At 61.2% G+C, this 55331-nt stretch carries 61 protein-coding genes and 1 pseudogene (1 of these 62 running past the window's edge); 18 read left to right on the top strand and 44 right to left on the bottom strand.

From position 1 onward, the window contains the following. Window positions 1-435, top strand: the end of a protein-coding gene (gene mutS / locus AC1U7K_RS18875) for a DNA mismatch repair protein MutS (RefSeq protein ID WP_480253392.1). It extends 2184 nt beyond the left edge of the window; the window shows 435 of its 2619 coding nt (coding positions 2185-2619); its start codon lies beyond the left edge, outside the window; the stop codon is at window positions 433-435. A 72-nt stretch (window positions 436-507) separates the two neighbouring features. Here the strand turns inward: mutS and AC1U7K_RS18870 are convergent, their stop codons facing one another. From AC1U7K_RS18870 to AC1U7K_RS18800, 15 genes are all read right to left on the bottom strand, one after another. After that, a complete protein-coding gene (locus tag AC1U7K_RS18870; RefSeq protein WP_480253391.1) occupies window positions 508-1176 on the bottom strand; it encodes a hypothetical protein in 669 nt (222 codons plus the stop codon). Between the two features lie 52 nt (window positions 1177-1228). Continuing rightward, window positions 1229-1738: a hypothetical protein gene (locus tag AC1U7K_RS18865; protein WP_480253390.1), complete on the bottom strand. Its 510-nt coding sequence runs from the start codon at window positions 1736-1738 to the stop codon at window positions 1229-1231. 285 nt (window positions 1739-2023) lie between these two features. Then, window positions 2024-3277 (bottom strand): M16 family metallopeptidase, encoded by a 1254-nt coding sequence (locus AC1U7K_RS18860; RefSeq protein ID WP_480253389.1) that lies wholly within the window; start codon window positions 3275-3277, stop codon window positions 2024-2026. Between the two features lies 1 nt (window position 3278). Beyond that, a complete protein-coding gene (pnp, locus tag AC1U7K_RS18855) occupies window positions 3279-5378 on the bottom strand; it encodes a polyribonucleotide nucleotidyltransferase (protein ID WP_480253388.1) in 2100 nt (699 codons plus the stop codon). 159 nt (window positions 5379-5537) lie between these two features. Beyond that, window positions 5538-5807: a 30S ribosomal protein S15 gene (gene rpsO / locus AC1U7K_RS18850; RefSeq protein ID WP_480253387.1), complete on the bottom strand. Its 270-nt coding sequence runs from the start codon at window positions 5805-5807 to the stop codon at window positions 5538-5540. Window positions 5808-5821: 14 nt separating this feature from the next. Further along, window positions 5822-6799 (bottom strand): tRNA pseudouridine(55) synthase TruB, encoded by a 978-nt coding sequence (gene truB / locus AC1U7K_RS18845; protein ID WP_480253386.1) that lies wholly within the window; start codon window positions 6797-6799, stop codon window positions 5822-5824. Further along, window positions 6799-7194 (bottom strand): 30S ribosome-binding factor RbfA, encoded by a 396-nt coding sequence (rbfA, locus tag AC1U7K_RS18840; protein ID WP_480253385.1) that lies wholly within the window; start codon window positions 7192-7194, stop codon window positions 6799-6801. The genes truB and rbfA overlap by 1 nt, the downstream gene beginning before the upstream one ends. A 10-nt stretch (window positions 7195-7204) precedes the next feature. Then, window positions 7205-7486, bottom strand: coding sequence for a DUF503 domain-containing protein (locus AC1U7K_RS18835; protein WP_480253384.1), 282 nt, complete (start codon window positions 7484-7486; stop codon window positions 7205-7207). 24 nt (window positions 7487-7510) lie between these two features. Continuing rightward, window positions 7511-10129 (bottom strand): translation initiation factor IF-2, encoded by a 2619-nt coding sequence (infB, locus tag AC1U7K_RS18830; protein ID WP_480253383.1) that lies wholly within the window; start codon window positions 10127-10129, stop codon window positions 7511-7513. Window positions 10130-10174: 45 nt separating this feature from the next. Then, the gene (nusA, locus tag AC1U7K_RS18825; RefSeq protein ID WP_480253382.1) at window positions 10175-11314 is read right to left on the bottom strand and encodes a transcription termination factor NusA; all 1140 of its coding nucleotides are present in this window, start codon (window positions 11312-11314) and stop codon (window positions 10175-10177) included. Between the two features lie 48 nt (window positions 11315-11362). Next, window positions 11363-11827 carry a ribosome maturation factor RimP gene (locus tag AC1U7K_RS18820; protein WP_480253381.1) on the bottom strand — a complete coding sequence of 155 codons (465 nt, stop codon included), beginning with the start codon at window positions 11825-11827 and terminating at the stop codon, window positions 11363-11365. A 132-nt stretch (window positions 11828-11959) separates the two neighbouring features. Continuing rightward, entirely contained in the window at window positions 11960-12799 is an 840-nt protein-coding gene (locus AC1U7K_RS18815; RefSeq protein WP_480253380.1) for a D-amino acid aminotransferase, read from the bottom strand. Next, window positions 12792-13127, bottom strand: coding sequence for a protease inhibitor I42 family protein (locus AC1U7K_RS18810; protein ID WP_480253379.1), 336 nt, complete (start codon window positions 13125-13127; stop codon window positions 12792-12794). The genes AC1U7K_RS18815 and AC1U7K_RS18810 overlap by 8 nt, the downstream gene beginning before the upstream one ends. A gap of 48 nt (window positions 13128-13175) precedes the next feature. Continuing rightward, window positions 13176-13493 (bottom strand): Rieske (2Fe-2S) protein, encoded by a 318-nt coding sequence (locus AC1U7K_RS18805; protein ID WP_480253378.1) that lies wholly within the window; start codon window positions 13491-13493, stop codon window positions 13176-13178. A 20-nt stretch (window positions 13494-13513) separates the two neighbouring features. After that, window positions 13514-13996, bottom strand: a complete 483-nt coding sequence (locus AC1U7K_RS18800; protein ID WP_480253377.1) for a DUF192 domain-containing protein — start codon at window positions 13994-13996, stop codon at window positions 13514-13516. A 192-nt stretch (window positions 13997-14188) separates the two neighbouring features. Between AC1U7K_RS18800 and AC1U7K_RS18795 the strand changes: the two genes are divergently transcribed. Continuing rightward, the gene (locus AC1U7K_RS18795) at window positions 14189-14536 is read left to right on the top strand and encodes a 4Fe-4S dicluster domain-containing protein (RefSeq protein ID WP_480253376.1); all 348 of its coding nucleotides are present in this window, start codon (window positions 14189-14191) and stop codon (window positions 14534-14536) included. Window positions 14537-14687: 151 nt separating this feature from the next. Beyond that, entirely contained in the window at window positions 14688-15023 is a 336-nt protein-coding gene (locus AC1U7K_RS18790; RefSeq protein WP_480253375.1) for a hypothetical protein, read from the top strand. A 71-nt stretch (window positions 15024-15094) separates the two neighbouring features. Here AC1U7K_RS18790 and AC1U7K_RS18785 read toward each other — a convergent pair whose 3' ends face one another. The 3 genes from AC1U7K_RS18785 to AC1U7K_RS18775 form a co-directional block, all read right to left on the bottom strand. Then, the gene (locus tag AC1U7K_RS18785) at window positions 15095-15571 is read right to left on the bottom strand and encodes a hypothetical protein (RefSeq protein ID WP_480253374.1); all 477 of its coding nucleotides are present in this window, start codon (window positions 15569-15571) and stop codon (window positions 15095-15097) included. Window positions 15572-15761: 190 nt separating this feature from the next. Continuing rightward, window positions 15762-17264, bottom strand: a complete 1503-nt coding sequence (locus AC1U7K_RS18780) for a fused MFS/spermidine synthase (RefSeq protein WP_480253373.1) — start codon at window positions 17262-17264, stop codon at window positions 15762-15764. Between the two features lie 122 nt (window positions 17265-17386). Continuing rightward, the gene (locus AC1U7K_RS18775; RefSeq protein WP_480253372.1) at window positions 17387-17797 is read right to left on the bottom strand and encodes a CBS domain-containing protein; all 411 of its coding nucleotides are present in this window, start codon (window positions 17795-17797) and stop codon (window positions 17387-17389) included. A gap of 186 nt (window positions 17798-17983) precedes the next feature. Between AC1U7K_RS18775 and AC1U7K_RS18770 the strand changes: the two genes are divergently transcribed. Then, complete coding sequence (locus AC1U7K_RS18770; RefSeq protein WP_480253371.1) at window positions 17984-19297, top strand: UDP-glucose dehydrogenase family protein; 1314 nt, start codon at window positions 17984-17986, stop codon at window positions 19295-19297. Window positions 19298-19303: 6 nt separating this feature from the next. Here the strand turns inward: AC1U7K_RS18770 and AC1U7K_RS18765 are convergent, their stop codons facing one another. From AC1U7K_RS18765 to AC1U7K_RS18735, 7 genes are all read right to left on the bottom strand, one after another. Further along, a complete protein-coding gene (locus AC1U7K_RS18765; RefSeq protein ID WP_480253370.1) occupies window positions 19304-20020 on the bottom strand; it encodes a HEAT repeat domain-containing protein in 717 nt (238 codons plus the stop codon). Window positions 20021-20034: 14 nt separating this feature from the next. Further along, complete coding sequence (locus AC1U7K_RS18760; RefSeq protein ID WP_480253369.1) at window positions 20035-20802, bottom strand: HEAT repeat domain-containing protein; 768 nt, start codon at window positions 20800-20802, stop codon at window positions 20035-20037. After that, window positions 20795-21895, bottom strand: coding sequence for a HEAT repeat domain-containing protein (locus tag AC1U7K_RS18755; protein ID WP_480253368.1), 1101 nt, complete (start codon window positions 21893-21895; stop codon window positions 20795-20797). Before AC1U7K_RS18755 ends, AC1U7K_RS18760 begins: the two co-directional genes overlap by 8 nt. Before the next feature lie 76 nt (window positions 21896-21971). After that, window positions 21972-23057, bottom strand: a complete 1086-nt coding sequence (locus AC1U7K_RS18750) for a HEAT repeat domain-containing protein (protein WP_480253367.1) — start codon at window positions 23055-23057, stop codon at window positions 21972-21974. 382 nt (window positions 23058-23439) lie between these two features. Then, window positions 23440-24804, bottom strand: a complete 1365-nt coding sequence (locus AC1U7K_RS18745) for a HEAT repeat domain-containing protein (RefSeq protein ID WP_480253366.1) — start codon at window positions 24802-24804, stop codon at window positions 23440-23442. A 10-nt stretch (window positions 24805-24814) separates the two neighbouring features. After that, window positions 24815-25270, bottom strand: a complete 456-nt coding sequence (locus AC1U7K_RS18740; RefSeq protein ID WP_480253365.1) for a hypothetical protein — start codon at window positions 25268-25270, stop codon at window positions 24815-24817. Window positions 25271-25274: 4 nt separating this feature from the next. Further along, on the bottom strand, window positions 25275-26312 hold the full coding sequence (locus tag AC1U7K_RS18735; RefSeq protein WP_480253364.1) for an alkaline phosphatase family protein: 1038 nt from the start codon (window positions 26310-26312) through the stop codon (window positions 25275-25277). A 149-nt stretch (window positions 26313-26461) separates the two neighbouring features. On the opposite strand from AC1U7K_RS18735, the gene AC1U7K_RS18730 reads away from it, so the two are divergent. Beyond that, window positions 26462-27733 carry a hypothetical protein gene (locus tag AC1U7K_RS18730; protein WP_480253363.1) on the top strand — a complete coding sequence of 424 codons (1272 nt, stop codon included), beginning with the start codon at window positions 26462-26464 and terminating at the stop codon, window positions 27731-27733. 35 nt (window positions 27734-27768) lie between these two features. Here the strand turns inward: AC1U7K_RS18730 and polA are convergent, their stop codons facing one another. Both polA and AC1U7K_RS18720 read right to left on the bottom strand, forming a co-directional pair. Continuing rightward, window positions 27769-30435 carry a DNA polymerase I gene (gene polA / locus AC1U7K_RS18725; protein ID WP_480253362.1) on the bottom strand — a complete coding sequence of 889 codons (2667 nt, stop codon included), beginning with the start codon at window positions 30433-30435 and terminating at the stop codon, window positions 27769-27771. Window positions 30436-30448: 13 nt separating this feature from the next. Further along, window positions 30449-30862: a PGPGW domain-containing protein gene (locus tag AC1U7K_RS18720; protein ID WP_480253361.1), complete on the bottom strand. Its 414-nt coding sequence runs from the start codon at window positions 30860-30862 to the stop codon at window positions 30449-30451. 47 nt (window positions 30863-30909) lie between these two features. Here AC1U7K_RS18720 and hutH point away from each other — a divergent pair, with 47 nt between their 5' ends. The 4 genes from hutH to AC1U7K_RS18700 are packed head-to-tail and all read left to right on the top strand — an operon-like array spanning window position 30910 to window position 34943. After that, entirely contained in the window at window positions 30910-32445 is a 1536-nt protein-coding gene (gene hutH / locus AC1U7K_RS18715) for a histidine ammonia-lyase (RefSeq protein ID WP_480253360.1), read from the top strand. 34 nt (window positions 32446-32479) lie between these two features. Then, complete coding sequence (locus AC1U7K_RS18710; protein ID WP_480253359.1) at window positions 32480-32830, top strand: hypothetical protein; 351 nt, start codon at window positions 32480-32482, stop codon at window positions 32828-32830. Window position 32831: 1 nt separating this feature from the next. Then, window positions 32832-34481 carry a urocanate hydratase gene (gene hutU, locus AC1U7K_RS18705; protein WP_480253358.1) on the top strand — a complete coding sequence of 550 codons (1650 nt, stop codon included), beginning with the start codon at window positions 32832-32834 and terminating at the stop codon, window positions 34479-34481. A gap of 42 nt (window positions 34482-34523) precedes the next feature. Beyond that, entirely contained in the window at window positions 34524-34943 is a 420-nt protein-coding gene (locus tag AC1U7K_RS18700) for a hypothetical protein (RefSeq protein ID WP_480253357.1), read from the top strand. Between the two features lie 3 nt (window positions 34944-34946). Here AC1U7K_RS18700 and AC1U7K_RS18695 read toward each other — a convergent pair whose 3' ends face one another. The 8 genes from AC1U7K_RS18695 to AC1U7K_RS18660 form a co-directional block, all read right to left on the bottom strand. After that, window positions 34947-35603 carry an endonuclease III domain-containing protein gene (locus AC1U7K_RS18695; protein ID WP_480253356.1) on the bottom strand — a complete coding sequence of 219 codons (657 nt, stop codon included), beginning with the start codon at window positions 35601-35603 and terminating at the stop codon, window positions 34947-34949. Between the two features lie 45 nt (window positions 35604-35648). Beyond that, entirely contained in the window at window positions 35649-35843 is a 195-nt protein-coding gene (rpsU, locus tag AC1U7K_RS18690) for a 30S ribosomal protein S21 (protein ID WP_480253355.1), read from the bottom strand. 52 nt (window positions 35844-35895) lie between these two features. Beyond that, complete coding sequence (gene ftcD, locus AC1U7K_RS18685) at window positions 35896-37440, bottom strand: glutamate formimidoyltransferase (protein WP_480253354.1); 1545 nt, start codon at window positions 37438-37440, stop codon at window positions 35896-35898. Window positions 37441-37442: 2 nt separating this feature from the next. Continuing rightward, window positions 37443-38717, bottom strand: a complete 1275-nt coding sequence (gene hutI / locus AC1U7K_RS18680; protein WP_480253353.1) for an imidazolonepropionase — start codon at window positions 38715-38717, stop codon at window positions 37443-37445. A gap of 80 nt (window positions 38718-38797) precedes the next feature. Beyond that, window positions 38798-39136 (bottom strand): hypothetical protein, encoded by a 339-nt coding sequence (locus AC1U7K_RS18675; protein WP_480253352.1) that lies wholly within the window; start codon window positions 39134-39136, stop codon window positions 38798-38800. Between the two features lie 53 nt (window positions 39137-39189). Further along, complete coding sequence (locus tag AC1U7K_RS18670; RefSeq protein WP_480253351.1) at window positions 39190-39384, bottom strand: hypothetical protein; 195 nt, start codon at window positions 39382-39384, stop codon at window positions 39190-39192. Between the two features lie 369 nt (window positions 39385-39753). After that, entirely contained in the window at window positions 39754-39999 is a 246-nt protein-coding gene (locus AC1U7K_RS18665; protein ID WP_480253350.1) for a sulfurtransferase TusA family protein, read from the bottom strand. Between the two features lie 37 nt (window positions 40000-40036). Beyond that, complete coding sequence (locus AC1U7K_RS18660; RefSeq protein WP_480253349.1) at window positions 40037-40567, bottom strand: DsrE/DsrF/DrsH-like family protein; 531 nt, start codon at window positions 40565-40567, stop codon at window positions 40037-40039. Between the two features lie 126 nt (window positions 40568-40693). On the opposite strand from AC1U7K_RS18660, the gene AC1U7K_RS18655 reads away from it, so the two are divergent. After that, entirely contained in the window at window positions 40694-40864 is a 171-nt protein-coding gene (locus tag AC1U7K_RS18655; RefSeq protein WP_480253348.1) for a hypothetical protein, read from the top strand. Window positions 40865-40916: 52 nt separating this feature from the next. Here AC1U7K_RS18655 and AC1U7K_RS18650 read toward each other — a convergent pair whose 3' ends face one another. After that, window positions 40917-42926: a monovalent cation:proton antiporter family protein gene (locus tag AC1U7K_RS18650; protein WP_480253347.1), complete on the bottom strand. Its 2010-nt coding sequence runs from the start codon at window positions 42924-42926 to the stop codon at window positions 40917-40919. A 104-nt stretch (window positions 42927-43030) separates the two neighbouring features. Between AC1U7K_RS18650 and AC1U7K_RS18645 the strand changes: the two genes are divergently transcribed. Continuing rightward, window positions 43031-43735, top strand: a complete 705-nt coding sequence (locus AC1U7K_RS18645) for an HAD family hydrolase (RefSeq protein WP_480253346.1) — start codon at window positions 43031-43033, stop codon at window positions 43733-43735. Here the strand turns inward: AC1U7K_RS18645 and AC1U7K_RS18640 are convergent. Together AC1U7K_RS18640 and AC1U7K_RS18635 are read right to left on the bottom strand one after the other, a co-directional pair. After that, on the bottom strand, window positions 43732-45357 hold the full coding sequence (locus AC1U7K_RS18640; protein WP_480253345.1) for a hypothetical protein: 1626 nt from the start codon (window positions 45355-45357) through the stop codon (window positions 43732-43734). The genes AC1U7K_RS18645 and AC1U7K_RS18640 overlap by 4 nt on opposite strands. A gap of 139 nt (window positions 45358-45496) precedes the next feature. Continuing rightward, the gene (locus AC1U7K_RS18635; RefSeq protein WP_480253344.1) at window positions 45497-45910 is read right to left on the bottom strand and encodes a VOC family protein; all 414 of its coding nucleotides are present in this window, start codon (window positions 45908-45910) and stop codon (window positions 45497-45499) included. Between the two features lie 117 nt (window positions 45911-46027). On the opposite strand from AC1U7K_RS18635, the gene AC1U7K_RS18630 reads away from it, so the two are divergent. Together AC1U7K_RS18630 and AC1U7K_RS18625 are read left to right on the top strand one after the other, a co-directional pair. Further along, the gene (locus tag AC1U7K_RS18630) at window positions 46028-46852 is read left to right on the top strand and encodes a formylglycine-generating enzyme family protein (protein ID WP_480253343.1); all 825 of its coding nucleotides are present in this window, start codon (window positions 46028-46030) and stop codon (window positions 46850-46852) included. 45 nt (window positions 46853-46897) lie between these two features. Next, complete coding sequence (locus AC1U7K_RS18625; RefSeq protein ID WP_480253342.1) at window positions 46898-47764, top strand: uroporphyrinogen-III synthase; 867 nt, start codon at window positions 46898-46900, stop codon at window positions 47762-47764. Window positions 47765-47794: 30 nt separating this feature from the next. Here the strand turns inward: AC1U7K_RS18625 and AC1U7K_RS18620 are convergent, their stop codons facing one another. Beyond that, the gene (locus tag AC1U7K_RS18620) at window positions 47795-47965 is read right to left on the bottom strand and encodes a hypothetical protein (protein ID WP_480253341.1); all 171 of its coding nucleotides are present in this window, start codon (window positions 47963-47965) and stop codon (window positions 47795-47797) included. 223 nt (window positions 47966-48188) lie between these two features. On the opposite strand from AC1U7K_RS18620, the gene AC1U7K_RS18615 reads away from it, so the two are divergent. Both AC1U7K_RS18615 and AC1U7K_RS18610 read left to right on the top strand, forming a co-directional pair. Next, on the top strand, window positions 48189-48575 hold the full coding sequence (locus AC1U7K_RS18615; protein WP_480253340.1) for a TraR/DksA family transcriptional regulator: 387 nt from the start codon (window positions 48189-48191) through the stop codon (window positions 48573-48575). Beyond that, window positions 48575-49081: a PA2169 family four-helix-bundle protein gene (locus tag AC1U7K_RS18610; RefSeq protein ID WP_480253339.1), complete on the top strand. Its 507-nt coding sequence runs from the start codon at window positions 48575-48577 to the stop codon at window positions 49079-49081. Before AC1U7K_RS18615 ends, AC1U7K_RS18610 begins: the two co-directional genes overlap by 1 nt. Window position 49082: 1 nt before the next feature. On the opposite strand, the gene AC1U7K_RS18605 is transcribed toward AC1U7K_RS18610, so the two are convergent. The 3 genes from AC1U7K_RS18605 to AC1U7K_RS18595 all read right to left on the bottom strand — a co-directional run bounded on the left by AC1U7K_RS18605 (window position 49083) and on the right by AC1U7K_RS18595 (window position 51194). Next, the gene (locus AC1U7K_RS18605) at window positions 49083-50036 is read right to left on the bottom strand and encodes a formylglycine-generating enzyme family protein (RefSeq protein ID WP_480253338.1); all 954 of its coding nucleotides are present in this window, start codon (window positions 50034-50036) and stop codon (window positions 49083-49085) included. Window positions 50037-50061: 25 nt separating this feature from the next. Next, a complete protein-coding gene (locus AC1U7K_RS18600; RefSeq protein WP_480253337.1) occupies window positions 50062-50652 on the bottom strand; it encodes a hypothetical protein in 591 nt (196 codons plus the stop codon). A gap of 62 nt (window positions 50653-50714) precedes the next feature. Beyond that, on the bottom strand, window positions 50715-51194 hold the full coding sequence (locus AC1U7K_RS18595; protein ID WP_480253336.1) for a DUF4149 domain-containing protein: 480 nt from the start codon (window positions 51192-51194) through the stop codon (window positions 50715-50717). Between the two features lie 144 nt (window positions 51195-51338). Here AC1U7K_RS18595 and AC1U7K_RS18590 point away from each other — a divergent pair, with 144 nt between their 5' ends. After that, window positions 51339-52340, top strand: coding sequence for a zinc-dependent alcohol dehydrogenase family protein (locus AC1U7K_RS18590; protein ID WP_480253335.1), 1002 nt, complete (start codon window positions 51339-51341; stop codon window positions 52338-52340). A gap of 325 nt (window positions 52341-52665) precedes the next feature. Here the strand turns inward: AC1U7K_RS18590 and AC1U7K_RS18585 are convergent, their stop codons facing one another. Both AC1U7K_RS18585 and AC1U7K_RS18580 read right to left on the bottom strand, forming a co-directional pair. Beyond that, window positions 52666-52911: a DUF433 domain-containing protein gene (locus AC1U7K_RS18585; protein WP_480253334.1), complete on the bottom strand. Its 246-nt coding sequence runs from the start codon at window positions 52909-52911 to the stop codon at window positions 52666-52668. 147 nt (window positions 52912-53058) lie between these two features. Beyond that, complete coding sequence (locus AC1U7K_RS18580; protein WP_480253333.1) at window positions 53059-53292, bottom strand: hypothetical protein; 234 nt, start codon at window positions 53290-53292, stop codon at window positions 53059-53061. A gap of 256 nt (window positions 53293-53548) precedes the next feature. Between AC1U7K_RS18580 and AC1U7K_RS18575 the strand changes: the two genes are divergently transcribed. Both AC1U7K_RS18575 and AC1U7K_RS18570 read left to right on the top strand, forming a co-directional pair. After that, on the top strand, window positions 53549-53746 hold the full coding sequence (locus tag AC1U7K_RS18575) for a type II toxin-antitoxin system HicB family antitoxin (RefSeq protein WP_480253332.1): 198 nt from the start codon (window positions 53549-53551) through the stop codon (window positions 53744-53746). Window positions 53747-54316: 570 nt separating this feature from the next. After that, window positions 54317-55174: pseudogene (locus AC1U7K_RS18570) on the top strand (NnrS family protein); the annotation flags it as partial. Window positions 55175-55331: the final 157 nt, after the last annotated feature.

Below are 55331 nucleotides of genomic sequence, written 5' to 3'. Positions count from 1 at the left end.
CTCGACCCGCTGCGCCTTGGCGCACGGACCCTGTTCGCCACCCATTATCACGAGATGACCGAATTGGGACGTCTCCATGAGGGCGCGCGGAACTTCAGCGTACTCGTGAAGGAACGAGACCAGGAGATCATCTTTCTCAGAAAAATCGTCGAGGGCGGTGCCGACCGGAGCTACGGGATCCACGTCGCTCGACTGGCCGGTCTTCCGGGAGACGTGATTCAGCGCGCCACCGAAGTGCTCGACCGCTTGGAGTCGACGAACGCCTCGGCTTCGCATTCGTCCGATGCACCATCGATGATCGATCAGACGCTTCCCACTCCTCACCCTATTGTCGAGGAAGTCCGCCAGATGGATCTGTTCTCGATGACCCCGTTGGAAGCCCTGAATCGATTGGCGGATCTGCAGCGGCGCTTGGATCAGCCCGCGGCTCGCTGAGCAAATAGAAACAAATAAAAACGGCGGCGCCTTTTGGAGGCGCCGCCGTCAATCACCAATCTCTGTTACCGCTTAGTGGCTGCTGCCACCACCCGTGTTGTATGGCGCAGTCCACGGAATCAACCCGGCCGCCGGCTTTCCACCGGGGAGCAGGACGTCGTACTGCATGTATACATTCGCTTCGCCCTTCGGCGACGTATTGAGCTCCTGCTTGGCCTTGTAGCAGTTCGAATCGTATTCGCCCTTCCCGTCACAGCCCTTCACTCGCAATGAAGAGATGCTGCGAGGATTGGCCGGGTCCCCCGCATTCTCATTGAGCTTCTTGACGGATGAGATCACACGGCGATTCTGCTCGACCTCCTGGGCCGTGAACTCGATCAGCGTGGTCGGTGAGGCAGGCGGCACTTCCTTCGCCGCAGCCGGACCGGCGTGCGGCCGCGCCATCGACTTGAGCTGATCCCAAACTTCCTTGTTGGCAGCATAGAACTTTAGGTTCTTACCAGGATGAATCTTCTGCCAGAAGTAGCCACTTTCGGCATTACCGCCAAACACCGCGATGTTGACCCATACCGCTTCATCGTATGGATCGAGAATGATGACGCGCCCCTGGAGGGTCGTCGGCTTGCTCATATCACCCCATTCAAAACGCTCCTGGAACGCTTCGATGGCGAGCGCAACTGTCGCCAGACTCATGACGAGAGCCGTGGCGATGACGACCGCCAATCCTTTCTGTTGTGTCATGATGACGTCCTCCCTATCAAAGCCTTAGAGATAATGATTGCGGTCGATAAAACTAATCCTTCAACACCTTGAATCCGGTGATCGTGCGTCCGTCCAGCGAGACCTCCAGCGCGACGAGGTCCTGGGACGCTTTGATCAATTGATCCATCAGTGCCTTGTCCTTCACCTGGAGGCGAACGGTGGCCTGGGCGTGATACCACCCGGCATAGGGATTGTTCCGTTCGGTTCCACCCGTAAAGCCCCACGCGCAGCAGGCAAACAGAGGATCGGGCGGCTTCACATCAAGATCGCTCGATGTCCGACCGAACGGGTTACCGGAAGCCGGATCGCCGGTATTCCAATATTGGATGCCGAAAAGAACTTCCTTGTCGGGGTTGTCGGCCCATTGCGACCACACGCGCCCCTTCAACGTCTTGACGGTTTCGCCCTTCAGCGATTGTCCACCGACAATCTTACTGGCCGGCCCGCCACCGGCCGGCGCATCGGCTGCGGCGGCATAACCAGCCGTCAACAACCCGAGCCCAAAGAATGCGGTTGCGGCTATGACGACCCCCCTCATCATACGTCTCCCTCCTTCATAAAGCATGAAAACCGACATGACAAATGAGTGAATTGAGCGAGATGGCGATCACAAGAAAAGACCGAAAGAAAGAGAAAGATGCTCTCGGTGAACGAGCAGTCGACACCTCCTTTCTCTTTAGTCTTCGAAGAGTCGTAGAGAGATGAAGAGCCATGAGTAGGCGCTGATCGTAGCGAATCGCGCCGGCCTTGTCAACGGAATTGTTGGCCGAGAGCCGCCATGAAGAAGAAGGCCTGAAGGGCCAGACGATGGCGAAGTTTCAAACAGTTAGGCCATTGCCGCCACGAGACTTCCTTCCGAGATGGGCCCGACGGCCGTCACTGACAGAGAGGAGGAATCAAAGAGGGAACGCGCCAGATCAACGATCTGATGATTGGAAACTTCGTCGATCCTCGTCATCATTTCATCAAGTGACACATGACGCCCGTGATACAGCTCATCCTTTGCCAACTTGCTCATGCGGCTCTGCGTGCTCTCGAGACCGAGCATCAAACTGCCCTTCATCTGGTCCTTGGTCTTCTGGAGTTCCTTCCGTTCGACACCCTCGCGGGAGAGACGGGTCATACTTCGGCGGATCAGTTCGACCACTCGCGCCGCTTCCCGTGGACGAGTCGCCGCATAGATTGTGAACAATCCGGTATCGGAGAACGACGACGCGTATGAATAGATCGAATAGGCAAGCCCGCGCCGTTCCCGGATTTCCTGAAACAATCGTGAACTGACGCTCCCGCCGACGATCGAATTCAGGGCGAGCAAGGCATACCGATCCTTATCGTCGAGCCGCAGTCCCCGGTAGCCCACGCAGAGATGCACCTGCTGTAACGGCTTCCGCTTGACTTGGATACCGCCATGGATCGCCGAAGGCCACCGAGCGACGCTCGGGCGATGGGTCGCCCTATGGGAGGCAAACAGGTGATCGAGCAACGCATGTAACGCTTTGACCTCAAAGTTTCCGCTTACCGCGATCACTGTCTCATGAGGATGGTAATGGGCGTCAACGAACCGAAGGAGATCGCTCCGTGATAGCCCTCGGATCGTCCCCGGATCGCCGAGGATCGGCCTTCCCAACGGATGCGTCTTCAACACCTGCTCGGTATGGAGATCCTGGACCAAGTCCTCCGGATCGTCCTCCACCATCCGCATCTCTTCGAGCACGACCTGTTTTTCCTTTTCGACTTCCCGCTTGTGAAATTGTGAATGGTGGAAGAGATCGGCAAGGAGGGACAGGCCGGGCACCACATGTTGGTCGAGCACTTTGACGTAGAAGGTGGTGCTTTCACGGCCAGTGAACGCGTTCATCTCCCCGCCCAGCGCGTCGATCTCCAGTGAAATCTGTGTCGCGGAGCGGGTCCTCGTTCCCTTGAAGAACATGTGCTCGATGAAATGCGAGAAGCCTTCCTCGCCCTTCGCTTCATCGCGCGATCCGACCGCCACCCAGATGCCGGCCGTGACCGATTTAGTGGCCGGCATCCGTTCAGTGACGACACGGATACCGTTCTCGAGCACGAATTTCCGATACATGTCAGCCGGCAGTCGGAGCGGTGGGCGCGGGCATCGCTTCTTTTCGGCTCAGGCGGATTTTCCCCTGTTTGTCGATTTCGAGGACCTTCACCATGATTTTGTCCCCTTCGGACACCTCATCGGATACTGCCTTCACCCGGTGGTGGGCCAACTGGGAAATGTGGACAAGACCGTCGGTTCCCGGAAGGATTTCCACGAACGCGCCGAAGTCCATGATCTTGCGGACCGTCCCGAGATAAATCTTGCCGACCTCCACTTCCTCGGTCAGGCGGCCGATCATCTCTTTCGCCTTTTGCGCGGACGCCTCGTCGGTCGCCGCAATCGAGATGTCGCCGGAGTCCTCCACATTGATCTTGACGCCGCACTCCGCGATGATTCCCCGGATCGTTTTCCCTCCCGGGCCGATGACATCGCGGATCTTGTCCTGCTTCACCTTCATCGTAAAGATGCGGGGTGCGAATGCCGAGAGCTTTTCACGTGGAGCACCGAGGGTCTCCGCCATCCGGTCCAAAATATAGAGCCGACCCTCACGTGCCTGTCGCAAGGCTTCACGCATCAATTCGGGCGTGATCCCGGCAATCTTGATGTCCATCTGAAGGGCCGTCACCCCACGGCGGGTCCCGGTGACCTTGAAGTCCATATCGCCCAGGTGGTCCTCCAGCCCCAAGATATCCGACAAGACCATGACCCGGTCGCCTTCCTTGATCAACCCCATCGCGATCCCGGCGACCGGTTCCTTGATCGGCACGCCCGCGTCCATCAACGCGAGCGTCCCGCCGCACACCGTCGCCATCGAGGATGAGCCGTTGGACTCCAAAATGTCCGAGACGATTCTCAAGGTGTACGGGAACTTGTCTTTGCCCGGGATGACGGGACGCAACGCTCGCTCGGCAAGCGCCCCGTGGCCCACCTCACGCCGGCCCGGTGAACGTAACGGACGGGCCTCTCCGACGCTGAAGGGGGGGAAATTGTAGTGGAGCATGAAGGTTCGATAGTACTCGCCTTCCAACGCATCAATTCGCTGCTCATCTTCGGTGGTGCCCAACGTGACGACGGCGAGACTTTGCGTTTCCCCACGGGTGAACAAGGCCGAGCCGTGCGTTCGCGGCAGCACGCCGACCTCACACGTGATTTTTCTGATATCGCTCGGCCCGCGACCATCGGCGCGCTTGCCTTGCTCCAGGATCATGTTCCGGACTTCACTGTACTCGAGCGAATGGAAGATCAGCTTCACATGGCGTTCGCGATTGGGGTCGTCGCTCTTCAGTTTCTCGACGGCCTCATCGCGAATGTGATCCAACCGTTCCTGTCGGGCCGTCTTGTTCGGGATCAAGATCGCATCCCGGATGGCCGGCGCCACCATTGCGCGGACCTGTTCGGTCAAGGCTGGATCGATCTCCTCGGCCTTCACCGGCCGTTTCATCTTGCCGGCCTGTGCCTTGAGTTCAAGAATTTTCGCGACGATGCGCTTGATCTCGCGGTGCGCAATCTCGATGGCCTCGATCATGACAGACTCGGGCATCTCGTTTGCGCCCCCCTCCACCATCATCACGGCATCAGCAGTACCCGCGACGACAAGGTTCAATTCACAATTTTCGAAGACCGACATATCGGGGTTGACGACGAATTCCCCGTTGACCCGTCCGATCTTCACGCCGGCGACCGGGCCCTGAAAGGGAATATCCGAGACATCGAGCGCCGCGGAAGCGGCGATCATGGCCACGACGTCGGATGAACCGGTTTGATCGGCCGAAAGGACCGAGGCGATCACTTGTGTTTCGTAGTAGTAGCCTTCAGGAAACAGGGGACGCATGGGCCGGTCGATAAGCCGGCTCGTCAACACTTCCTTTTCCGACGGCCGCCCCTCGCGCTTGAAATAACCGCCGGGGATCTTGCCGGCGGCATACGCCTTTTCTTGATAATCCACGGTGAGCGGCAAGAAATCGGTCCCCGGCTTGACCGTTTGAGAGGCGACGGCCGTCGCCAGCACCACGGTATCTCCGTACGACGCGAGGACCGAACCATCGGCCTGTTTCGCGACGCGGCCGGTTTCAAGGCGAAGCGTTCGTCCGGCGAACTCCATCTCAACGACATGTGTCATCTGTGCTCTCCTTTTCTCTTGGCCCCACAGATGCCCACAGAGATAGACTCACCTTCCGGCTGAGCGCGATGGAAGTTTCTGGCCTCCGGCTGCTCCATGAGTCTATGTCCGTGTTCACCTGTGAGGATGACGCGGAGCCCATCAGTGGGCCCGCGCGCTTTACTTTCGCAGACCGAGGCGGTCCAGCACGGCGCGATAACGCCCCGCGTCATGCCGCCGGAGGTAATCCAGCAACCGCCGCCGCTGACCGACCAGTTGCAGCAGCCCTCGCCGTGAATGGTGATCCTTTCGATGGAGTTTGAAATGCTCCGTCAAGTAGCTGATCCGATTCGTCAGAATCGCGATCTGGACCTCCGGCGAGCCGGTATCGCTCGGATGCTGCTTGAATTGATCAATAAGGCCGGTCTTTACGTCCTTCGTCAGTGCCATCTCCCTCTCCTCTTCTAGGCTCTCTCTTCCTGTTGACCATCATCCGCCAATACTTTCACCATCCGGACGACCGGACTTGGACCTGACTCACGGTGAACCGCGCCCACGGCGAGTACGGTGCCCTGCGCAGATTTCACCCGCACGCGCTGACCGGCCGGCATGCTTGAGATCGCCTCGCATGACATGGCTTCCAGCGACTCCACACCGATCGCCCCGCCGTGGCGGGCGCGGGCGGTACCGCCGTCCGTCACGGTGAGCGCAGGGAGGTGGTGCAGGGCGCGGTCCAATGTGACGATGATCTCGTTGAGCCGACCGAGGCGAGCGTACGCGAGGACATCGTCGATCGTGATGGATTCCTCGAGAGCCAATGGCCCGACCCGTGTCCGCTCCAGACATCGCACATGGCCGCCGACGCCCAACGCCTCCCCGATGTCGGCGCAGAGCGTCCTGACGTACGTGCCCTTGGAACATCGGACGCGCAAGGTGATCGTCGGCCCGTCGACCTCGAGCACCTCTAAATCATGGACGATGATTTCCCGGGAGGACCGGTCAACGGTCTTTCCGGCGCGCGCCGTCTTATACAAGGGCACACCCGCCACTTTCACGGCCGAATACATGGGCGGCATCTGCCTGATACGGCCGGTAAACCGTGCGGCCGCTTCACGCACCGCGGCCTCGGTGACATGCTCGGTCGGCCGTCGAGTCACGACGCTCCCATCCGCGTCTTGCGTGTCCGTCGACTCGCCCAAACGCATGACAGCCCGATACTCCTTGTCCCAGTCCAGCAGGTATTCGGCGATGCGGGTTGCCCGGCCGATCAGGATCGGAAGCACGCCGGTGGCGGCAGGGTCCAACGTGCCGCCGTGGCCCACCTTCGCACCGCCAAAGCCGCCTCGCAGTTTCGCGACGATGTCGTGGGACGTCCAGTCACGCGGCTTGTTGACATTCAACAGACCATCTGCGACATCCGCTCTCTTCGCGTGGGTCGTCATCAACATCTTGACTGGGGCTCTCCGGGTCCCGACTCTTTGGCGTTCTGTCCTTCCAGTCGATCGAGCAAGGCAAGGATCCGATCCCCGCGCGGCCCGGTCGTATCCTTATGAAAGTGCAATTCCGGTGTGTAGCGCAGGTTCAAACGACGCCCTAATTCACCGCGGATGAACCCGGATGCTTTGAGAAGCCCGGCGAATGCGTCGGCCTCTCGTTGCTCGTCCGGACCCGCCGTGACGAAGACGTGGGCCAGCCGCAAATCATTCGTGAGTTCGACGTCGGTGACCGTCACGATGCCGATGCGAGGATCCTTGGTTTTCCGCATAAGGATATCGGCGACCTCGGTGCGGATTTGGTCCGCCACCCGCGTCGCGCGTTTAAACCCAGTCTTTGACACGATCCCGGCCTCACAGAAACTCAATCTGGAACTTGACCAACTCGGCAGCCGGCGCCGAACGGATGACATTCATAGCCTGATCGAGCACCTGGTTCACATGTTTCTGCTCGTTCGCGACACAGGCCAAGCCGAGCACAGCCTTTTGCCACAAATCCTGGTCACCCACTTCGGCGATCGACACGTTGAACCGCTCGCGAATCCGGTCCTTCAGACTCATCAGCACCTGTCGTTTCGCCTTCAATGAATGACTATCCGGAAGGTACAGTTCAATGGTGCACAGCCCGACAATCATGCGGACGCGAGGGGAAGAGGGAGGCTACGAGAGCTTGGCCGCCACCTTATCGACCGTGTACACCTCGAGAATATCGCCCGGCTTGATGTCGCTGAAATTCTCCACGCCGATGCCGCATTCATACCCTTGCTGAACCTCGCGCACGTCGTCTTTGAAGCGGCGCAATGAACCGAGGCGGCCCTCATAGATGACGACATGGTCGCGGATCACCCGTACGCCGCTGCTCGCACGGGAAATCGTGCCGTCGACCACATAGCTGCCGGCAATGGCGCCCGCCTTCGGGATATTGAAGACCTGCCGCACCTCGGCACGACCCAATATCCGTTCCTTGAGCGTCGGCTCCAGCAGGCCTTCCATCGCCGCCTTAATGTCGTTGATCGCGTCGTAAATGATCGTGTAGAGGCGGATGTCCACGCCTTCCCGTTCGGCCAGCGCCGAGGCTTTTGGCTCGGGCCGAATATTGAACCCAATGATGATCGCGCGGGACGCGGACGCCAGCAGCACGTCCGTTTCGGTGATCCCGCCAACGCCGCTATGGATCACGCGGAGCTTCACCGCCTGCGTGGAGAGTTTCTGCACCGCATCTGAGAGCGCCTCGGCCGATCCTTGGACGTCGGCCTTGATCACGACGGCCAACTCTTTGACGTCGCCTTCCTTGATTCGGGCGTAGAGATCGTCCAGCGAGACGCGGCCGGCGCCGGCCGCAAGCTCGGCAGCCCGTTGTTTCTCGAGTCGGCTTTCGGCGACCTCGCGCGCGACTCGTTCGTCGGCCACCACCACGAATGAATCTCCCGCGGCCGGCACGCCGGGTAGGCCAATGACTTCAACCGGAACAGAGGGTCCCGCCTCGGTGACTTTCGCCCCAGTATCACTGACCAGCGCACGGACGCGGCCGCTGAAGCTGCCGACGACGAAGGCGTCGCCGACATGCAATGTCCCGCCTTGAACGAGGACCGTAGCCACGGGTCCGCGCCCGCGCTCCAGCTTCGCTTCGATAACCGTGCCTTTCGTCAGTCGCGTGGGGTCGGCCTTCAACTCAAGGACCTCGGCCTGAAGCAGGATCATTTCGAGGAGGGTGTCCAGCCCGAGCTTTTGCTTGGCGGACACCTCCACAAAGATTGTCTGGCCCCCCCACGATTCCGGAATGAGGTTATGTTCGGCCAGTGCATGTTTCACGCGCTCGGGATTCGCACCCGGCTTGTCGATCTTGTTGATCGCCACGATGATCGGCACATTGGCCGCCGTGGCATGGGCAATCGCTTCGATCGTTTGCGGCATCACGCCGTCGTCCGCCGCGACGACGAGCACGACGATATCGGTGACCTTGGCTCCCCGGGCCCGCATCGCGGTAAACGCTTCGTGCCCCGGGGTATCGAGGAAGGTAATCCGCTTGTCATGCGCATGGACGACATACGCGCCGATGTGTTGCGTGATTCCTCCCGCCTCCTGCTCGGTAACATGCGTTTGCCGAATCGCATCGAGCAGGGAAGTTTTGCCATGGTCCACGTGACCCATGATCGTGACCACGGGAGGGCGGGGCTCCAAACGCTCGGCTTCCTCGGTCTCGGCCACCTCTTGCAGCAACTCTTCGCCTTGTTTCTCGACGGTCACCTCCGCCTTCACCCCAAACTGCTCGGCCAGCAGCGCGGCCGCGTCAAGGTTGATGGGCTGGTTCATCGTCAAGAGCTGGCCCATCTCCATCAGCTTCTTGATGATGTCGGACGGCCGCTGCCCGACCAACTCGGCAAAGTCCTTGACCGTGAGACCAGGCGTCAATTTAATGATCTTCTTTCGAGGCTTCGTGATTTCCGTGACGACGGAGGGCTGTTGGTGCCGCGAGCGATCGTCGCGGCGGTGTACTGGAATGGCGCGCAAGTCCTGCCACCGAGTGACATCTTCTCGGAACTTGTATTCCTCCTCCTCGCGGACACGGCCGGGCTTCTTGGCCTTCTTGAGCTTGTCTTTGGCGCCAGCTTCGTCCGGCGTCGCCACCACGGCTTCCGAGCGGCGTTTCTCGCCGGGCGATGCCGCAACTGCGGCGGCGGCCGGCGCGCCAAGAGATGGAGCCAGAGGGGCAGTCGGCGGCACAACAGGCCTGGGCTGCTCGATGTCACGCCGCCGCTGACCGTGCTCATGCTCCGTCTCACTCGTCGGTGCCGCTTCTCGAGAAGCCGGCATGGCAGGAGCGTGAGGAACGCTTGCCGAAGGAGGAGCAGGGACCTGTGTTGCAATCGATTCGTGCACGGGCATCGCAACGGGCGGAGGCGGCTCAATTGTGGCAGCGGGAGCAGCTTCGGCCTCAAGTTCTTCCTCGGTCTTCTTCCGTTTGATGAGAATCCGTCTCTTATCGGCCTTCGGCTCCTCGGCGACGGCGGCCTTCGTTCCATCCTCTCGTGCCGAGGACTTCGCATCTCGTGCACCGCTCACACCCTTTCCTGATACCCGTTTCACCTCGGTGTCTGACCCCACAGGTCCTTTCTGGCCGGTCCCGGCCTTGCCGGCAAAGTGCTCCATCACGCGTTGCACCGCCACTTCATCCAACGTACTGCTGTGCGAGGCGACGGAAATGCCCATGCGCTTCAATTCAGGGATCAGCGCCCGGTTCTCCATGCCGAGCTTCTTGGCTATTTCGTAGACCCTCATCGTCTGTATAATGGTCGAGATGGTGTCGTGGTTTGGCGGCCCGTCTTACGCCTCCGACGCCTGAGCCGCCGCTTCCTGTTGCGCACGCGCTTCTTCCTGCTCGCGCTGCGCCTCGGCTTCCTCGGCCAGCGCCGCTTTGATCTCCTTGTCCCGCTCCACCTTTTCCTTTTCGTACTCGGTCGCGCTGATGATGTCGATCTTCCACCCGGTCAGCTTCGCCGCCAACCTGACGTTTTGACCATTCTTGCCGATCGCCAACGACAACTGCGAATCGGCGACGACTACGAGCGCCGACTTTTTCTCTTCGTCGATGCCGACTTTCTCGATCGTCGCCGGATTCAGGGCTTCGGCGATGAACACGCGCGGATCGGAGGTCCACGCGATGATGTCGATCTTCTCTCCGCGAAGCTCGCGAACAACAGCCTGCACCCGCGACCCTTTGATACCGACGCAGGCGCCGACCGGATCGACGGCTTTGTCGCGCGAGGACACCGCGATCTTCGTGCGGTCGCCGGGCTCACGCACCACGCCCTTGATCTCCACGATCTTCTCCGCGATCTCAGGTACCTCCAGTTCGAACAGCTTGGCCACAAACTGAGGATGGGTGCGTGACAAAATCACTTGCACATCCTTCGGTGTCTTGCGCACTTCCAAAAGATACGCCTTGATGCGATCGCCCCGACGGTAGGTCTCACGCGGAATCTGCTCGGAAGCCGGGAGCACGGCCTCGGTCTTTCCCAAATCGACGAGATAGTTCCGTCGCTCCTGCCCCATGATGATGCCGTTGATGAGATCGCCCTGCCGCGTCGAATATTCCTTGAGGACCGCCTCCCACTCGGCTTCCCGAACTTTTTGACAGATCACCTGCTTCGCGGTCTGCGCGGCGATCCGGCCCAGCTCGTCCATCTCGATGAGTGAGCCGATTTCATCGCCGACCTCCGCTTCGCTGTCGATGCGCCGGGCTTCGGTCAGAGACACTTCGGACTTCGGATTCGTGACGGTATCGACGATGGTCTTGAGGGAGATGACGGAAATCTCACCGGTCTTCGGATCGATTTGGACCTGGATGTTCTCGGCCTGCCCGAAGCGCTTTTTCGCGGCCGTCTGCAATGCGGACTCCACGGCCCCGATGATCTTGGCCTTGTCGATCCCCTTTTCGCGTCCGATTTGGTCGATGACCGACATCAATTCTCGATTCATAGCCCGTTGCCTCGCTGCTCGCTGCGTGGGATATCAGAATTCAACTTCAAGACGTCCTTCCGCGATCGCCTCCCACTCCAGCCTGAGAAGGTGCTCCGTCTGCTCCCTCCGCCCCAGCTTGACGGTCACGGCGATCGAGTCGTCCCCGACCTGCGTCAACCGGCCGACAACCCGCCATTGGCCATCGACAGGACGTTTCAGCTTTAGATTGACCAGGCGACCAATGGAGCGCAGATAATCGTCGCGTTGCTTGAGCGGACGATCGAGTCCGGGAGAGGAGACTTCCAGCGTATAGGCGTGGGGGATCGGGTCCTGGAGATCAAGTGCGTGTCCGAGCGAGACGTGCACTTTCTCGCAATCATCCACAGTGACGCCCGCCGACTTGTCGATAAACACCCTCACCAACATCCGGGCCCCCTGCCCGGCACACTTCACATCCACAAGATCAAGGTTCATCGCGCGCACAATCGGCGCCGCGATATCGCGGACGGACCGCACTATCTGCTCACAATCCGGCACGGGACGCCCGGATGCCCAGAATGCCTTGAGCTCAAACAAAAAAGTGGGCCGCCGCCCACTTCAACCGAGGCACAAGCTACCATGTCCAGCTTAACGTTGCAAGAGGGGCGCCTAGGCGACGCGCTGGCGCAAGAGAGAGAGCAACTGGATGGCGACCGGTCCAGGCCGTCCATTGCCGATGGAACGCCCGTCGACTTGGATAACAGGCAACACTTCCAGCGTGGTCCCGGTGAGAAACACCTCATCGGCGCCCCGCACCTCATCAAGCGGGATCCGCCGCTCCTCGACCGATATCCCGTGCGTCCGTGCGAGCTCGAGGACCAATTGCCGCGTGACACCGGAGAGGATTGTGGGTCCTTCCGGGGCGGTGCAGAGCCGCTGCTGAGTGACGATCATCACGTTACTGACGGCAGCTTCCGTGATGCATCCATCGCGGATGAACAGGGCTTCAAATGCTCCGGCATCCCGGGCACGCTGTCGCGCAAGAACGTTCGCGAGCAGATTCACGCTTTTGATGTCACACCGTGACCAGCGGAAATCCTCCATCGTAATGGTTGAGACGCCTGCGGCCTGCAGAGCCGGATCGAGTGGCCTCATTTCGCGAATGGTCACGACGGCGGTAGGACGGGTACCGGCCGGGAAGGGATGGTCGCGCGGCGCCACCCCACGTGTCAGTTGAATATAGACCTTGGATTCGGGATAGCCGGCTCTCGTAATGCCCTGGTCAACAATTGCGGCCCACTCCCGCGGTTGATAGGGGTTGGCCAGTGCGATCGCCTTGGCGCTCCGATCGAGACGCGCAAGATGTGCCTCGAGCTCGAACGGTCGGCCGTGATAGGTTCGGATGACCTCGTAGACTCCATCCCCGAATTGAAACCCGCGATCCTCCACCGAGACGGTGGCGTGCGCCAGCGGCATGAAGAGGCCGTTGACGTAGGCAATGTCAGGCATCGCGTTGGACCGTTCCCCCGTCGACGGACGCATCGACCGTGAAGACGCGTCGATCTTCGGCTGTAAATTTCCACCCCATCCGTTTCTCAAACACCAGACGCGAGGTGCCCGGTGCTATAACGCGAAACTCAAACGTGTGTTCGCCTGAATCGACCGCGTTGTTGCTGACGGTCCGGAGAAAGTCCTCGTCGACGAGCGCGATGGTCTTCGGATCGTACGTCGGAATCCACTGCTCGCCTCGGGTTCGATCTTCCCACAGGTGGATCCGAAACGTGGCGCCAGGACTCGCGGTGATCGTTTTCGTATGGCGATCTGCCTCGTGACTCATGCGTCCGCGTCGCGTTGGATGAGCACAACAGAAAGCGAGGCGCGCGGTCTACGCTTTCCGTCGCCCGCCCACATAGATCTCATCCCCCTCTACTCGCACGTCATAGCTGCCGACACAATAACCACCCCCGTCGGTCGCTTGACCATTCCGGATGTCGAAGGCCAGGTCATGCCAAGGACAATACACAACGCAGCCCTTCCGACGGCCTTCGGCCAACGGTCCTCCTTCATGCGGGCAGATGTTGTAAATCGCGTAGAAGCGGCCGTCGACGTTGAACAGCGCGATCTGCCTTTGATTGACCTGCACGACCTTGACCTGGCCCGGCAGGATCTCGTCGGTCCGGGCGACCCGTACATATTCGTCCATGGCGGTGAATCGATCGAAGGTTACAGGCGGAGGGTGAATGTCAATTCCATGCCCGGCTCGATCTGTTCCTCTGCGACGAAGCCGGCGGCCGTTTCGATGATGTACCGAGCATTTTCGGGTGGCGGGCCATAAAACGGGCACGGGTCGTTGGAACATGGCGGAGCATTGCGCACGACATAGACGATGTGCTTGCTCTCGTCGGCCCAAATCATATCGACCGGCACGCGAAACCCTTTCGTTCGCACGCGATGCCGATCAGAAGTGTCGAAGATATACAGCATGGCGCCGTCCGGCGGCAATCCCTCGCGAAATGCGAGCCCGAAGAAAATCTTTTCCGGCGTGTCGGCAACTTCCGCTTCGAGTTGTCGCCCGCTGGGAAAGGTGACGATGATCGTGCTGGCCTCCTTCTGATTCATCATGAACCAACTACCGGTGAGCAGAAGGAGAGCGAGTGCCAATAGAATATAGGCGCGCGTCCGTTTGGGCGAGGTCTCGTGCGTCATAGCGGGTAATGACACTCCAAGTGGCCGTCGCGCGCTAGGCCCAACGGCCCATGTAAATCAACGACATAGTGCTTCTGATCGTCGTTTTGTGGGTTGACTTGAAAGAAAATCGCAGTCTAGAATGATGACTCATTTTGACTATGATTCGTCGAAATCAAGCTTGTCAATACTGACTGTAAGGAGGCTGTGGTCATGGCTCTACTGATTACCGATGAATGCATCTCCTGCGGCGCGTGCTTGCCGGAATGCCCGAACGAAGCGATCTTCGAAACGCGCAGCGACGCGGAGAGCAAAGGCTACCACGTAGGAGAGGGTCAGGGCGTTGGTGACAACATCTATGTGATCACCCATGACCGCTGCACCGAATGCGTCGGGCATTTCGACGAACCGCAATGCGCCGCCGTTTGCCCGGTCGATAACTGCTGCGTCCCTGATCCGGCGTATCCTGAAACGACCGAGGCGTTGTTGGAGAAGGCGCGCAAGCTCAACCCCGACAAGGAAATCGACGTTGCAAAGGTGTGGAGCGGCGTAAGAAACTGATCATTGAGCCAGCGACGTTGAACACAAAGCCCGCCACACTGTGGCGGGCTTTTTTGTTGTTCAGGATATTTTCCACTCTCAGGTGCAACGGCGGCTCGCAGCATGACATATGGTGTTATAATGGCCTTATCACACCGACATGGAGGCCACTATGCGGCTCACATTGGCTTTCCTCCTCATGCTGGCGACTACCGTGACATCTCCGCTGTCCTCGCCGGCCGGCACGGGTGACATCACCGCCGTCATTGATCGATTCGTCACGAACCAATTTCCGACGGCGGCCAGCTACTTCTGGGTTGTCAACAACACGCAATGGCAGACCGACAACGAAGTCGTGGTGGATGTCAATGCGATCGTGCAAAAGAAGGCGGGAGAGGCGCCCACATCGAATCGCTATCTATTATTGATCGTCGGCGACCGACTAGCGGCCTCCCAAAACATCCCCGAAGATAGCAACGTAGAATGCGCGCCTGAACAGCAGGCCTGAGCAGCCGCCGAAAAACAAACGGCCCCGCCGCATACGCACGGCGGGGCCGTTTTCATTTTACGATCGCTCGACTACTTAATCATGAGCAGCTTGCCGCCAACGTGAGCGGGATGAAGCTGACAACGATACGTGAGCGTATTCCCCGAGGTGGCATAGAACAAATCACTGGTCGGAATACCGATGTACTTCGTCTCGCCGGGCTTCAGAACAAGTTCCGCCCGCAATACGGTCGGCGCGGCTTGCGTGGTTTGGTCCGTCAAGAGAAAGCCATGCTCGGTGGCGCCGTTATTCGTGACCTTCAACACGACCGGGCGGCCGGGCCGCACCTTGAAGTCGATCACAGTCGTTGGCGGATACCAGGCCTTCAAGTTTCCGATCTCGACGGAGAAGAGTTGCGCATCGACTTCCAGCTCCTTGAACGGCTGACCGACGACCGAGCCCGTTTCAAGGTCACCGACCTCGACTCCTCCTGCCTGTAATGCGAATGAAGGGGATGCTGCCACCCCGAGAACAAGGCCGAAAAAAGCCGCGACAAGCATTTTACGCATAGCTTCCCTCCTTAGGACAACGCGATGTGATGAGTTAATAAAAAGGAATACCTAACGCAGCCGACCGGTACCAGAGCGCATCATCAGTGCCGCTTCTTATAGCACACGGTTTGGAGCTGACGCAAGAAACTTCTTCGTCGACCACGGCGGGCTAATGGTGAAAAGTAGCCGAACAACAAAGAGTTAGAAATCACTGACGCAGTGGCGGCTGCTCTCCGACCCCTCGCCCCACCAAGAGATCGTACGGGGCATAATCATCGGTTAACACGGCCGCACGAGGCCACTCCTTTCGCACATGATCCCCGATTAACGAGAGCGTCTCCACGGGAAGACGATTCGCCGCAACGAGGTCTTGTGCCGTCGCGATGTACTGATCGCTCAGCATCCCGCGGGCCGAGGGCCCCGCAAAAAAGATGATGTTCTCGGCCTCCGACTGGCCGCTTTTCCACGGGCCTTTCACACCAAACGCGTGAATGACCGGAAAGACGGAACGGAGTGTTTCGGCAACGGTCGCGGCGCGTTGGAGGTCCGCACCTTCACCGGAAGAGGCCAAGTTCACAGCCACGACGCCATGAGGGCTGAGATGTGTGCGAAGCAATGTGAAGAACTCACGGGTCGTGAGGTGAAACGGAATCAAGTGCCGCGCGAAGACGTCGACCCAGATAATATCGTAGCGTTCGATCGTCGCTTGCATGAACATCCGGGCATCGGCCACGTGGACGTGATGCGTGACCGGCGGATGATACCCGAAATACTCTTCCGCGATCCGCACGACCGAAGGATCGACCTCAACCGTATCCAACTCAAGCTCCGGCCAGTATCGCCCGATCCATTTTGCCAAGGACCCTCCCCCGTGGCCTAAAATCAAGGCGCGCTTCGGCTTCGGCTGGAGGGCGAGCGCCGCCATCATCGCGTGGCTGTACGGCAGGTAGAGCGTGATTGGATCGGACTTCCACATGACGGCGTGAAAGGTCCGGTCGAGGATCAGATAGCGGAACAGATCGTCCTCGCGAATCCGCAACTGCTGATACGGTGTGTCCTCCTGGTACAGCGGGGCAGATAGGACGACCCTGGGATGAAGGGCCAGCCACGCAAGACCGATAGCCCCCAATATGAGGAGTGCCGTCCCGCCCACCTTCGCCACCGCGCGGCTTTGCATGCCCATGGCGTGCCACCACCACCACATTCCAAGCGAGAGTTGAACGGTGGCCAAGAGCGTCACCAGCGCCGTGGTGCCAAGCCATGTCAACAGATAAAACGCCGTCCCCCACGTGCCGAGCAAACTCCCGATGGTCGACACCGCTATCATCCGTCCCGTATGGCGGCCGAGATGACCGAGATCAACAATCGACAGCCGCAGCAGGGCCGGCAGGACGCCGCTCAAACAGAAGGCCGGTGGAGCGAGAAGAACAGTGCCGGCCAAGCACGGCCCCCAGCGGGGATCTTGGACCCATCGAGACACCGTAAACATGACAGGCTGACCGACGCCCGCGAGCAGGAACGTCCACGCTCCGGATACCGCCAGCAGCGAGGCCAAGACAGTACCACCGGGGTATCGGTCGGCCAACCATCCCCCTGCGGCATAGCCGGTGCTCATCGCCGCTAAGATCACTCCGATCAGCGCCCCCCAGACGTATAACGAATTGCCGAAGATCGGGGCCAGCAGGCGGCTCCCAAGGATTTCAAGCGCCATCACGACCGCACCCGTGATAAAGGCCGTTGCCGGCAAGGAGAAGGAAGGCCATCGAGCAGCTTGAGATGGAAGAGTCATGACAGGGAGGGCGTGACCGGTCAGCGCGGTCCGAGTATGTCGCGCTACAAGGAACCCCAGTTCTTGAAGTACCGGAGGAGATCGCGGACTGAAATCATCCCCACGAGCTGCCCATCTTGCATCACCGGCAGATGCCGAATGCCATGCTCCGCCATGAGGTCACTCGCATCGTGCGCGGACCGGTCGATCTCAATCGTGATGACGGGATGACTCATGATCGAGGAGACGCGCCGCTCGCCCGGATTCACGCCCGCCGCCATGGCTTTGCGGACGAGGTCCGTCTCGCTGATCATCCCGACATGGACGCCGTCGGACACGACAAGGAGCGCACCGACCTGCACGTCCCGCATCATGACGGCGGCGTCCGCCAGCGTGGCCTCCGGGCCGATGGTGCGAACGGTGCGGTTCATGATCACGGCGAGTGGGCGCTGAATGACGCCACTGGGCAACACCATGGCGCGCTCCTCAGTTGATAAGAAGCGCGATTTTACTGGACGCCCCACGGTGTGTCAACGAACGCATGATACGTACTTATACTCATCAAGTGGATTCATTCTAGAATGGTGCGCTTGCGGCCTTCGGAGGCTATTGTTATACTTTTTGCCCACGAGTACGAAGTTTTTCTATCGAGAGGAGCATTGATGCATATCAGCGTAATGGGCACGGGCTATGTCGGGCTAGTCACCGGGGCGTGCTTCGCCGAGTTCGGGCTCAATGTGACCTGCATGGACGTCGACGCTCGCCGGATCGGCCGCTTGGAAAAAGGCGACGTGCCCTTCTACGAGCCTGGCGTGAGTGAATTGGTGCTCAAGGGCCTCAAGGAAAATCGGTTGTCCTTCACGACCGATATCGCCAAGGCTGTCGAACACGCCCTCGTCATCTTCATCGCCGTCGGTACGCCGACCCGCCCCGATGGATCCGCGGACTTGTCCTACGTGGAAGAAGTGGGAAAGGGGATCGCGGCCAACATGCGTGGCTACAAGGTCATCGTGACAAAGAGCACGGTACCGGTCGGCACTGGGCAGATGCTCCGCAAAGTCATTCTGGCCCACCAGCGCGAGCCGTTGCGGTTCGATATCGTCTCCAATCCTGAATTCCTCCGCGAAGGGTCGGCGATCGAGGATTTCCTCCGCCCGAATCGAGTGGTCATCGGCGCGGACAGTCCTGAGGCCGTCGCGATCATGCGCGACCTTTACCGACCTCTGTACTTGATCGAGACCCCTTTCGTGGTCACCGATCTCCAGACCGCCGAGATGATCAAGTACGCCTCGAATGCCTTTCTGGCGACGAAAATTTCCTTCATCAACGAGATGGCGAATCTGTGCGAGCGGGTCGGCGCCGACGTGCAAACCGTGGCTAAAGCCATGGGGTTGGATCAGCGGATCGGCTCAAAGTTCCTGCACGCCGGTCCGGGCTTTGGTGGGTCGTGCTTCCCGAAGGACGTGTCGGCGTTGATTCAAACGGGCGAGCAGATGGGCTGCACGATGGAAATCGCGCGGGCGACCTCGCGGGTCAACGAACGACAACGCGCATTGATGGTCGAGAAAATCCAGGCGGCGCTCGGGACACTCCAAGGCAAGACGATCGGGTTGTTGGGCCTCTCGTTCAAGCCGAACACCAATGATCTGCGCGAAGCACCGGCCTTGGCGATCGCCAGCCGGCTCTTGGCGGGAGGCGCGACCGTGCGGGCTTACGATCCGGCGGCCATGGAAGAGGCCACGAAATTGGTCCCTGGCCTCATCGCCTGCCGCGATGCCTACGATGCCGGACGTGGTGCCGATGCCTTGGTGCTCGTCACTGAATGGAACCAGTTCCGCAACCTGGATCTCGGCGCCTTGAAACAAGCGTTGAAAACACCGCTGTTCGTGGACCTACGGAACGTCTACGAGCCGGATCGCATGGCGGCTGCGGGCTTCCATTACATTTCCGTCGGTCGCCCGGCGCGGAAACCGTGACTTGGCCTACGCCGTCGCCTGGCCGAGACGCTTGACCTCGGCCTTCTCCTCCTTGACCTTCGGCTTATACCCCATCCGGTCCAGCACTTTGAGGATGCGCGTCTTCAACCGGTCATCGGCCTCCGCCAATGCCGTGGCCAGCGGCTCAACCGCCGGCTTTCCGATTTTGCGGATGATCTCCGTCGCGGACTGGCGCAGTTCGTCCTCCTCGGACACGAGCAACGGCACGAGCGCGGGAACGGAGGGCGCGCCGATCTTGATCAACGCGTCATAAGCCCGTTGCCGCACGTCGCCGACCTCGTCCATCAACGCCTCGACGAGCGGCCCCACCGCACGCAGTTCTTTCAACTCACCCAGCGTCTCCGCGGCATACTTCCGGTTCAACCAATGGGTATCCTTGAGATCGACGAGCATCGCATCGGCCTTGGCGCTGTTCGGGTCCTTGGAGCGGATCTTCAACGTCTTGGCGACGCGCTTGCCGCCTTCCTCGACGACGCGGATGGTGGCGCCATCGCCCGGCTTGACCTTGTTCAAGTCTTCCAGCGCATCCTCAGCCACATCCAGCACCACCGTCTTCCCGTCGTAGGCCAGCAGTTCGACCTCGAGTTGCTTCGCCGCGACGTTGACGGCGACGACCTTCTCGGTCACGAGATTAAAGCCGTCCTTTTTCGGACCGCCCTTGGGACCGATCTGAATCAGATTCACCGGAGCTTGGTCAGCCATACCCCATCCCTTTGTTATTGGTTAGCGGGTTTCCATCCGAGACTGGCCAAGGCGCCTTCAGCCGTTTCTTGGACCATCTCATTTTCATCTTCGAGCAACGGCACGAGCGGCTCGATCGCGCGATGATCGCCGAGCCGCGCCAGCGATTCGGCCGCGTTGCGCCGCACGAGCCAATCCTCGTCCTTCAAGGCCTCGATCAACGGCTCGACGCACCGCCCGTCGCCGATTTTCCCGAGAGCCTCGGCGGCATGGCGCCGCACCATCCAATTGCTGCCCATCAGACCATCGAGTAGCGCCTCGATCGCGCGGGCGTCCCCGATCTTCTTGAGCACTCGCGCCACGTCCTCGCGGACCATCGTGTCGGTCAGCGCTTCAATCAGCCCAGGCACCGCGCGGGAATCGCCGAGCCATTCGAGCGCCCAGACCGCCGCGTTCCGAACGCCGCCGTCCTTGTCTTTGAGCGCCCGCACGAGGGGCTCCACTCCGCGCGGATCTTTCAGCTTGCCGAGTGCGGAGGCGGCCTGCTCGCGCACCGTCCATTCGTCGTCCTCCAGCGCCTCGATCATCGCATCGACCGCGGCGGGGCCGATCCGGACGATCGCGCTCGTCGCCGCCTCCCGGATGACCGCATCCTCGTCGGCCAACAAGGTTGTCAGTTGCGGCAACGCCTCCGGGCCGATCTGGCCCAGACTCGTGGCCGCGTGCTCGCGCAACGCCTCGTTCTCGTCCCGCAGGGCCGACAACAGCTGACTGATGCGATCGCCATACTCGGTTTCACTCATGCTCATCCTCTTGTCGCTGGCTCACGACGTGGGCGTGCGCCGCCATCGCCTCCAATTTGTTCGTGATCACCCCGGCATTGTACGAGACGAGGCCGTCCCGGTCCGACTTCAGCCGTTCAAACAGCTCGGCGTACGGCCGCAGCCGCTCGGCATCTTTGATCTTGGCGAGCGCTTCGATGGCAAAGACGCGGAGCGGTCGCACCGGGATCAGCTCGACCAGCATATCGACCGGGCGCGAATCGCCGATCAATCCCAGGCCTTTGACCGCCAACTCCTTCACCCCCGTGTCCTTGTCGACACGCAACCGTTCCATGAACGGTTCGACGGCCCGGACGTCGCCGATTTTCCCCAATAAGTCGGCCGCGGCCTCGCGCACGACCCAATCGTCATCCTGCAGATACTCGATCAGGATCTCGACGCTCGGCCGGCCAATCGGCAGGAGATCGATCACGGCCGCCATGCGAGCCTCTTCACGTTCCGCCGATCCCTCGACGTCCCGAAGAGTATTGAAGGTCTGATCGATCCGGTCGCGGATGGCGCCGAGATGCTTGAGCGCCCGGACGGCGATCTCGCGAAGAATCGGATCGCCCATCGCATCGACGAAGGCATCGGCCGACCGCGGATCGAGCAGATGCTCCAGGATCTCGGCCGCCGTGAGCCGCGCCTCAGGATCCGGGTGTTTCAGCATGGCGCTCAGCGGACCGATCGCCGTCGGGATCAGACCCAAGAGATGCACGATGATCTTGCGCTGCTCGTCATCGGACGTTCGAAGCGCGTCGACGAGCGCCGTCGCGGCTTCCGTGTCCAGGACGCCCGCCATCTGCTCGAGCGCGATCGCGGCGGCTTTTCGCAGTTCCAGCGTCTCATGGCCGAGCAACTGCACGAGCGGCCGTCCGCCTCGCGGGTCCTTGATGCGGGCCAGCATGCCCGCCGCTTCCATTTTGAGGGCTTGGTCACCGGTCTCCAGCGCACGGATCAGCCCCTCGACCGCTTTCGGCCCGCCCGCCAAACACGCGGCCGTCGCGCGCATCCGGCGCCAATCCTCTTCGTGCGTGAGCTCCGAGATGAGCGTGTCGAGCGATTCTTTCGGCATAACACCGTCACGGCACGATGCGATCACCGAGCGGCGGACTCACTTCAGCGCTCACACAGATAACCTTCCGTCGCCGCTACTGGATCCGATTCGGCCGCCAGCCAAGCTGACTCAACGCTTCGCGAATATGGAAGAGAATATTGTGGTCCCGCTCCTTCTGAAGCCGGTCGACGAGAAACGGAATCGCGCGTTCACCGATCTTAGCCAAGGCTGCGGAGGCTTCCGGGCGTGTCGCGGTGTACTGCAGCGCCGAGATCAGCGCGGGGATCGCGGCCTCGTCACCGATCTCGCCCAGCGCTCTGACCGCCAGCCCCATTACGATCATTTCCTGATCCCAACGGTCTCCACACCCATCGACCGGCCGACTGTCAGCGGGGAGCGCCGAGCCGTTCACAATCGACAGCAGCATGGAAACTGCGCGGCGGTCGCCGATTCGGCCGAGCGCCTCGACGACGGCAGGCCGCAGGTCCAGTTCGTTCACCGCTGTCAGGAGAAACTCCACCGAGTCCGGATGCCGAATCTCCCCGAGCGCGCGGACGGCGTCGGTTCTCACGGCGACGTCAGGATCGTTGAAGACCACCGAGAGCAACGGCTGCACCGCGGCGGCGGAGCCGATCTTTCCCAGTGCCTCGATCGCATGCAGCTTGACCAGCCACTCCTTACTGTGAAGCGCCGCCACGAGGTCCGGCACCGCCGCATCGCCGATCGCCGCGAGTGCCGTCGCCGCATCGATGCGCACCGCTTTGACCTTGTCCTGCAACAGCGGCATGAGATGAGCCACCGCCCGCTGATCGCGAATTCGTCCCAATCCTTTGGCGGCGTGCATCCGGACGATCCAGTCGAGACTGCTCAACGCGCCGATTAAGACATCCAGGACGCGCGCGTCACCGATCACCGCGAGTATCGAGGCCGCGCTCTCTTGGACGAGTAAATTCGAGTCCGTCAGGCAGGGCGCGAGAACAGGCACGGACGGCTCTCCAATGGCCGTCAAGGCACCGATCGCCGCCTCGCGAACCGACCGATCTTCATCGCGCAACAGCGTGACGAGCGGTCCCACCGCGCGCGGATCTCGGAGGTTTCCCAGCATCGCCGCCGCCTCTTCCCGCACCGCCCAATCCTCATCACTCAACGCCGCAATCTGTTCGGTCACCGTGTCCGGCATCACTCTCACCACCATGAAAAAGACGCCCCTTTCAGCCGGGTTTTCGACCTTATCACGCGGATTTTTGAAGGGTCAATAGCCACACCGGCCAAGCTTGACATCAAGCCCCTCAGTTCCCGTGACACGCAATTCGCGGATTCTCAACGGGATGGCGGTGTCAGGCGGTACGTATGGAAAGGATGTCAACCATGCCAAAGGCTCGCCCCCCGGGGTCGGGTCATCAAGGTCACTCAGGACGGCAAGGGCGGGAGTTCGTTGGCATCGCGCGCGCGAATCACGAACATGAAGGACGGAAAGGAGACGGCCGACAGCACGGGCTGGCGGTGAGAAGGTAGCGGACAGTCGGGAACGGAACCTGCCGTGCCGCTCTGTTCGCCTCGTCTTACATTGCGCCCTTGGCGAGGTCGCCGGAAGGCCCGAAGCGCCCGGTTTCGCCGAGCGGCTTGTCGACACGCAGGTTGTCCGCCCGGCTGGAATCCACCTGCTCTTCGGCCGACGGCTCCCAACCGAGTTTCTTGAGCGTCTCGAGCGTGATTTGCTTCAAGGCATCGATTGCGGTCAGCCGGCTCGTCGCGAACGACATCACGCGCTCGCCTTCGGATTCCACTTCGGAGGCTTTCGGGTCGTGGAGAAAGGCCACAAGCGGTTCAATGGCGGTATCACCGATCAGGACGAGGGAGGCCGAGGCGCGATCCCGGAGGTTCACGTCCTTCAGCAACATGATCAGGTCGGGAATCACGCGCGGGTCGCGGAAATGCCCGAGCGCCGTGGCCGCCGCTTCCTTGATGAAGGCCTCCTCGCTGACGATACACCCCGGCGTCGGCGTCCCCTCTTGCCGAATCCCCTTCCCCTTCAAGGCAGCCAACACGGGCGGCAGCGCGCGGCCATCGCCGATCATGCCCAGTGACATGATCGCGTGACGCTTCACCGCGCCATCCTTCATCGCTTCGATCAAGGCATCGATGGCCCGCGGATCGCCGATCATGCCCAGGGCAATGGTCGCATCCTCGCGGACCGCGCGATCCGGGTCCTTTAACATCGCGATCAACTTATCGACGACCTTCGGGTCCCGTACCCAGGAGCGGCCGATCTGATAGTCAGTCGTCATGCCGCCGAGCGCGCGTGCCCCATGACACCGCACGACGAAATCCTTGTCGTCGAGCGCGGCCAGAAGCGGATCAACCGAGGGTTCGCCGATCGCGACGAGCGCCGTCCCGGCTGTTTCCCTCACCGTTTTTGAGGAGTCGCGGAACAGTTTGATGAGCGCCGGCACGGCCTTCGGGTCGCCGATCTTGCCGAGCGCTTCGGCCGCCGCGGCCTTCACCGCGCCGTCCCGGTCCCGGCAGGCGGCAATCAAGCCGTCGACGGCGCTGCGATCGCGAAGCTCACCGCAGGCCTTCGCCGCGTGTTCCCGCACGCGCCACCGCTCGTCCTTCAGCGCCTGTAAGAGCCGGCCGATCACGGCCGGGCCAAGGGACGCCATCGCGGCCACGGCTTCGTTTCGCACTTCCATGATCGGGTCGTTGAACAGACCGACGAGCGCCTCGATCGCCCGGGGTCCCCCGATCTTGGCGACGCCCCATCCTGCATGTGCCCGGACCGACCAAAAGTCGTCCCCGCATGCTTGAATCAAAGCCTCGAGCGTCCCGGGGTCGCCCAACGCCGAGAGGGCCTTGGCGGCTTCCTCGCGAGTCGCATCGTCTACGTCCTCCAGCGCTTCCAACAGATCGTCGATTGCCTGAGCCATGAGGACCTCGTTACTTCTTGGCCTGTTCACCGCGGGCGCCGTCCGAATCATTGGAATAGTCCGGCTGGCCTCCGTACGGCTGCGTGCGGCTGCATCGGATGACCAATGTTTGCGTGCCGCGCCCCGAGACACATTGATCCAGTGACGGAGCGAAATCGAGCACGCCGTCCAGCGTAACGGTGAAGGGAAAATCGAAGGTGAAGGTGCCAAACCGGTAATTGCCCGGCTTCAGATTCAACTCTTTCGCCGTGGTCGTCTGGTACGCCTCGGTATTGTCCGGATCCATGCTCCAGATGATCGGCGTCACCCCCGGCACATACCACCAGCTCGGGGGATTCAAACCGGTCGCATCAACGGTAATGGCATACTCTTTGGTGTAGGCGGCCGGGGGAGCGGCGTGGCCGAGCATCCCGGTTACGGTTGCCAGTAGAAGTGTGAACAGCGAGGTGAGAGTCAAGCGTCGCATACGATTACTGAACCGCAGTGGCGGGAGCACCATGGTCGGTGGCCGCCGTCCGGGGCGCTCGGAAGATTTCCTCGACGGGCTTGCTCTCCCACTCGGTGTGCGTCTCGAGACCGAGGGTGCGAAGCACCGTCGCGCCGGTGTCGAGAATCGAGACCGGCTGCGCGATCACATGACCAGCCTTGATACCGGGACCAGAAGCCAACCATAGGACCTGTGGCGGCTCGCTCTTGGCCTGCGAACCATCTTGGCCCGAGAGCGGCTCGCCGATCGCGCTCAGCGACGTGACCATCACCATCGTCCGGTCGAGCAGCCCCAACTCTTTATAGAGGTCAAGGACCGACCCCATGGCGGCGTCCACCGTCTTCAGCGCGTCCCGATACGCCTTCGACGTCCATCCCGCCGCCTCGCCGGCGCGGCCCGGCTCCGGCAAGTGCACCACGAGGAAGTGGGGGAGCGCCAGAATCGCATGACCGTAGCCTTCCCCGCTCGTCGCCTTCCGGAAATACTGCTTGATGTAGTTGACGATGGTCGCCGTGCTGCATTCCGGCTTCAAGGGCCCGCACATTTGATAGTCGGTGTACGGCTCGGGCTTGGCGAGTTGATACAGCGACTCATCCATAAAGAAGATCGCGCTGTCCTTCCCGCCGCTGAGGTCCAGATAATCAAACACCGTCGGGGGCCGAGGATAGCCGCGAATGAAGTCGAACGCGTTCCATGTGATCCCGTGCTTCTCGACCGGCAAGCCGGTCAAGAGCGAGGCCATCGTCGGCAATCGCAATGGCGGGTTGACCGCTTTGGCATTCCACGTGACCGAGCCATCCTTGACGAGCCGACTCAGGACGGGCATGGCCCCGGCCTTCAGTGATTCCTTCCCCACACCTTCGAGCACGAACAAGATCACGTGTTCGGGGGACGCGTCGGCTTTCGATTTCGTCCCATTGGACCGCGCTGGAGCGGCAATCGTCCAGCTCACACTGACACCGGTCAGGACCACGACCAGCATGGCGGCCCATACACGACTATATCGTCGCCACGATCTCATAGCGGTGCTCGATGACAGTGAAGGTCGAAAAAGCAAAGTACCTTAACACGCCAATTTTCGATGGGTCAACACGGCCCGAACGCATGATCGCCGACTGATTCTCTTCGCTCCATTGAAGCCACGCGAACGTTTGCGGTAAACATGGAGCCATGCCGGTCGGCAACAATTTTCAGCACTCGGCGTACTCGCGAGCCGATCCCGGGGAGCGGGTTGCCTATCGGGAGTTGATCGTCGGTGCCCCGCCCGACTCCGGGGCGTGGCAAGATGCGATGGCGGGATTCGGCCGGCAGATCGCGAGAGCCGGTGTACGCGCCGTGCTCTTCCTGCACGGCACCTCTCTCAACAGCGATCTGTTCGGGATGCAACGGCTCGATGAGGTCGGCGGGCTCAAGCGCGGCTATTCGCGCGGCATCGCGGGCCTCGATGCTCTTCTCGCGCTCATGCGTGAGGGTGACAACGGCATCCCGGTGATGAAAGACGGACCCCGCCCGCCCTATGCCGATGACGAGGCGACCCGGAAACTCCTGGATACGCACACGCGAGATGCCGCGAACTTTACCGAAGAGTATGTCCGACTGTATCGAAAGGCGATGAACCGGGATGCGGCGCAGCCGATCGACTGCCGGCGTTTGCTGTGGTCGTCCGAGCACCATCACCTCGGCCGCGCGCAGGCCGCTGTGCATGTCATCGGGCGGCTGCAGGCGCTCGTCCGTGATCTTAAGCTTGCGCAGGGAGATCGGATACTCGTGCAGGGCCACGGGCATGCCGGGCTCGTGCTTGCACTCATCTCAAACCTCTTGCCGCCAGCGAACGCAGGCGGCCGTGAGGCTCTCTTCCAGGTGCTGCACGACTACGCGAAACACACCGGGACGGCCGTCGATCGGATCGAGGAATTGCGCGCCGCCCTCGCAGCCGGTAACGCGCTCAATGGTGTGGCACTGGACGTGGTGACGTTCGGGACACCGGTCCGCTACGGGTGGGATCCTTCCGGAGTCGGCAAGCTTCTGCACATCGTGAATCACCGACCCATGCGGACCGACGGGAAACGCTGGCTGGCGAAGATGGAGCTGCCGCAGATCACGATTGAAATGCCGATCGCGTGGGGCGGCGATTACGTCCAGCAGTTGGCCGTCGCCGGAAGCGATGCGCTGCCGACCACGCCGGACGCGAAAGCCGCAAACAAAGCGTTGTGGGAGCTCCTAGAGCCGTACGAGGGGTTCGAACGCTGGCTCGAGTGCGCCCGCAAGGCCATACGGTGCCAGAACGACGGCGAGTGCCTGTTAGTTGACTACAAGGATTCGACGCCGACGAGTCAGGCGAAAGACCATATCTACGGCCATGCCGCGTACACGCGGATGAATGCGATGTTGTTCAATACGACGGAGATCGTGACAAGCTTGTATTCGACGCCCGCCGCCTAATCCCCATCGCCATCTCGCCAGCGTGGATGCGACGACTAGGGATGCGCCTCCCGCCAGTTCTTGCCGACGCCGATATCGACTTTCAGCGGCACAGTAAGGCCCAATCGGCGGCCCGTCGCTTCCATTTCCGTTTTCACGACCTGCTTCGCGCGATCCAGCTCCACCTCCGGCGTTTCGAAGATCAGTTCGTCATGGACTTGGAGGATCATCTTGGTCGACGGCAAGTCGGCCTTGAGCCGGCGGCTCACGTTGATCATCGCCACTTTGATGAGATCCGCCGCCGACCCTTGGATGGGATTGTTGATCGCCATCCGTTCGCCGAAGCTCCGCTGGGTCGCATCGGGACTATTCAACTCCGGGATCGGACGGCGGCGGCCGAGGATCGTGGTCACATAGCCGTTGCGCTTGGCTTCTTCGAGCGTCCGGTCGAGAAACGCTTTCACGCCGTGATATCGCGAGAAGTAGGCATCGATGTACTCGCGCGCCTTCTGCTGTGTGATGCCGAGCGTCTGGGACAAGCCGTACGGGCTGATGCCGTACAAAATGCCGAAGACCACCGTCTTCGCCACCCGTCGCATCTCGCGGGTGATCTGCTCGGGCACGAGATTGAAGATGTCGACGGCGGTCGCCATGTGAATGTCTTCGCCCCGCTCGAACACGCTCACGAGGCGTTCGTCCTTGGAGAGGTGCGCCAGAATCCGCGGCTCGATTTGACTGTAATCGGCCGCAATTAGGACGTGGCCGGGCGGGGCGATGAACGCCTCCCGGATCCGCAGCCCGTAGTCGCCCTTGACCGGGATATTTTGCAGATTGGGCTCGGTCGACGAGAGCCGCCCCGTTGCCGCCACGGTTTGGTTCAACGAGGTATGAATCCGGCCGGTATCGGGATTGACCAGGGCCGGCAAGGCATCGACATAGGTGGACTTGAGCTTGCTCAAGCTCCGACACGCGAGAATCTGGGCCGGCAGGTCATGTTGCGTCGCGAGCTGCGTCAGGGTGTCTTCATCGGTCGAGTAGCCGGTCTTCGTTTTGCGAATCGGTTTTAGGCCCAGCTTCTCGAAGAGGATCGTGGCGAGCTGTTTCGGTGAATTGAAATTGAACGACTCGCCGGCCATCGTCGTGATCGTCTCGCTGATCCGATCCATCTCGCGGTCCAACTCTTTGCCCAACGCGTCCAACGCCTGGACATCGAGCAAGAACCCGTAGGCCTCGATGTCGGCGAGCACGGGCACCAACGGCATCTCGACCGCCTCGAAGAGCCGCAAACTCCCTTGCTCGGCGAGCCGTTGCTTGAGAATCGGCGTGAGTCTCGCAACAACGGCCGCGGCTTCTGCGGCCGCCTGTGCGGATTCATCCCTCTGGTCGAAGAGGTCGGCTGGCGGCGCCGCCTCGCTTCCTGAGCGAACGGCGCCAAGGTGATAACCAAGGACATCGAGCGCCACGGCTTCCAATGTATGATTCCGTCGGTTCGGATTCAGGAGATAGGCCGCGATCATCGTGTCGAACCACGGCGGCGCAAAGGACAGACCGGTACGGCGCGCCGCCAGGAGCGCGGGCTTGAGGTCATGAAAGGCCTTCGGTCGAGTTCCGCTGATCAGCGTCTGAACAGCGACCGGTAGCGGCTTCTCCTCCACCGGGACGAACGCCACTTCCTCTTTCTCATTCGCCACGGCGAGTCCATGCACGCTGGCCCGCACGCCGCCCGGCCCCTTCATCGCGCACTGCACGGCAACGACCGAATCCTCGGAGCCGACACTTCTCGCGAAGACGTCAGCCGCCGCGTCGTCCTCAATCATCGTGAAGGTCGCACCCAACGCCTCGCCGGTCGCAGTCGGCTGGATCGTCTTGAGCAGCGTGTTGAATTCCAATTCGCGGAGCAGCGCCACCAACGGCTCGGCGGGAGGCGTGGTGAGGCGATAGGCGTTGCAATCAAAGTCGATCGGGCAATCGACCTCGATCGTGGCGAGGCGCCGGCTCAGCCGCGCACTTTCGGCCTGGTCCTTGAGCAGCGCGCGCATCTTGGGCGGCGTCACGTCATCGAGCCGCCGAAGCAACTCCTCGATCGTGCCGAACTGCGCGATGAGCTTCATCGCCGTCTTCTCACCGATGCCTTTGACGCCGGGAATATTGTCGATGCTGTCGCCCATCAGGCCCATGATTTCCACGACGCGCGCCGGCTCCACCCCGAACCGCTCGCGGCACTCGGCCTCCCCGAACCATTTGTCCTTGACGGGATCGTAAATGCGGACAGACGGCGTCAGGAGCTGGAACATGTCCTTGTCGCTTGTCACAATCACCACGTCCATGCCCTGCTCTTGGGCCTTTCGCGCGAGCGTCCCGATCAAGTCGTCCGCTTCAATTCCATGCTTGCGGACAACCGGTACCGCGAGCGCTTCGACAACGCGATGGATCAGCGGAATTTGCGCCTGCATGCCGTGCGGCATCTCCGGACGCTGCGCCTTGTACTCCTTGAACTCTTCATGCCGCGCGGTGCGGCCGCCTTCGTCGAAGACGATCGCGAGACAGTCCGGTTTGTGCTCGCGGAGGATTTTGAGCAGCATCGTCGTGAAACCATAGACGGCGTTCGTTTGCAGACCTTTGGAGTTCGACAAGGGCGGGAGCGCAAAATAGGCCCGGTAGATGTACGCGCTCCCGTCGATCAGATACAAGGTCTTGCGGGAAGACGGCTTGGTGTTGCTCACGGTCTCTCTCGTATTACTTGGGGTCCTGCGCCACCGTGAGCGGAGGCTGGCCGAATTTCGCGCGGACTTTGTTGATGGTCTGAAGCACGGCAGGTTGGCCGATCAGTTTCCGCTCCAGCAAGCGCTTACCGGGAAAATCCAAAAGGGAGACGCCGACCAGCATCGTCAGGATGCCTTGGCCCGGCAGGAACAACATGGCGAACCCGGCGAGCAGCAGGATCACCCCCACCACGTTTTTAATGATGTGCCCTGTGAGCCGAAGGACCGGATGGTGGTTCTCCATCCATCGCCGGGGATGACGTTCGTCGAAATAGTGCGGCGGCAGTTTGACGAGGATGACGGGAATGGCGACCAGGCTGCCGATGAAGCTCGCGACCGAGAGGATGAACAAGGCCAGCAGGACTTCTTTCGATAACAGCGCCTCCACGCGGGCATCCTAGCACGGGCTACCGGCAAAGCGCTATAATCCCGGGGATGCGCCGTCGGGCTCTCCACCCTCTGCCGCTCACGGGCAAGGATCTGACGCCCTCGCAGTTTTACGACGTCGTGTTCGAGGGCCAGCCGGTTACGCTCGCGCCGTCCGCCGTCACATCCATGACCGCCGCGTACCGGGTGATTCAACGCGCGGTCGCCCATCCCGAGCCCGTGTACGGCGTGACGACCGGCTTCGGAAAGCTTGCCGATCAGCGCATCTCTCCCGACGATATCGGCCAGCTCCAATTGAATTTGGTGCGCAGCCACGCCGCAGGCGTCGGCGAGCCGCTGACCGAGCACGAGACGCGCGGCCTCCTCCTCCTGCGCGCAAACGTTCTTGCGCGCGGGCACAGCGGCGTGCGGCCAGAGGTCGTCGAGATGCTCTTGACGTTGCTGAACCGTGGGGTCGTCCCCATCGTCCCCTGCCGAGGATCGGTCGGCGCGAGCGGCGATCTCGCGCCGCTCGCTCACCTCGCGCTCGTGTTGATCGGTGAAGGCCAGGCGTGGGTGAACGGCAAACGGCTGTCCGGGCGCGCCGCGCTGGAGCGCGTCGGGTTGAAACCCCTCACGCTCGAGGCCAAGGAAGGGTTGTCGCTGCTGAACGGCACCCAGGCGATGCTGTCCCTGGGGCTCTTGGCGCTCCGTCGATGCACACGATTACTCGATACGGCGGATGTCGCGGGCGCCCTCTCCGTCGAGGCCCTCAAGGGCACGCCGGTCGCGTTCGAGCCCCGCATTCATCGGCTCCGTCCGTACGCGGGTCAACGGACCGTGGCCGCGAACCTCTCGGCGATGATGGCGGGCAGCGACATTCGCACCTCGCACCTCGCATGTCCTCGTGTCCAGGACGCCTATAGCCTGCGCTGCATGCCGCAAGTGCATGGCGCAGTCCGGGACGCGGTCGACTACGTCCGCCGGACTCTCACGATCGAGATCAACAGCGTCACCGATAACCCGATCGTCTTTCCCGAACAAGGTGATGTCGTCTCCGGCGGAAACTTTCATGGGCAGCCGCTCGGGCTCGTCCTCGACCACCTGGCGATTGCGATGACCGAGCTCGCGAGCATCTCGGAGCGACGTATCGAGCGGCTGATCAACCCGGAGTACGGCGACCTTCCGCCGTTCCTGACCCCCCTTCCAGGCTTGAACTCGGGCTTAATGATCGCCCAGGTCACGGCGGCTGCGCTCGCCTCTGAAAACAAGGTCCTGTCCCACCCGGCCTCGGTCGATTCCATCCCGACATCCGGCAATCGGGAGGATCATGTGAGCATGGGCATGGGCTCGGCGTTGAAGCTCAAGCAGGTTGTGGCGAACGCGGAGCACATCTTGGCCATCGAGCTGCTGTGCGCCGCGCAGGGCGTGGATTTTCACCGGCCGCTGAAACCGGGCACAGGGAGCCGGCTTGCGCTCCAGGCGATCCGGCGACGGGTTCCGCGATTGAACGAGGATCGCGTGCTGGCGACCGACATCGAAGCCACTCGTGAGCTGGTCGAGGGCGGGACATTCAGCCGTATCCTCTCGACGATCGCATCATGACCGTTCCATAAGACCGTTATCCATGGGGTGCCGTATGAAGACGCGCTGGCTCTGCTTACTCGCAGTCGCAGCCTTCTCCATTCCACCGTCGATCGTGAAGGCCGCCGACCCCTCGCCGCCATCGGGCCAGGACTTCGAGATCGAAATCACGAAGAAGGGGCTTGGGAAGGAGGTTTCGGTTCGGCAGGGCCCGAAGGAATGGTTCATGCTCGTCGAGGTCACGCCCGACAATACCGTCGTGATTCGCCAGGAAAAGGAAAACGAGACCTACCTAGTGGATGAGAGCGAGACGCACGACCATGCCATGAGCGCCGGTGAGGTCGATGCGGTGATCAACGATTTCATCAACAGCGTGAAAAGCCAAACCAAGGGACGCCGGAAATAACATGGGGATTCGTGCGCCACGCGGCACAACCCTCTCGTGCAAAGGCTGGGTGCAAGAAGCGGCGCTCCGCATGCTGATGAACAACTTGGATGACGAGGTCGCGGAAGACCCGGCCAATCTCGTCGTCTACGGCGGCGCCGGCAAAGCCGCACGAGACTGGAACGCGTATCAAGCCATCATCCGCGAGTTGCGCGGCCTCGAACACGATCAGACGCTCATCATCCAAAGTGGAAAGCCGGTCGGCGTCCTGCGCACCCATGAGTGGGCGCCGCGGGTGCTCATCGCGAACTCCAATCTCGTCGGCCGTTGGGCGACGTGGGAGGAGTTCCGGAAGCTGGAGGCGATGGGGCTCATCATGTTTGGCCAGATGACGGCCGGCTCGTGGATGTACATCGGCACGCAGGGGATCGTGCAGGGCACGTATGAGACCTTTGCCGCCGCGGCGACGCGTCACTTCGACGGCGATCTGTCCGGCCGATTCATCATCACGGGTGGAATGGGCGGGATGGGAGGCGCACAACCGTTGGCCGCGACGATGAACGGCGCGGCCATCCTGTGCGTGGAGGTCAATCCCGCGAAGATCGAGCGGCGCATCAAGACCGGTTACTGCGATCGGATGACGGCCTCGCTGGATGAAGCCCTCACCTGGATTGGCGACGCCCAACAGTCGCGCACGCCGCTCTCGGTGGGACTCGTCGGCAATTGTGCGGACGTGCTTCCCGCAATCCATCGTCGCGCGATCGTGCCCGATCTCGTGACCGACCAGACCGCCGCGCACGATCCCTTGAACGGCTACGTGCCGGCTGGCTTGTCGCTCGAGGAGGCCGATCGCCTGCGTCGCTCGGATCCCGGCGACTATTTGGACCGCGCGCTCGACTCAATTGCCGTCCACGTCCGCGCTCTGTGCGCGCTGCAGAAGGCCGGCTCCGTGGTCTTCGACTACGGCAACAACATTCGCACGATGGCTAAACAGCGCGGGGTGGAAGAGGCCTTTTCATTTCCCGGTTTCATCCCGGCATACATCCGGCCGCTATTTTGCGAAGGCCGCGGTCCCTTTCGCTGGATCGCGCTCTCCGGCGATCCGGCGGATATCGCGGCGACTGATCGCGCGGCGCTCGAGCTTTTTCCTGAGAATCCCTCGCTACAACGCTGGATCCGCCTGGCCGGGGAACGGGTCCACTTCCAAGGACTGCCGGCCCGCATCTGTTGGCTGGGCTACGGGGAACGAGCCGCGATGGGGCTGCGTCTGAACGACATGGTCAAACGCGGTGTGCTGAAAGCGCCGATCGTGATCGGCCGCGATCACTTGGACGGTGGCTCCGTCGCCTCGCCCTATCGGGAGACGGAAGCCATGCGGGACGGCAGCGATGCGATCGCGGATTGGCCCATCTTGAACGCGCTGCTCAACACGGCGTCCGGCGCGGCCTGGGTGTCCTTTCACCATGGCGGTGGCGTCGGCATCGGCTATTCTCTCCATGCGGGACAAGCGACGGTGGCCGATGGGACACCGCTCGCTGCCGAGAAACTCGAGCGCGTGCTCACGAACGACCCCGGATCTGCGATCCTCCGCCATGCGGACGCCGGCTATCCCGAAGCGATCGATGCCGCAACGCGGCATCACCTCCCGATCCCGTCACGCACCAGTCACTAGCGATCTCTCAGTGACGACGTTATAATTCGCTCGCAAGCCACCATGAAACACAAGCCGCGTTTCATCATCTTCGCGCACAATGCGACGTACGATAAGCTGCATCAGGTCGCCACGATCGGGTTGACGGCCGCCGCGCTCGGGAAGGACGTCCTGGTCGTGCTCATGTTTTGGACGATCAAGAAGCTGGCGGAAGGACGGCTCGACGCCGTTGATTTTCCACCCGAGTACGGGACGAATGCCGAGGAGGTCGGGCGGCTTCTGAAAGAGAAGAAGGTGCCCACGATTTCGGAGATGTTTCAGGAGGCGCGGCAGGTCGGTCAATTCCGCCTGGTCGCGTGCAGCGCCGGCTTGGAGTATATGGGCGTTGATCCGGATGCCGTCGCCAAGAACGTCGATGAAGTCCTCGGGCTCCCCACCATCCTGTCGATGACAGCCGGCGCGGAAACGACTCTCTTTATCTAGTCCTCACCGCGACCGCGTCACCCCGACTCGATCACAATACTTCACAATCTTGCAACGGCTACACCACGGCGAGACCGGCTGGCAGATGTTCTGTCCGAACGGCACGAGCAGGTCGTTGTAGGTGATCCAGTATTTCGCGGGCAGCTTTCGGCACAGCGCTTGTTCGGTCTGCTCGGGCGTCTTCGTCTTCACGTAGCCCCACCGATTGCTGATCCGATGGACATGGATATCCACACAGATCCCCGGCTTCTGATAGCCGACCGTCACGACGAGGTTCGCGGTCTTGCGCCCTACGCCCGGCAAGGTCAGGAGTTCATCGATCGAATCGGGGACACGGCCGCCGAATGCGTTCAAGAGCCGCTCACAGATGGCATGAATCTGTTTGGCTTTCACTCGATAAAAGCCGACCGGGAAGATGGCCTTCTCAATCGTGGCTACCGGAACGTCGCGCATCGCGGAGGGCGTGGAAGCGAGCGCGAACAACCGCTGACTCGCCTCGGCGGTCGTCCGATCCTTGGTCCTGAGACTAAGGACACAGGCGATCAGAATCCGGAACGGGTCGCGGGACTCTTTGGCCACGACACCGACGACCGGCTCTTGCCACTGTTTGACTTCGCGACGAAGGATACGCAGCGCGGCGTGGATTTCGTCATTCCGCATGGAGGAGGAGCGAGGAGGAAGAACCGAGACGGAGGGAGAGAACGCTTAGTCCATTCGACGCTTGGCCAGCCACTTCTGCCGTCGGCGCTGCGCCTCGCGTTGCTTCGCCTTGCGCCGGACACTCGGCTTTTCATAAAATCGGCGTCGCTTCAGCTCACGGAACAGGCCTTCGCCAGCCAGCTTTTTCTTGGCGACCTTCAGTGCTTTTTCGACGTTATTATTGAAGACTTTGATTTCCATTGCGTACGCGATCTGCCTTCTGCTTGGTGATGTCTGTCCGAAGGATAGGAGTCTAGCATAGGGCCTGTAGTTGCACAAGGCTTTCTTCGAGTTTTTCGATCCGCTGATGGATGTCTTCGGCAAGCGTATGATTCTTAAACGATTTCATATTTTCACGGGCATTTTCCAACCCACCTTCCATCGCGGCGATCGCCATGAACAACCCAACGCGAAGGTCGGATCCGACGGAGATTTTGGCATAGCGGCGCACATCGAGCAGGAGCCTCGCCACCTCATGGGCCCGTTCAGCGGTCTCCAGTGGAATCCGGCTCGCACTGAGGAGTGTCTCGGTGATCCGCGCCTCACGACTTGGATCGGATTTCGGGAGCCGATAGGCTTCCAGCACCTCCTGATAGGCCGCAGCGTCGGCTTCGATAAGCGCCTGAAGTCGCGTCGCGTGCATGAGGAAGATCGGCTCAGCGGCCCGCACCTGAGCGGCCGCCTCTTCATCGCTGGTCCCTCCGCTCGGCTGCTGCTTCGGCGGACCGAGTCGACACGCCATGAGCCCCAGCGAGGCGGCAAGGGCACCCGCGAGTGCGGCGACGCTGCCCCCGCCCGGAGTGGGAGTGCCTTGCGCCACCGCGGACAGGAACTGAGTCACCGAACGGGCGATTCCGTCGGTCGACCTAGTGGCCGTCGGTTGCTGACGAGCGCCCGCCAGCGCGTGATCGAGTCTGGTCTCAAGAACCTGATCGGCGTCGAACCGGGCGACTTTGAGCGCGTGCTGCGCAACCTGGAGCAGCGCGCGTTGCGGGATCAACCCGATGATCTCGCTTTCGGCCACGGCGATCCCACGCCGCTCGGCTTCCCGCGCGACAGCCTCGAACGCGACGTGAAGCGGTGTTTCTTCGAAATTGGTCAGGTTCATCGAGACCTGGACGAGACCGCGGCTGGTGAGATCGACGCCGATCGCTTTCACGAACGGCAAGCCGCCGCTTGAAAACCGGACTGCCTTCGCGATCGCCTTTGCCGCCGGCAGATCGGTTGACTGTAGGTTGACATTGAAGGCGATCAGCGGGGGCCGCGCGCCAACGATCGTCGCCCCGGCGGTCGGATGGAGCGCGGCCGGACCGAAGTCCGGCCGCCACGCCTCCTCGGTCATTCGAGCCGCCAATCCTTCCAATCCACCGCGTCGAATCGCTTCGAGATTGACGCGATCCGGGCGAGACGCTGCCCGTTCGTAGAGAAAGACCGGGATGTTGAGCTCCCGCCCGATACGCGCGCCCACTTGTCGGGCCAATGCAACGCAGTCGTCCATGGTGACGCCGCGGATCGGCACGAACGGCACGACATCGGTGGCGCCCACGCGAGGATGTGCACCTTGGTGGCCGCGCAGATCGATCAACGTGCTCGCGACACGGACACAGCGGAACGCGGCCTCCGCGACGGCTTCCGGTGAGCCTGCGAACGTGAGGACGGATCGATGATGATCGTGGTCCATCTCCCGATCGAGGAGGTACACGCCGGCCACCTCGATCGCAGTGGTGACGAGCGCATCGATCGTTTCCGGTTTTCTCCCTTCGCTAAAGTTCGGCACGCATTCGATGATTCGGTCCATCGTTACCTTTCCCTTGCATAAACAACGCGGCCGTTCTTGATGACCATCCGGCAGTGGTTCATCGCAAAGAAGTATGGAATCTCCCGGTAATCGGTCACGTCCATGATCACAAGGTCCGCCTGCTTGCCGCGCTCCAAACTGCCAAGACGATCACCCCGGCCGACGGCATGCGCGCCGTTGAATGTGGCGGCCACGATGGCCTCGGACGGCATCATTCGCATCTGCGAGCAGGCCAGCGAGAGGATCATCTGCATGTTGAGCGTGGGCGAACTCCCGGGATTGAAGTTCGTCGCCAGCGCGACAGGAATGCCTCGCTCGATGAGGCGACGCGCGGGCGCATATCGGTGGTCCCCGAGATGAAACGTGGAGCCGGGCAACAGAGTCGCAATCGTGCCATGTTTTTCGAGTGCGGCCATATCGACATCGCCGATATGATCGACGTGATCGACCGACACCGCGTTCAGCGCAGCGGCCATGCGCGCGGCTCCCGTGTGCGCAAGCTGCTCGGCGTGGAGCTTGAGCTTGAGCCCGGCACCTCCAGCGGCCTTCAGCATTCGTTTGGCCTCAGCAACCGTAAAATATCCGCGGTCGCAGAAAACGTCGCAAAATTCCGCTAAGCGCCGCCCAGCGATAGTCGGGAGCAACCAGTCCATCACCTGCTTCACGTACCGCCCGCGATCGGTCTTCAGTGCAGCCGGCACGTCATGACAGAGCACGGTTGGGACAAATTCAAACGGTGTCCTTCGCGCGGCGTGCCGGATGGCTTCCAACATCTTGAGTTCCTGTCGCACGTCCAACCCATAGCCGCTCTTTACTTCGGCCGTCGTCGTGCCGTATTCGAAGAACAGCGGCGCAACGCGAACCAAATGTTCGACGAGCGATGACGGCGAGGCTCTTCGCAACCGAGCCGCACTGGCTTGAATACCGCCACCCGCTTCGGCGATCTCTTCATACGTGGCCCCCCGAAGACGCGCCACGTATTCATCGACCCGTGTCCCGACGAACAGCGCGTGCGTGTGCGAGTCCACGAACCCAGGCAAAACTACCGCATCCGTCGCCTCGATGGTTCTCGCGCGGGTGGCGCCCGGCATCCGGCGTACGGAGGACCGGCGTCCCACGGCAGCGACCCGGCCGTTCCGAATGTACACGGCGCCATTCTTGATCAGGCCGATCTCGGCCATGTCGCGGCCCTTTCTTGGACCGGGCGGTCCCGCGAGCGTCAAGAGCTGACCGCAGGGATCGATCAACAGATCGGCAGAGCGAGAAGAGACAGTCACGGTAGGATCGCTACGTGAGCCTTGCGCTACCGTAGCCAGTCCCCCACGACGTGTCAAGGCGAGCGGAGCGGCGCGCTTCCTTACCTGGCGGCAGCGAGCGCGCAGGCGGCACAACCTCGGATCGTGCACCGCCATGCGGAGCTTACGACGCTGTTCGGCGGCGCGGGATTGTCACTTGGCCGATAGCGATGATACCAACTGTGCTCCAGGTCATGGGCTTCTTTCGCCGATGACGCGTAGTCGAACCAAAAATAACGGTACTCGCTCTCGCGGGCCGCGTGTCGGATCGCTTCCGCCAGATCCTTGCCGCTGCCGCCGACGAAGTCAGCCGAGCGGCCGTTACGCGAGAGAATGAATGCACCGGGACTTTTCTCTTTCAGGAAGAGATGAAGGTATCTGAGCGTGAATGGTCCGGACATGCGCAGCTCCTCCTTTCCTCAGTGGCAGAATGGCCCTTCCTGTGCTTCATCGCTCAACAACGGGTGATGTCCGGCACCGTGGCGGCGCCGCGAACGGAAAAGAGCGCGACACGCTCCAGCATCAGCTCGACCAGGATTCCTTGCGAGGATTCATCAACCGGAAATGGCAAGAGCCGTGGGTATTCGAGTTCAGCCGGTTGCGGACGCTCAATGCGGGGCGCCGTGGTGGCGACTATGGCTGGAGACATGCAGACCTCCTTGCGTGACGGGGTGGATCGTGGCGAGACAAGGAATCGGATCAACGGCGAGATGCAGATGCTCTGAGGGACAGGGACGAGGGAAAACCCGGAGGGCGCTGTGCCGCTCTACTGTCAATTGGGCCATCGCAACCCTATGCGTTGGGTTTGCCAGGAGGAAACGGCGTCCTCTTACCAATTCAGCAAGAAGGTGTCAACCGAAAAGTACAACATGGAGCGGGGGAGGGTGAGATAGCCGTCGATATATTGTGGATAAGCATCCTTAAATCGTGGGGACCGGATGTGTGTAGGATGTGGGAATCCTGGGCACAAAAAAGCCGGACCAGTTGGTCCGGCTTTCTTCGTTTCGGCCGGCAGCGGCTAGCGGCCTGCTTTTTTGACGAACGCTTTGTAAATGCGTTTTGGAGTCGCCCCTTCCTCTTCCAACCCCAACATCTGATGCCCGGTCGTTTCACACCACGCCGGCATGTCCTTCTTGATCCCCTCGTCGTCCGAGATCACCTCCAGGACTTGCCCCGGGACCAGCTCCTTGATTTTTTTTGACGTCATGATAATCGGCATGGGGCAGAAGTAGCCGAGGGTATCGAGTTTGACGTCCGATTGCATGGTCAGCTCCTTGCCGATCTTCTCGGTTGAACGGTTCTCAGATGAACAAATTCACGCTGCCTTGCTTCGCCTCGGCGAGATAGGTGGTGACTCCGGCCAATTGATCGACACCGTCGATCAACGTGTCTTTCGTGATGCCCATCAATCCCATGGTGGTGGTGCAAGCAATAAACCGGACGCCGAGGTCCTTGGCGGTTTCGATCAATTCCGGGACGCCGGGCATGCGGTGCTCCCGCATCACTCGTTTCATCATGCCCGTGCCAATGCCGCCAAAATTGAATTTGGAGAGTGGTAAGCTTTCGGCACCGCCCTTATTCAACAGCCCGAACATTCTCCGTAACAAATCCTTGGCGGCGCTCGGCGCGCCTTTCCGGCGGATGGCGTTGAGTCCCCAGAACGTAAAGAACATCGTCACCTGCATGCCCATCGCCGCCGCACCGGTCGCGATGATGAACGCCGCCATCGCGCGGTCCATATCGCCGCTCAACAGCACGATCGTCACTCGGTCGGGTCTCGTGTCCTGTAATTCCGCTAGCGCGGTCGCGGGATCGACTTGCGTTCCAGCCATGGCCTCACCATTTTTCAAAAGAATTAAGCGGATTTTCACTATAGTGTGCGGTTGTTTTTCTTGTCAAGGCAACGGCTGTCACGCCACTGGCGCATCAGACGGTTGCCTGCTATAAGTAATGTTGCCATGCATCTGCTTCGGATTCCGTTCTTCCTGTTCATCCTGGCGCTGACCGTCCTTCCGCCCGGCTCTGCCTCTCCCGGAAACTCACACCGGTTCGCAGCCGTCCCCGCGCTGGCCGTCGCGTTGAACGGCGAACGCCAAATCGGCTTCGTGCATTACGGAATGTCCGGGTGATCGAGGTGGACAATCTCAGGGAAGCGTATGACTTGATGCTCGCCCGCCGGCCCTAGCCGCTCTCAACCTTCGAATCGCTCAACAGTGCAATAGCCCGCTGAATTTGTGGACGCGATCCCAGCAACACCAGCACATCGCCTGCTTCCAACCGGACCTTTTCCGACGGATTCGACTGTGAGACGCCATTTCGCGTCAGAGAAATGACCGAGGCACCCGTCCTTGGTCGAATCGAGACCTGCCCCAAGGTCTTTCCCGCCGCCGGTGAATCGGCTTCGATGCGCCATGTTTCCACCTCGACGTCGCTGAGCGTCCCGCCACGCAAGTGGTGCGCCAAGTCGGGCAACGCGCTTCGCCTGAGCAACGCGTAGCCTTCGCGCCGCACCTGCTCGGCCTTTTGCACGATGAAGTCCTGGGGCATCTTGTACGTCCGCAGCACGAGCGCAAAGATTTCGATCGAGGTTTCGAATTCCTCGGGCACCACGTCGTCCGCACCCAGCTCGTGCAACTCCTGCAGCTCGCGCAGATACCGCGTGCGGACCACGATGTGCAGCGCCGGGTTCATGCCTCTGGCTATTTGAACCATGCGGCGCGCGGAGAACGGATCGGAAATCGCGACGACGAAGACGCGCGCATCGTCAATGCGCAAGTGACGCAAGACGCTCGGACTGGTCGCATCACCGTAATAAATCTGAACCCCGTTTCGCGCCTCCCGGCGAACCTTTTCGACATCCAGATCGACCGCGACGTAGGGAATCTCGGTTTCGGCCAGCACGCGGGCGAGATTCCGGCCGTTCAACCCATAACCGACGATGATGACGTGATCCTTGATCTTCAAATGCCGGGACTCGCTCTGGGCCAAATGGGCCGCCGTCTTCCCCGGAAACCAATGCCGGACACGCTGCACCGCTTCGGCGCGACGGGCCAACTTCGGCGAGACCTGAATGAGAAACGGCGTGAGGATCATCGTGAGCACGGAGACGACCAGGAACAGCTGATACGGTTCATCGGGTAACAGGCCGATGGCTTGCCCCTGCTGTGCCACGATGAAAGCAAACTCTCCCACCTGCGCCAGCGCGACACCGGCCAAGATGGCGGCGCGCGGCGGTTTACCCGCCGCGAGCACGGCGCCGGCGGCCGTCGCGAACTTGCCGAGGAGGACCGCGGCGACGAGGGCCAGCACCAACAGCGGATGTGACAGAAAGACCCGCACATCCATCAGCATGCCGACCGAGACGAAAAAGAGGCTGTTGAAGCTATCGCGGAGCGGCAGAACCTCCGCCATGGCCTGATGGCTATATTCCGATTCCGAGATCACCAGCCCGGCGATGAAGGCTCCAAGCGCAAGCGAGAGACCGCTCAATGATGTCAGCCACGCAATGCCGAGACACAGTACGATGACCGTCAGAAGGAAGAGCTCGCGACTGCGGCTCCGTACCACTTGATCAAGAAATTTCGGGACGAGAAACCACGCGGTCACGACGATGAGGCCGACGAGCACGACAGACTTCCCGATCACGAGTAAGAAGCGCCCGACATCGGTCTCGCTGGGCGTGGCGAGCAGCGGGAGCAGGAGCATCATCGGCACCACGGCGAGGTCTTGGAAGATCAGAATCCCCACCGTGATGTGGCCGTGGGGGGAGTCGGTCTCGCCACGGTCCGCCAAGGCCTTCAGCACGATCGCGGTGCTGCTCAAGGAGAGTAAACATCCCCACAGGACCGCCTGCCCGAGGGGCAGGTCCGCGATACTCCCGCAGATCGTCCCGAGAGCCAGGACACTGCCGAGCTGTAAGGGACCCCCGATGAGCAGCAGACGCCGCGTCGATGCAAAATGGGCCAGGGAGAACTCGATACCGATGGTGAAGAGCAGCAGGACGATCCCGATCTCGGCCAACACCTTGACCTGTTGCACATCGGGGACCAGGTTCAAGCCGTGCGGCCCGAGCAGCGCGCCCGCGACGAGATAGCCCGCGATCGACGGAAAGCGGAACTTCTGGAAAAGCAGCACGACCGCGATCGACACCGAGAAGATGACGACCAGGTCTTTGAGCACGTGATAGTCCATCGAGAGCCGGCCTCCGCGTGGGGCCGTAGAATACAGCAGGGTCTCAGGTCCAGCAAGGTTGTTTGCCTTCGGGAATGCACGGTGGTACAGTCACCCGCCTTCCTATGACGGCGCTCTCTCGCGCGATCATCTTTGACTTCAACGGCGTCATCGCCGACGACGAAGGGCCGCATCTCTCGGCCTTCCAGCAGGCGCTCCGCGAACATGGGCTCGAGCTTACCGCCGCGGAGTATTACGGAACCTACCTCGGCATGGATGAACGCAATTGCCTCGAAGCCTTGCTGATCGCACGAGCGGGCAAACTCGATGAAGCGCTCGCGGCACGAATTCACATGAGAAAGGCCGAGCTCTTTCGTGAGCATTGTGCCTCCTCGCCACCACCGCTCTTCGCGGGCGCCGCGGAACTCGTGGAGTCGCTGCGGCCGCATTACCGTCTGGCCATTGCATCTGGCGGTCGCCGAGGACAAATCGACGCGGCGCTACGCGGCACGCCGATCGCGCAACACTTCGACGTCGTGGTCGCCGCGGAGGATGTCGCCGTCGGGAAACCTGATCCTGCGATTTATCGGCTCACGTTGGATCGGCTGAATGCCATCGATCGCGCTCGCCGCCTTGAACCGGCGGATTGCCTCGTCGTGGAAGACAGCCGAGCGGGGATTGCATCAGCGCGCGCGGCAGGTATGCGGGTTGTCGCCGTCGCGACCACGTATCGTGCGGACGACCTTGCCCACGCCGACGCCGTCGTGTCCTCCTTGAAGGAGCTGACGGCGGAGCGGGTGAACCGGCTCTTGCAGTCCCGGCCGCGCTAGCGGTTCCGAGCCGTCGATAGAAACGGCGGATCGGGGTGATCGAGGCGGTAGAGGCGCAGCGGGTCCAGTGCAGCGGCAAGCGAAACGATCTCGGTCGTCACGTTAGGCGCGGCGCGAAACGTATCAAGCGCCCGACTGTAATGGTAGCCGCACCCCTGCGGCGCCAGCAGATCCCGAAGTCGCTCGGGCGGCTCCCAGTGTGCGGTCAGCAAGGCCGTTCGTGCGGGATTGCGCCGGCTAAACATGAACGAGAGGTGGTCCGGATACCAGTCGGCGCCACCCGTCGCATACGAGACGAATAGCTTCGCCTTGGCGGCGCCGCCCAATTCCGCCAAGTACTGATTGGTCAAGTAGCCGTTCTCGCCCGTGTCGAGCCACTTGCCGGGATGCGAGAGGCTGGCGTGGGCCGCGTAGCTGCGGATCTCGAGCAACTGCTGCTGAGAAGCGAAGAGGACCGCCATCGGCCCGTACCGCCGCACGAGATCGTCGATCACGCCCTCCTTCACGGCGGACTTGCCGGCATTGGTCGGACCGCTATCGACATGGACCAGCACGTTGCGGCCGCGGTCCGTGATGAGATAGCAGTTGCGCGGCATTTCGAGATCGCAGGGGTCCTCGCCGAAGAACGGCACCGATACCACCGCGCCGCCGTCGAAGACCCACCGCTCGCCGTGCGCCAACTCAATGACCTGCGTAAAGCCCAGCTCACGCAACAGCGAGAGATAATCATAGTGAAACGTCCGGCGGTTCCGTCGACTGGGCACGATGATCGGCGTGTCCTTGGGCAGGTGGAGGAGCGTGCGAGGATCGACGTGATCGTCGTGATCGTGGCTCAAGAAGACCGCCGCCGGCCTCGGCAACAGGCCCGTCCATAAGGATGCCACCGGCGATTCGGCGAACCATGGCATGAGCCAGGGATCGAACAGCAGGAATTGATCGGCCTGTCGATAGAGCAGCGACGCATGGCCCAAATGAACGACGTCCCGATCCTGGGTCGCTGTTAACCAATGGGCACGCACTGTGCCTTGCGGGACAACCGACAAGCATTCGTATCGGGCGAGTAGCTCGAGCAATTGCGTGATCAGCCGTCCGGTCTCGCGACCGAACGTCATCGTGAGAGTCTTCAGTTCCGAGACGGTGCGGCTTCCGTCCAGATACCCGAGGAACTTTCCGACGGCCGGCCCCGACGGCCGCTCGAACCCAAGCGGGATGGCCTGACGTTTGACCGAATGAAAGATGCGCAGGCCCGCATTCGTGATCGTCGCGGACCGTGTCGAGTCTTTCGGAAAATCCCAGAGAAAACTCCCGTCCGCTTCGCGTTTCGCCGTAATGTGCCGGCCGAGATGCGGCCGCGTCGCGACCAACTCGGCGTAGGCGTCCTCCAACCGCCGCCGCCGGTCCGGATCGTCCAACGGAGCCCGATGGGAGAAGACGTCGCTGATCGCCGTTTCGATCGCGCTCATCATCAGCCCGTGCGCCTCGTGCAGACTTGCGGCGACCTCCGGCGCGACCCCGGCGACAAATGGAAACGGGCCGGGCGATTCCTGACTCTCGAGCTGCACCCAACACCAGGGCGCAAGCCCAATGTAGTGGGTGCTTGGCAGCTTATCGAGAACGGTCATGGACCCTCAAAACGTTCGAGGTTCGACATGAGAAAATGTTGGAGGTTCAAGGTTCTTCTAAAACTAAGTCAACTATGAGCTGCAGTGGCCCAATTCTCTCTTCTTGGAACCTATCTTCCAACTTCGAACTTCGAACGCCTCACTCCTTACTCCCGCTGATCGTCGGCTCATACAAGACCTGAACGATATTGCCGTCCGGGTCCGCGACATAAAACGAATAGCTGCCATCCCGGTGCTGCTTGCGCGGCTTGACGATCGGGACATCTAAGCGTTCCGCTTCGGCAAAGAGCCGATCCACCGCGGTTACCGAATCGACGACAAAGCCCAAATGGTCGAGCGGTTGATTCGCACGGTGCCCGTCCGTAAGGATCGCGTCGGAGGCACGGTGGAGCGCCAAATTGTCCTGCCCGCTGCTCAGGTACACATTGTCGGGGTCCGGCTGCCAGACCACCCGCATCCCGAACATCGACTCATAGAACGCCCGCGAACGAGCCGGATCGGCGACATTCAGCGCAAGATGCCAGAGTCCCTTCAAGCCTCTCACAGTTGCCATTCTCAGTTCTCGTGGCCGACAGTCTAGGCCGCCTTCTGCAAGCGGGTCAACGCGAAAGTCCTCTCTGTCGTTCGGCGCGTACCGTGTGCTACGATCGGCCGTTCGGAGGAGAACGGCATGCATCGAACGACCTTGACGATGACATTCATAGTACTCGGCACAATGGCGGCGATCAGCCAGGCGGCGTCGCTGCCCGCGGAAATTATCGGCAAGGATGGGGCGCCGATGGTGCTCGTGCCGGCCGGGCCGTTTCCCATGGGGGTGCCACCCGGGGATCGGGATGGAGGCCGCGATGAGTATCCGCGGCATGAGGTGATGTTGGACAGCTTCTACATCGATAAGTACGAAGTCACCCACGGCCGTTATGCCGAGTTCGTGAACGCGACGGGACATCGCGTTCCCTCTCACCCCAAGACTCCCGCGCGCTCGTTGTGGAATGGGAATGAGCTGCCTCCGTCGCTGGTCGATCGACCCGTCATCAACGTCGATTGGTACGACGCGGACGCCTATTGCCGATGGACCGGCAAGCGGCTCCCGACGGAAGCGGAGTGGGAAAAGGCGGCCCGCGGCACCGATGATCGCCGCTTCCCTTGGGGTAATGTCGAGCCCACGCACAAGCATCTGAACTACAACCAGCAGTGGATCGGCGAGAAGACGCTGATGCCGGTCGGCAGCTACGAAGCCGGCAAGAGCCCCTATGGGGCGTATGACATGGCGGGCAACGTGTGGGAGTGGGTGGCCGACTGGTACGACCCGCTGTACTACGAGAAGAGCCCCGCTGCGAACCCCAAAGGTCCGGAGACCGGCACGTTCAAAGTCCTTCGCAGCTCCGGCTGGTCGGTCGAAACACCGCTCGTCCGCATTTTCACCCGTGTCAAGAGCGACCCCACGAACCGCAACGATTCGACCGGGTTTCGCTGCGCCGCCGACCCGCCGAAATAGCCCGCTCGGCAACCGGCGCTCCGTGCCCTCGCTCGCAGATTCGCCATGACGACCACTCCAGAGCCGGCTGCGGCCTCACGAGGATTCGAGGGCCTTCTCGTCGTCGCGCTCGAAAGCCGACTGGCCACAGAGATGACTCGGCTCATCGAACGATACGGTGGGCGCGCGGTGGTTGCCCCGGCGCTCCGCGAGATTCCCCTGGACGAGAATCGTGAGGCCGCCGCATTCGGGGAGCGACTGCTCGCCGGCGAGATCGACGTGCTGATCCTCGAGACCGGCGTCGGGACGGGCCTGCTGATCGACGTGCTCCATGCGCGATACCCGCTTTACAAGCTTCAGCGCGCCATGTCGGCCGTGACGCTCGTTGCGCGCGGGCCCAAGCCGGTGGCCGCCCTCAAGCGTGTCGGCCTCACCCCGCACCTTGTCGCGCCCGAGCCGAACACCTGGGAAGAGGTGTTGCGCGTATTGGAGACGGAGAAGGCCCTGGCGGAGCTCCGCGTGGCGGTTCAAGAATATGGCGCGCCGAATGATCCGCTGTACGAGGCGCTGACCGGTCGGGGCGCGCACGTCACGCGCGTCCCGGTCTACCGATGGGCGCTCCCGGAGGATACAAGACCATTGACCGATGCAGCGGCCACGATCGCCGAAGGACGAGCGGACGTTCTTCTGGTCACGAATGCCATGCAGGTCGACCACTTGTTCACGGTCGTTGCCCAGTCGAGTCTGACGGCGTTCCGGGCGGCACTCCGACACATGGTCGTCGCCTCTATCGGTCCCACCGCGAGCGCCAGACTCCGGGACTTCGGCGTCGCTCCCGACATGGAACCAACCCATCCGAAAATGGGAATCCTCGTGAAAGAGGCGGCGGAACGCGCCAGGGAGCTGCTGAACAGGAAGCGGGCGAGCGACTAGTCGAAGGCGGCGACGGCCCGCGCTGCGGGACTAGACCTCGTAGTACATCACGACCGTCGCTTTCCCACACCGACCGCAGGTTCCTTGTTTAGTCATCGGTACTTTGCCGGCTTGTTCGGCAGCCGCAATCTGCTTGTCGAGCGAGGACGATTTCGCAAGGGCATTGTAGCAGTCGCTACAGTAGGCGGCCGTCTCTCCCATGGCGCTCCCCCATTCGTTGGATGTGCGAACCGCTGAGCCGATGACGGCGACCTCGTACCACTCTTCGTTATGCCAGGCAAGAAAATTGTTTTCCGCTCCCCAGACTTCGGTCGGCGTGACGCTGACAGGCGAGCTGCCCGTTGAGCCGATACTGCCCCACCCTGGTTTTCTCGTATAGGTAGGCGAGCGTCGGGCAAAACCGGGAGGGGCTCCATAGGAGCAGGTGTTTGCAACTGCGAAAACGACGAACGCGGCCAATCCGAAATATCGAGAAATTCTGCAAGACCTACAGCGGCAACGATCCGAGCTGCTCCAGATGGTTGGCCGGAAGCCGCTGTCGGCCGGCATCGAGGTCGAGGTGTTCCCGGATCTGAACGATCAGGCCACGGCCGAAATCGACCAACACTTCATGTTGAGCCTGAAAGAGCGGGACCGGAATCTCTTGAAGCAAATCGACTCGGCACTGGATCGGCTGTCGAGCAACCGTTACGGCATTTGCGAAAGCTGCGGAGACGAGATTCCTCTGAAGCGGCTGAAAGCCAGACCGATGACGACCCTGTGCGTCGAATGTAAGACGCACCAGGAACACGAAGAGCGAATCCGGCATTAATGGCGCCCCGAGAAAAGGAAGCGGGCGTGGCGACGACGAACGAGCTGGTGATCGAGAGCCTGAACCGATTGTTGGCGGTCTGTAAAGGCAGCGAGCAAGGCTTTCGTGCCGCGGCCGACGCCGTGAAGGACCGCGAACGACGCGCGGCTTTGAAAAAGCATGCGCACCAGCGTGCCCGGCTTGCGTCAGAACTGAGAATCGAAATTCGCTTGCTGGGTGGTGAGCCGGAAACCCTCGACGGGATCACGACGCCGCCCGGCTTGTCCCGGCTCATCGCAGCCGCCTCGCAACAGAACGAGCAGACCGTGTTGGCGGAATGCGGGAGGATGGAAACGCTGGTGTGCCGGGCGTTCGAGTCGGCGCTCGCGGACCCCAATCTGCCGGTCGAACTCCAGATCACCCTTCGCCGCCAGTATCTTGGCGTTCATGATGCGTCAGCCGAGGTGCAACGGCTCAACAGCGCCGGCACAGCGCCTGCCCAGCTCTCGGCACTTCACTCCGCGTGACTTACGATGCCGGCGGCGTTGGCCCGTCGCCGGCTTTCTCCGCCCCACTCTCGGCAGCCGAGCGCGCGCACCGAAACCCCAGCCAATTCATTTTCGTATTCGGATCGGCGCCGTTGCGCTGCGCCGCGCGAACGGCGGGCGTGCTGTCGATCCAGCCACCACCGCGAAACCCCTTTTGCGACCCTTGCGCGGGCCCCGGCGGGTTTCGTTCCGGTGACGCGGCGTAATATTTCGGATCGTACCAGTCGGCCACCCATTCGGCGACGTTGCCGGCCATCTGATAGAGCCCATAGGGACTCAGCGCATTGTCGTATTTGTCGACGGAGATGATTGGTGGATAGAGCATGAGCCGCTCGGGGCGATCCCTCACCGGCCCGGACAACCCGGTCCGGCCGAAGTTCGCCCGGCTGAGTCCTGCCGGTTGGTTGCCCCACGGATAGATGCGGCCGTCCTCCCCGCGCGCCGCCTTTTCCCATTCGGCTTCGGTCGGCAATCGTTTCCCGGCCCATTTGCAGTACGCATCCGCGTCGTACCAGGAGACGTGCATCACGGGATGGTGGGCCATCGTTTCCTGGAAGTTCCCCCCGTCGTACCGCCAGTCGATCAGCGGGGGACGATCCGTCGCCAGCACGAACCGTAGAAACTGGAGCGCCGTCACTTCATACTTATCGATGTCGTACGCATCCAAATAGACGCGATGCTGGGGAAACTCGGGCTGGTATGCGTTCCTGTCCTGCTGGCGGTTACTGCCCATGAGAAACGGCCCGGCCGGGATGCGGACCATCTCATCCTTGACCGGGAGCTTGGCACGCTCCATCGCGAGCTTCTTCCCATCGGGCGTCCATTCGGGCGTGATGTCCGCGACATCGAGCGCCCAGGCGGTCGTCATCAGCACGAACACGATCACAGCGATCGTCCCCATCACCTGCTTCACACCAACACCTACGCGCGTCACGTGCCCCTCCTCAATTCATCCAGCTCTACATCGGCTGCTTCGGCTCTTCTCGTTTGGCCGGCTGATCGAATTCTTCCAGCGGCTGAAAGTTGACCGGTAACTGAAATAAGAAATCGGAGACCGGGCGCAGCTTCACATGGCGATATTCTACAATCCAACTGCCATCCTTCCGGGCAAGCTTGAGCGGGAAATGAATATCGTTCGCCAGCCATTGGTAGTAGACATCCGTTCGGTCGCCGACCCGGACGGTGACTTCATAGAGAGTCGTCGGGTGGCCATCGAGCGTCTCGGTTCCGATCTCCTCGCGTGTCACCTCGCCGTCAAGCTTTTCGACGACCTTTGGCGCCTGCTCGGGATCATACGGCACGGTCTTGAAGTGGCGCATCCGCGACAAGAGTAACCACATCACCTGCTTGTCCTTGCGGACAATCGTAACGTTGACCGGGTTCAGATCCTGGTGCTCCAGCCGCCACCGATCGTCGCGGTAGTAAATGTTGGCCCTGCGAACATGGCCGTCGATCCGCGTGATTTGGTCGGCGGTGAATTCGAGCGCCGTGGCGAGACCCGGCGAACAAAGCGACATCGCAAGCGCGGCAGCGGTGATCATCTGTCGCATGCCGTCACCTTACCACAGCGGCATCGCGCCCGTCCTGGCCTACGCGCACCATCGACCCTGCCTTACGTCCTCGCCAAGATGACCGCGAGGACCATGACGGCGAGAGCCAGCAGGAGACCGACCCGCGCGATGACGACCGAAAGGCGAATCAGCAATTGATCGGCTGGACTGGTGTCCGATCCTTCACGACGGAGGCGGCCGACCAACGGGCCGAGCCAGAAATCATGGACGGCGGTCAGGAGGATGAGCACGGCGACGACACCGAGTTTCGCGCGCAACACGGCTCCCCAGGCATCGGTCCCATCGAACACGCCGTTGCTCCGGGCATTGATCAACAACGGTCCCGTGGCGACGAGGACGGCGATGGCAACCCAGACCACGATACGAAACCGACGCGCGAGCGTTTGAAAGAGGATCCGCCGGTCGGCGCCGAAGGTGCCGCGACGAAACACCGGGACGAGGATGAGCGAGAGAAACACCATGCCGCCCACCCAGACGGTGGCCGCCAGCACATGCAGCGTTGCGACAACGACCGGAGACACAGCACTCCCGATGCGACTGGCAAAAAGCGACGCATGATAGCACAACGGACTAGCCTGCAGGCCAGTCCTTAGATGTGATTTTCGTGTCCACGGTCTCGACGCATACATCACGCTTTTGTAGACTGACCTCTGAGGAGGTCCTTGATGCGAGGCATGGTCCTGACGCGCTCAGCCCCGACGGAGGCGGCACCGCTCGCACTGACTGATGTCCCGACGCCCGAGCCGGGCGCAGATGAAGTGCGGGTCAAGATACGGGTCTGCGGTGTCTGCCGGACCGATCTGCACATTATTGAGGGCGAGCTGCCGCCGGCGAAGCGCCCGGTCATTCCTGGTCATGAAACCGTCGGCATCGTCGATCGCGTCGGCCGCGAGGTGCGGTCCATTAAAGAAGGCGATCGCGTCGGGATCGCCTGGCTGCAACGGACGTGCGGGCGCTGCGAGTACTGCCGATCAGGACGAGAGAATCTCTGCGTCGCGCCGATGTTCACCGGCTATCAGGCCGATGGCGGCTATGCCGAGTATGCGATCGTGCCCGAACGATTCGCGTATCCCATCCCGCCCTTGTTCACCGATGAAGAGGCGGCGCCGCTACTCTGCGCGGGGATCATCGGCTTTCGCGCGCTCCGGTTGAGCGGCGTGAAGCCGGGTCAACGGCTCGGCCTGTATGGGTTCGGCGCGTCCGCCCACATCACGATCCAAGTCGCACGGCACTGGGGCTGCTCCGTGTTCGTCTGCTCGTTGAAGCCGGAGCATCAAGCACTGGCGCGCGAACTGGGAGCCGTCTGGGTCGGCGGCGCAACCGACATGCCGCCCGAGAAGCTCCACGGCGCCATCATCTTCGCCCCGGCCGGCGAGATCGTCATTCCCGCGCTGCGAGCGCTCGAGCGCGGCGGCACAGTCGCCTGCGCCGGCATCCACATGAGCCCCATCCCCTCCATCGACTACGACCGCGATCTGTTCCATGAGCACGTGCTCCGGAGCGTGACCGCCAACACGAAACAAGACGGCCTCGATTTACTTAAAGAAGCCGCCGCCATCCCGATCCGCACCCACACGATCCCATTCCAATTAGAAGAAGCGAATCAAGCGCTGCAACAACTCAAAGCCGGGACGATCAAAGGCGCGGGGGTGCTGAAGATCGGGTGAGCAAGAACTTTCCTCAGGGCAGTGGAATTTCTATAAATTGTCCTGGCTGAATTCCTTGAGCGCAAGTTCGATCGCGGGGAGGAGAACAGTGACCACCGGAACCGATTGCTCGGCAAGACAATCATACAAAGCCGTCTGTCTCGCAGGTTCTGCTGATAACGAAGGTTCTGATCTGCCGTGATGAAGACCTGGAATTGCTTCTACGCCAGCGCTAACAAATCTCCATTTGACAGGCAGGCCCAACCCATCTCTTGAACCGTGAAAATCTGAAAATTGACGAGCCGCGTCTTGATGAGCCGCGGAGCGGATTCATCAAGAAGAATTCTCAAGCTATCTTGCCGAGCTTGAGAAGCGTCCCCTTGGAGAAGGCTAGAACTTGGAGTGCTTGATCACGACTGACGGTAGGAAAGTTAGCGAGAAAGTCATCCAGTGTGAGCCCAGCTTCGAGGTTACTTATTAACGCATCGACCGGGACGCGAGTCCCACGAAATACAGGCGTTCCGCCGAGAACCTTCGGATCACAGGTCACAGGTAATTGGCGGAGTTCCTGTTCCTCAATGCGTAGAGTCATCTGAGTTACTCGATGAAGGCATTATAGTGCTCCACGTAGTGAAGGTCTAGCCGGAGAGTTCCGTCAGTCCGCGACAAGCCAGGCGATCACGATCACTCACCGCTTTCGATCCGCCAGCCGGAGCCGAAGGGATTAGTACCCTGCTGATCATACAATTGTGGCGCATCCGTGGCGAACGGATACGTCGCCGACTGGTTGCTGAACGGATTGCCATACGGCCCGAACCTGGTTCGTGATGCTGTTCGGCGAGAACGGTCTCCCGGCGCCGAACGGGCTGGCCGTCGAATTCGGCCCAAACGGATTCGCGCTCAGCTCGCCGAGATATTCGGCCTGACCAAAAACCGGAATGGACAGGATGAGGAGAACGACCAGCGGCAGCATCGGCCACCTCCTGGTTAGCAGTGCAAGTGCTTATCCTAGATAAGAGGGGATCCGGAGAACAATGTCGACAAACTGGGCCCATTTGGTCAGGTGCTAATTCTCATACCGCCTCTCCTATTCGAGCGCAGTAGCTTTGAAACACCTTCTCGGTTAAACTGCTCCCCGACTTTTCTTAGCTTACTTCTGCTGAAGGACGTTCATGCCTCTTTTCATGAGATCGATGCCGCCGAGGAATCGCTCATGAAGTTCTATACGTTTGAGTATCGTCGTTGAAAAAGAACAGGAAGGTGCCGGCTATCTGGCGTACAGCCTGACGCTCCCGGGGTGCGTCAGTAACGGCAATACGATCGAAGAGGCCAAGCGTAATATCCGTGAAGCGATCCAACAGCATATTCAATTCCTCCTCGCTCAAAAGCTTGTCCACGTTGAGGAACTAACGGTGGCGGTCCCTTAACGGGAAGAATGGTCAGGTCAGCGCCCACGACCTGATCCGGTTCCTCAAGTGACAAGGTTTCGTTGAAGATCGACAATCAGGAAGCCCTTTGCGGTCTGGCATCCAATGAGAAACGTATCGATAACGATTCCGTTCCACACCGACTGTGATCTTGGTCGCGGACTCGCCGTCCGCATCCTCAAAGACGCCGGGTTTTCGGTCGAAGATTATTTGCGCCTTCGTTAACTCTCCGCGAAGCCGCCCATCAAGTAACTGCCGGCAACGACGAATGCTTGGAGCCCTTAAACCTTCCTGATTTCCGCTATCCACGTCTCATAAATCATTGACAATCTCAAAGCTAACCTCGAATAACCGCCTGCCGGTCTCCAATGACTTGATGACCGCACTCCGTCTCGTCCAATCCTTCTTCGATATCAGCCTGTCGTTGACCAAGGTGTTGCCCGCCGGTAAGAATCACTCCGCTATGCCGGAGAAACCGATCGACATACAAGCCCGCCCCCTGACCAAGCAGCGGCCGAGTCGGACGATGAACCGACCTTTCCCCGGTACGAGGGTCCGGCGTTTCTCTCCTATGGTTTCCGGCCGTTTTTCCTCTTGGCATCGCTGTTCGCGGGCGTGGCCGTGCCGCTGTGGGTCTTGTTGTACGCCTCGGGGAGCAGCCATGACTTCCTCTATCCGACGCGCGAGTGGCACGTGCATGAGATGTTGTTCGGCTTTCTCCCCGCCGTGATGGCGGGATTCCTGCTGACCGCCGTGCCGAACTGGACCGAGCGCCCTCCACTCAGGGGAATCCCGCTGCTGTCGTTATCGGTCTTATGGCTGGCGGGGCGACTGCTGCTCTCATGGCCGTGGCCTTCTGGACTTGTCGCAGCGCTGGTGGACGGCTCATTTCTTGCGGCGCTGGCCGCGTTCGTCTGGTGGGAATGGATCGCTGCGGAAAGCTTTGAGCGGGCGCCCATAGGCGTGCTCATCAGCCTCTATGCCGCTACAAACCTGCTGTTTCATTGGCAGGCTCTCGGTGGCGCCCCAACGGATCTCCCCGAGCGCTTGGCGCTCGCAATCCTCATGCTGTTGCTGACGGTGATCGGCGGGCGGCTCACGACCTTCACGAGAGAGTTGCTGGGAAAAGCCCGCACCATTGCGATCCCCGAGGGCTTATCTCGTTTCGACGGCGTGTCGATCGGGCTCGTCGTCGTGGCCGTCCTCGCCTGGATCGTTCAGCCAAAAAGCTCAACCGCCGGCTGGCTCCTCATCGCAGCCGGCGCGTTGAACCTCATCCGGCTCTGGCGGTGGCACGGATGGCTGGTGTGGCGCGAGGGATTGGTGCTCATCCTGCATGTGGGCTATGGGTGGCTGGTGCTCTCGACCCTGCTTCAGACTGTCCGCCTCCTTGGTGAGTACAAAGGCAAAGAAGCGCTCTACAAGTAGAGGCCCTGAAGGACGTACTGAATACGATACGCGCGAATGCATCTCACAAGGCTGGCACGAAGGCAAACATTTGCTTCTACCTTGGGGGGAATATTCCTGGGCGTTCTAGTGTCCTGTCTCTGAAGTACGTGGAATAAGTTGTGCATTGGTGGTGTCC

Source organism: Nitrospira sp. Vd2, from assembly GCF_979581665.1.
Note: the sequence above shows the minus strand (reverse complement) of the source record. Positions and strands in the feature narration are given on the sequence as shown.

Bases quoted from the DNA above. Each gene is read 5' to 3' on its own strand.
- AC1U7K_RS18625 (WP_480253342.1), top strand. From the start codon at position 46,898: ATGACGACCACTCCAGAGCCGGCTGCGGCCTCACGAGGATTCGAGGGC.
- AC1U7K_RS18590 (WP_480253335.1), top strand. From the start codon at position 51,339: ATGCGAGGCATGGTCCTGACGCGCTCAGCCCCGACGGAGGCGGCACCG.
- AC1U7K_RS18670 (WP_480253351.1), bottom strand. From the start codon at position 39,384: ATGTCTCCAGCCATAGTCGCCACCACGGCGCCCCGCATTGAGCGTCCG.
- AC1U7K_RS18800 (WP_480253377.1), bottom strand. From the start codon at position 13,996: ATGACGCACGAGACCTCGCCCAAACGGACGCGCGCCTATATTCTATTG.
- AC1U7K_RS18785 (WP_480253374.1), bottom strand. From the start codon at position 15,571: ATGCGTAAAATGCTTGTCGCGGCTTTTTTCGGCCTTGTTCTCGGGGTG.
- AC1U7K_RS18695 (WP_480253356.1), bottom strand. From the start codon at position 35,603: ATGCGGAATGACGAAATCCACGCCGCGCTGCGTATCCTTCGTCGCGAA.
- rpsO (WP_480253387.1), bottom strand. From the start codon at position 5,807: ATGGCACTGACGAAGGACGTAAAGACCGGCCTTATTGATCAATTCAAG.
- AC1U7K_RS18645 (WP_480253346.1), top strand. From the start codon at position 43,031: ATGACGGCGCTCTCTCGCGCGATCATCTTTGACTTCAACGGCGTCATC.
- AC1U7K_RS18810 (WP_480253379.1), bottom strand. From the start codon at position 13,127: ATGAGTCACGAGGCAGATCGCCATACGAAAACGATCACCGCGAGTCCT.
- AC1U7K_RS18805 (WP_480253378.1), bottom strand. From the start codon at position 13,493: ATGGACGAATATGTACGGGTCGCCCGGACCGACGAGATCCTGCCGGGC.
- AC1U7K_RS18630 (WP_480253343.1), top strand. From the start codon at position 46,028: ATGCATCGAACGACCTTGACGATGACATTCATAGTACTCGGCACAATG.
- AC1U7K_RS18750 (WP_480253367.1), bottom strand. From the start codon at position 23,057: ATGCCGGACACGGTGACCGAACAGATTGCGGCGTTGAGTGATGAGGAT.
- AC1U7K_RS18860 (WP_480253389.1), bottom strand. From the start codon at position 3,277: ATGTATCGGAAATTCGTGCTCGAGAACGGTATCCGTGTCGTCACTGAA.
- AC1U7K_RS18755 (WP_480253368.1), bottom strand. From the start codon at position 21,895: ATGCCGAAAGAATCGCTCGACACGCTCATCTCGGAGCTCACGCACGAA.
- AC1U7K_RS18865 (WP_480253390.1), bottom strand. From the start codon at position 1,738: ATGATGAGGGGGGTCGTCATAGCCGCAACCGCATTCTTTGGGCTCGGG.
- truB (WP_480253386.1), bottom strand. From the start codon at position 6,799: ATGACGACCCACGCGAAGAGAGCGGATGTCGCAGATGGTCTGTTGAAT.
- AC1U7K_RS18585 (WP_480253334.1), bottom strand. From the start codon at position 52,911: ATGACTCTACGCATTGAGGAACAGGAACTCCGCCAATTACCTGTGACC.
- AC1U7K_RS18640 (WP_480253345.1), bottom strand. From the start codon at position 45,357: ATGACCGTTCTCGATAAGCTGCCAAGCACCCACTACATTGGGCTTGCG.
- hutU (WP_480253358.1), top strand. From the start codon at position 32,832: ATGGGGATTCGTGCGCCACGCGGCACAACCCTCTCGTGCAAAGGCTGG.
- AC1U7K_RS18775 (WP_480253372.1), bottom strand. From the start codon at position 17,797: ATGGTGTTGCCCAGTGGCGTCATTCAGCGCCCACTCGCCGTGATCATG.
- AC1U7K_RS18760 (WP_480253369.1), bottom strand. From the start codon at position 20,802: ATGAGTGAAACCGAGTATGGCGATCGCATCAGTCAGCTGTTGTCGGCC.
- AC1U7K_RS18815 (WP_480253380.1), bottom strand. From the start codon at position 12,799: ATGCCTGACATTGCCTACGTCAACGGCCTCTTCATGCCGCTGGCGCAC.
- pnp (WP_480253388.1), bottom strand. From the start codon at position 5,378: ATGACACATGTCGTTGAGATGGAGTTCGCCGGACGAACGCTTCGCCTT.
- AC1U7K_RS18675 (WP_480253352.1), bottom strand. From the start codon at position 39,136: ATGTCCGGACCATTCACGCTCAGATACCTTCATCTCTTCCTGAAAGAG.
- AC1U7K_RS18770 (WP_480253371.1), top strand. From the start codon at position 17,984: ATGCATATCAGCGTAATGGGCACGGGCTATGTCGGGCTAGTCACCGGG.
- AC1U7K_RS18650 (WP_480253347.1), bottom strand. From the start codon at position 42,926: ATGGACTATCACGTGCTCAAAGACCTGGTCGTCATCTTCTCGGTGTCG.
- AC1U7K_RS18765 (WP_480253370.1), bottom strand. From the start codon at position 20,020: ATGGCTGACCAAGCTCCGGTGAATCTGATTCAGATCGGTCCCAAGGGC.
- AC1U7K_RS18600 (WP_480253337.1), bottom strand. From the start codon at position 50,652: ATGCGACAGATGATCACCGCTGCCGCGCTTGCGATGTCGCTTTGTTCG.
- AC1U7K_RS18780 (WP_480253373.1), bottom strand. From the start codon at position 17,264: ATGGCGCTTGAAATCCTTGGGAGCCGCCTGCTGGCCCCGATCTTCGGC.
- AC1U7K_RS18870 (WP_480253391.1), bottom strand. From the start codon at position 1,176: ATGACACAACAGAAAGGATTGGCGGTCGTCATCGCCACGGCTCTCGTC.
- AC1U7K_RS18710 (WP_480253359.1), top strand. From the start codon at position 32,480: ATGAAGACGCGCTGGCTCTGCTTACTCGCAGTCGCAGCCTTCTCCATT.
- nusA (WP_480253382.1), bottom strand. From the start codon at position 11,314: ATGTCGGTCATCGACCAAATCGGACGCGAAAAGGGGATCGACAAGGCC.
- AC1U7K_RS18700 (WP_480253357.1), top strand. From the start codon at position 34,524: ATGAAACACAAGCCGCGTTTCATCATCTTCGCGCACAATGCGACGTAC.
- AC1U7K_RS18660 (WP_480253349.1), bottom strand. From the start codon at position 40,567: ATGGCTGGAACGCAAGTCGATCCCGCGACCGCGCTAGCGGAATTACAG.
- AC1U7K_RS18740 (WP_480253365.1), bottom strand. From the start codon at position 25,270: ATGCGACGCTTGACTCTCACCTCGCTGTTCACACTTCTACTGGCAACC.
- rpsU (WP_480253355.1), bottom strand. From the start codon at position 35,843: ATGGAAATCAAAGTCTTCAATAATAACGTCGAAAAAGCACTGAAGGTC.
- AC1U7K_RS18745 (WP_480253366.1), bottom strand. From the start codon at position 24,804: ATGGCTCAGGCAATCGACGATCTGTTGGAAGCGCTGGAGGACGTAGAC.
- AC1U7K_RS18730 (WP_480253363.1), top strand. From the start codon at position 26,462: ATGCCGGTCGGCAACAATTTTCAGCACTCGGCGTACTCGCGAGCCGAT.
- AC1U7K_RS18835 (WP_480253384.1), bottom strand. From the start codon at position 7,486: ATGATTGTCGGGCTGTGCACCATTGAACTGTACCTTCCGGATAGTCAT.
- hutH (WP_480253360.1), top strand. From the start codon at position 30,910: ATGCGCCGTCGGGCTCTCCACCCTCTGCCGCTCACGGGCAAGGATCTG.
- AC1U7K_RS18790 (WP_480253375.1), top strand. From the start codon at position 14,688: ATGCGGCTCACATTGGCTTTCCTCCTCATGCTGGCGACTACCGTGACA.
- AC1U7K_RS18735 (WP_480253364.1), bottom strand. From the start codon at position 26,312: ATGAGATCGTGGCGACGATATAGTCGTGTATGGGCCGCCATGCTGGTC.
- AC1U7K_RS18610 (WP_480253339.1), top strand. From the start codon at position 48,575: ATGGCGCCCCGAGAAAAGGAAGCGGGCGTGGCGACGACGAACGAGCTG.
- AC1U7K_RS18795 (WP_480253376.1), top strand. From the start codon at position 14,189: ATGGCTCTACTGATTACCGATGAATGCATCTCCTGCGGCGCGTGCTTG.
- AC1U7K_RS18655 (WP_480253348.1), top strand. From the start codon at position 40,694: ATGCATCTGCTTCGGATTCCGTTCTTCCTGTTCATCCTGGCGCTGACC.
- infB (WP_480253383.1), bottom strand. From the start codon at position 10,129: ATGAGGGTCTACGAAATAGCCAAGAAGCTCGGCATGGAGAACCGGGCG.
- AC1U7K_RS18620 (WP_480253341.1), bottom strand. From the start codon at position 47,965: ATGGGAGAGACGGCCGCCTACTGTAGCGACTGCTACAATGCCCTTGCG.
- AC1U7K_RS18635 (WP_480253344.1), bottom strand. From the start codon at position 45,910: ATGGCAACTGTGAGAGGCTTGAAGGGACTCTGGCATCTTGCGCTGAAT.
- AC1U7K_RS18665 (WP_480253350.1), bottom strand. From the start codon at position 39,999: ATGCAATCGGACGTCAAACTCGATACCCTCGGCTACTTCTGCCCCATG.
- AC1U7K_RS18580 (WP_480253333.1), bottom strand. From the start codon at position 53,292: ATGCTGCCGCTGGTCGTTCTCCTCATCCTGTCCATTCCGGTTTTTGGT.
- ftcD (WP_480253354.1), bottom strand. From the start codon at position 37,440: ATGGACCGAATCATCGAATGCGTGCCGAACTTTAGCGAAGGGAGAAAA.